The organism is Salinivibrio sp. MA440, from assembly GCF_001996265.1.
In the GTDB taxonomy this organism is placed as follows: Bacteria; Pseudomonadota; Gammaproteobacteria; order Enterobacterales; family Vibrionaceae; genus Salinivibrio; species Salinivibrio costicola.
Genome location: NZ_MUFI01000001.1, coordinates 1 through 57671 on the forward strand (window position 1 = coordinate 1; position 57671 = coordinate 57671).

At 51.0% G+C, this 57671-nt stretch carries 48 protein-coding genes and 1 riboswitch (1 of these 49 running past the window's edge); of the genes, 28 read left to right on the plus strand and 20 right to left on the minus strand.

The genetic code is table 11. From position 1 onward, the window contains the following. Positions 1–242: 242 nt before the first annotated feature. Positions 243–1691, minus strand: coding sequence for a transporter substrate-binding domain-containing diguanylate cyclase (locus tag BZG80_RS00005; protein WP_198532905.1), 1449 nt, complete (start codon positions 1689–1691; stop codon positions 243–245). A gap of 28 nt (positions 1692–1719) precedes the next feature. On the opposite strand from BZG80_RS00005, the gene BZG80_RS00010 reads away from it, so the two are divergent. Further along, positions 1720–1923 carry a hypothetical protein gene (locus BZG80_RS00010; protein WP_077678503.1) on the plus strand — a complete coding sequence of 68 codons (204 nt, stop codon included), beginning with the start codon at positions 1720–1722 and terminating at the stop codon, positions 1921–1923. Between the two features lie 344 nt (positions 1924–2267). After that, positions 2268–3680: a pyruvate kinase PykF gene (gene pykF, locus BZG80_RS00015; protein ID WP_021023382.1), complete on the plus strand. Its 1413-nt coding sequence runs from the start codon at positions 2268–2270 to the stop codon at positions 3678–3680. A 75-nt stretch (positions 3681–3755) separates the two neighbouring features. Here pykF and BZG80_RS15950 read toward each other — a convergent pair whose 3' ends face one another. Then, on the minus strand, positions 3756–3908 hold the full coding sequence (locus BZG80_RS15950; protein WP_175993060.1) for a hypothetical protein: 153 nt from the start codon (positions 3906–3908) through the stop codon (positions 3756–3758). A gap of 151 nt (positions 3909–4059) precedes the next feature. Here BZG80_RS15950 and treR point away from each other — a divergent pair, with 151 nt between their 5' ends. The 3 genes from treR (at position 4060) to treC (ending at position 8311) form a co-directional block, all read left to right on the plus strand. Continuing rightward, positions 4060–5016, plus strand: coding sequence for a trehalose operon repressor TreR (gene treR, locus BZG80_RS00020; protein WP_077669235.1), 957 nt, complete (start codon positions 4060–4062; stop codon positions 5014–5016). Between the two features lie 151 nt (positions 5017–5167). Next, positions 5168–6586: a PTS trehalose transporter subunit IIBC gene (treB, locus tag BZG80_RS00025; RefSeq protein WP_077669234.1), complete on the plus strand. Its 1419-nt coding sequence runs from the start codon at positions 5168–5170 to the stop codon at positions 6584–6586. Between the two features lie 60 nt (positions 6587–6646). Then, the gene (treC, locus tag BZG80_RS00030; RefSeq protein ID WP_077678504.1) at positions 6647–8311 is read left to right on the plus strand and encodes an alpha,alpha-phosphotrehalase; all 1665 of its coding nucleotides are present in this window, start codon (positions 6647–6649) and stop codon (positions 8309–8311) included. A 59-nt stretch (positions 8312–8370) separates the two neighbouring features. On the opposite strand, the gene ilvN is transcribed toward treC, so the two are convergent. From ilvN to BZG80_RS00055, 5 genes are all read right to left on the minus strand, one after another. Beyond that, positions 8371–8868 carry an acetolactate synthase small subunit gene (gene ilvN / locus BZG80_RS00035; RefSeq protein ID WP_021023377.1) on the minus strand — a complete coding sequence of 166 codons (498 nt, stop codon included), beginning with the start codon at positions 8866–8868 and terminating at the stop codon, positions 8371–8373. Continuing rightward, the gene (locus tag BZG80_RS00040) at positions 8868–10586 is read right to left on the minus strand and encodes an acetolactate synthase 3 large subunit (protein WP_077678505.1); all 1719 of its coding nucleotides are present in this window, start codon (positions 10584–10586) and stop codon (positions 8868–8870) included. Before BZG80_RS00040 ends, ilvN begins: the two co-directional genes overlap by 1 nt. A gap of 399 nt (positions 10587–10985) precedes the next feature. Beyond that, complete coding sequence (locus tag BZG80_RS00045) at positions 10986–12776, minus strand: AMP-dependent synthetase/ligase (RefSeq protein WP_077459950.1); 1791 nt, start codon at positions 12774–12776, stop codon at positions 10986–10988. Positions 12777–12950: 174 nt separating this feature from the next. Next, the gene (locus BZG80_RS00050) at positions 12951–14078 is read right to left on the minus strand and encodes an MJ1255/VC2487 family glycosyltransferase (protein WP_077678506.1); all 1128 of its coding nucleotides are present in this window, start codon (positions 14076–14078) and stop codon (positions 12951–12953) included. Next, the gene (locus BZG80_RS00055) at positions 14075–14614 is read right to left on the minus strand and encodes a phosphatase PAP2 family protein (protein ID WP_077678507.1); all 540 of its coding nucleotides are present in this window, start codon (positions 14612–14614) and stop codon (positions 14075–14077) included. Before BZG80_RS00055 ends, BZG80_RS00050 begins: the two co-directional genes overlap by 4 nt. 529 nt (positions 14615–15143) lie before the next feature. Between BZG80_RS00055 and leuA the strand changes: the two genes are divergently transcribed. The 8 genes from leuA to thiQ all read left to right on the plus strand — a co-directional run bounded on the left by leuA (position 15144) and on the right by thiQ (position 24260). Continuing rightward, positions 15144–16706, plus strand: a complete 1563-nt coding sequence (gene leuA, locus BZG80_RS00060; RefSeq protein WP_021023371.1) for a 2-isopropylmalate synthase — start codon at positions 15144–15146, stop codon at positions 16704–16706. 2 nt (positions 16707–16708) lie between these two features. Continuing rightward, positions 16709–17800, plus strand: a complete 1092-nt coding sequence (gene leuB, locus BZG80_RS00065) for a 3-isopropylmalate dehydrogenase (protein WP_077678508.1) — start codon at positions 16709–16711, stop codon at positions 17798–17800. Positions 17801–17824: 24 nt separating this feature from the next. Then, positions 17825–19246 (plus strand): 3-isopropylmalate dehydratase large subunit, encoded by a 1422-nt coding sequence (gene leuC, locus BZG80_RS00070; RefSeq protein WP_077660508.1) that lies wholly within the window; start codon positions 17825–17827, stop codon positions 19244–19246. A 9-nt stretch (positions 19247–19255) separates the two neighbouring features. Beyond that, on the plus strand, positions 19256–19858 hold the full coding sequence (gene leuD / locus BZG80_RS00075) for a 3-isopropylmalate dehydratase small subunit (protein WP_077676672.1): 603 nt from the start codon (positions 19256–19258) through the stop codon (positions 19856–19858). Positions 19859–20002: 144 nt separating this feature from the next. Beyond that, positions 20003–20794 carry a DUF547 domain-containing protein gene (locus BZG80_RS00080; RefSeq protein WP_077678509.1) on the plus strand — a complete coding sequence of 264 codons (792 nt, stop codon included), beginning with the start codon at positions 20003–20005 and terminating at the stop codon, positions 20792–20794. A 38-nt stretch (positions 20795–20832) separates the two neighbouring features. After that, positions 20833–20934: riboswitch (TPP riboswitch) on the plus strand. 52 nt (positions 20935–20986) lie between these two features. After that, complete coding sequence (gene thiB / locus BZG80_RS00085; protein WP_077460038.1) at positions 20987–21973, plus strand: thiamine ABC transporter substrate binding subunit; 987 nt, start codon at positions 20987–20989, stop codon at positions 21971–21973. 5 nt (positions 21974–21978) lie between these two features. Then, positions 21979–23568 carry a thiamine/thiamine pyrophosphate ABC transporter permease gene (thiP, locus tag BZG80_RS00090; RefSeq protein ID WP_021023365.1) on the plus strand — a complete coding sequence of 530 codons (1590 nt, stop codon included), beginning with the start codon at positions 21979–21981 and terminating at the stop codon, positions 23566–23568. Further along, complete coding sequence (thiQ, locus tag BZG80_RS00095) at positions 23562–24260, plus strand: thiamine ABC transporter ATP-binding protein (RefSeq protein WP_021023364.1); 699 nt, start codon at positions 23562–23564, stop codon at positions 24258–24260. The genes thiP and thiQ overlap by 7 nt, the downstream gene beginning before the upstream one ends. 38 nt (positions 24261–24298) lie before the next feature. Here thiQ and BZG80_RS00100 read toward each other — a convergent pair whose 3' ends face one another. Continuing rightward, positions 24299–25672 (minus strand): PhoH family protein, encoded by a 1374-nt coding sequence (locus tag BZG80_RS00100; protein WP_021023363.1) that lies wholly within the window; start codon positions 25670–25672, stop codon positions 24299–24301. A 315-nt stretch (positions 25673–25987) separates the two neighbouring features. Between BZG80_RS00100 and rapA the strand changes: the two genes are divergently transcribed. The 3 genes from rapA to BZG80_RS00115 all read left to right on the plus strand — a co-directional run bounded on the left by rapA (position 25988) and on the right by BZG80_RS00115 (position 30715). Continuing rightward, positions 25988–28897, plus strand: a complete 2910-nt coding sequence (gene rapA, locus BZG80_RS00105; RefSeq protein ID WP_077678510.1) for an RNA polymerase-associated protein RapA — start codon at positions 25988–25990, stop codon at positions 28895–28897. 45 nt (positions 28898–28942) lie between these two features. After that, positions 28943–29665 carry a bifunctional tRNA pseudouridine(32) synthase/23S rRNA pseudouridine(746) synthase RluA gene (rluA, locus tag BZG80_RS00110; protein WP_021023361.1) on the plus strand — a complete coding sequence of 241 codons (723 nt, stop codon included), beginning with the start codon at positions 28943–28945 and terminating at the stop codon, positions 29663–29665. 69 nt (positions 29666–29734) lie between these two features. Then, positions 29735–30715 (plus strand): D-2-hydroxyacid dehydrogenase, encoded by a 981-nt coding sequence (locus tag BZG80_RS00115; protein WP_077678511.1) that lies wholly within the window; start codon positions 29735–29737, stop codon positions 30713–30715. 33 nt (positions 30716–30748) lie between these two features. Here the strand turns inward: BZG80_RS00115 and djlA are convergent, their stop codons facing one another. Continuing rightward, entirely contained in the window at positions 30749–31570 is an 822-nt protein-coding gene (djlA, locus tag BZG80_RS00120; RefSeq protein ID WP_021023359.1) for a co-chaperone DjlA, read from the minus strand. 154 nt (positions 31571–31724) lie between these two features. Between djlA and lptD the strand changes: the two genes are divergently transcribed. The 6 genes from lptD to apaH are packed head-to-tail and all read left to right on the plus strand — an operon-like array spanning position 31725 to position 38408. Beyond that, a complete protein-coding gene (lptD, locus tag BZG80_RS00125) occupies positions 31725–34049 on the plus strand; it encodes an LPS assembly protein LptD (RefSeq protein ID WP_077678512.1) in 2325 nt (774 codons plus the stop codon). 53 nt (positions 34050–34102) lie between these two features. Continuing rightward, positions 34103–35398, plus strand: coding sequence for a peptidylprolyl isomerase SurA (gene surA, locus BZG80_RS00130; protein ID WP_077576497.1), 1296 nt, complete (start codon positions 34103–34105; stop codon positions 35396–35398). Further along, the gene (pdxA, locus tag BZG80_RS00135; protein ID WP_077678513.1) at positions 35385–36374 is read left to right on the plus strand and encodes a 4-hydroxythreonine-4-phosphate dehydrogenase PdxA; all 990 of its coding nucleotides are present in this window, start codon (positions 35385–35387) and stop codon (positions 36372–36374) included. Before surA ends, pdxA begins: the two co-directional genes overlap by 14 nt. Then, the gene (gene rsmA / locus BZG80_RS00140) at positions 36371–37177 is read left to right on the plus strand and encodes a 16S rRNA (adenine(1518)-N(6)/adenine(1519)-N(6))-dimethyltransferase RsmA (protein WP_077669219.1); all 807 of its coding nucleotides are present in this window, start codon (positions 36371–36373) and stop codon (positions 37175–37177) included. Before pdxA ends, rsmA begins: the two co-directional genes overlap by 4 nt. Positions 37178–37191: 14 nt before the next feature. Further along, entirely contained in the window at positions 37192–37575 is a 384-nt protein-coding gene (apaG, locus tag BZG80_RS00145; protein ID WP_021023353.1) for a Co2+/Mg2+ efflux protein ApaG, read from the plus strand. 17 nt (positions 37576–37592) lie between these two features. After that, positions 37593–38408, plus strand: coding sequence for a bis(5'-nucleosyl)-tetraphosphatase (symmetrical) ApaH (apaH, locus tag BZG80_RS00150; RefSeq protein WP_077678514.1), 816 nt, complete (start codon positions 37593–37595; stop codon positions 38406–38408). An 8-nt stretch (positions 38409–38416) separates the two neighbouring features. Here apaH and folA read toward each other — a convergent pair whose 3' ends face one another. The 6 genes from folA to rplU all read right to left on the minus strand — a co-directional run bounded on the left by folA (position 38417) and on the right by rplU (position 42273). After that, positions 38417–38899 carry a type 3 dihydrofolate reductase gene (folA, locus tag BZG80_RS00155; RefSeq protein ID WP_077678515.1) on the minus strand — a complete coding sequence of 161 codons (483 nt, stop codon included), beginning with the start codon at positions 38897–38899 and terminating at the stop codon, positions 38417–38419. Between the two features lie 18 nt (positions 38900–38917). After that, positions 38918–39382, minus strand: coding sequence for a threonine/serine exporter family protein (locus tag BZG80_RS00160; protein ID WP_077678516.1), 465 nt, complete (start codon positions 39380–39382; stop codon positions 38918–38920). Next, positions 39379–40158: a threonine/serine exporter family protein gene (locus BZG80_RS00165; RefSeq protein ID WP_077576487.1), complete on the minus strand. Its 780-nt coding sequence runs from the start codon at positions 40156–40158 to the stop codon at positions 39379–39381. Before BZG80_RS00165 ends, BZG80_RS00160 begins: the two co-directional genes overlap by 4 nt. A gap of 145 nt (positions 40159–40303) precedes the next feature. Further along, complete coding sequence (gene cgtA, locus BZG80_RS00170; RefSeq protein ID WP_077459967.1) at positions 40304–41467, minus strand: Obg family GTPase CgtA; 1164 nt, start codon at positions 41465–41467, stop codon at positions 40304–40306. A gap of 218 nt (positions 41468–41685) precedes the next feature. Continuing rightward, complete coding sequence (rpmA, locus tag BZG80_RS00175; protein ID WP_025675203.1) at positions 41686–41943, minus strand: 50S ribosomal protein L27; 258 nt, start codon at positions 41941–41943, stop codon at positions 41686–41688. An 18-nt stretch (positions 41944–41961) separates the two neighbouring features. Next, positions 41962–42273, minus strand: coding sequence for a 50S ribosomal protein L21 (gene rplU, locus BZG80_RS00180; protein WP_021023346.1), 312 nt, complete (start codon positions 42271–42273; stop codon positions 41962–41964). Positions 42274–42634: 361 nt separating this feature from the next. Here rplU and ispB point away from each other — a divergent pair, with 361 nt between their 5' ends. After that, positions 42635–43606, plus strand: coding sequence for an octaprenyl diphosphate synthase (ispB, locus tag BZG80_RS00185; RefSeq protein ID WP_021023345.1), 972 nt, complete (start codon positions 42635–42637; stop codon positions 43604–43606). Between the two features lie 148 nt (positions 43607–43754). Here the strand turns inward: ispB and mdh are convergent, their stop codons facing one another. Next, positions 43755–44693 carry a malate dehydrogenase gene (gene mdh, locus BZG80_RS00190; protein ID WP_077678517.1) on the minus strand — a complete coding sequence of 313 codons (939 nt, stop codon included), beginning with the start codon at positions 44691–44693 and terminating at the stop codon, positions 43755–43757. Positions 44694–44999: 306 nt separating this feature from the next. On the opposite strand from mdh, the gene argR reads away from it, so the two are divergent. The 3 genes from argR (at position 45000) to BZG80_RS00205 (ending at position 48839) form a co-directional block, all read left to right on the plus strand. Then, positions 45000–45470: a transcriptional regulator ArgR gene (gene argR / locus BZG80_RS00195; RefSeq protein ID WP_077459970.1), complete on the plus strand. Its 471-nt coding sequence runs from the start codon at positions 45000–45002 to the stop codon at positions 45468–45470. Positions 45471–45776: 306 nt separating this feature from the next. Continuing rightward, positions 45777–48347 carry a TRAP transporter permease gene (locus tag BZG80_RS00200; protein ID WP_077678518.1) on the plus strand — a complete coding sequence of 857 codons (2571 nt, stop codon included), beginning with the start codon at positions 45777–45779 and terminating at the stop codon, positions 48345–48347. 60 nt (positions 48348–48407) lie between these two features. Continuing rightward, positions 48408–48839 carry a universal stress protein gene (locus tag BZG80_RS00205; protein WP_021023341.1) on the plus strand — a complete coding sequence of 144 codons (432 nt, stop codon included), beginning with the start codon at positions 48408–48410 and terminating at the stop codon, positions 48837–48839. A 71-nt stretch (positions 48840–48910) separates the two neighbouring features. On the opposite strand, the gene BZG80_RS00210 is transcribed toward BZG80_RS00205, so the two are convergent. Next, a complete protein-coding gene (locus BZG80_RS00210) occupies positions 48911–49540 on the minus strand; it encodes a flavin prenyltransferase UbiX (RefSeq protein WP_077676660.1) in 630 nt (209 codons plus the stop codon). Then, positions 49530–50903 (minus strand): UDP-N-acetylmuramate:L-alanyl-gamma-D-glutamyl-meso-diaminopimelate ligase, encoded by a 1374-nt coding sequence (gene mpl / locus BZG80_RS00215; protein ID WP_077676659.1) that lies wholly within the window; start codon positions 50901–50903, stop codon positions 49530–49532. The genes BZG80_RS00210 and mpl overlap by 11 nt, the downstream gene beginning before the upstream one ends. A gap of 259 nt (positions 50904–51162) precedes the next feature. Between mpl and fbp the strand changes: the two genes are divergently transcribed. Continuing rightward, a complete protein-coding gene (gene fbp / locus BZG80_RS00220; RefSeq protein ID WP_077459974.1) occupies positions 51163–52185 on the plus strand; it encodes a class 1 fructose-bisphosphatase in 1023 nt (340 codons plus the stop codon). A gap of 128 nt (positions 52186–52313) precedes the next feature. Continuing rightward, a complete protein-coding gene (gene ppa / locus BZG80_RS00225; protein WP_077459975.1) occupies positions 52314–52841 on the plus strand; it encodes an inorganic diphosphatase in 528 nt (175 codons plus the stop codon). A 49-nt stretch (positions 52842–52890) separates the two neighbouring features. Here the strand turns inward: ppa and tamB are convergent, their stop codons facing one another. Together tamB and tamA are read right to left on the minus strand one after the other, a co-directional pair. Beyond that, positions 52891–56646: an autotransporter assembly complex protein TamB gene (gene tamB, locus BZG80_RS00230; RefSeq protein WP_158011512.1), complete on the minus strand. Its 3756-nt coding sequence runs from the start codon at positions 56644–56646 to the stop codon at positions 52891–52893. Positions 56647–56654: 8 nt separating this feature from the next. Next, on the minus strand, positions 56655–57671 hold the 3' portion of the coding sequence (tamA, locus tag BZG80_RS00235; RefSeq protein WP_077678520.1) for an autotransporter assembly complex protein TamA. The gene runs 687 nt beyond the window's last position; only the last 1017 of its 1704 coding nucleotides appear in the window; the start codon falls outside the window, past its right edge; its stop codon occupies positions 56655–56657.

The following is a 57671-nucleotide window of genomic DNA, read 5'->3' on the forward strand; positions in this document are numbered from 1 at the left end:
CAAGTGCAGAGTGTTTCCTTATTGTCCAATTAATCGGAAAACTTGAAAAGAAACACTTTCCACCACATCCGGTGAAGAGCCATATATATACAGTATATTTAACTTTCGTCGCGCTGCAAGAGAAGGAAAAAGAAAAAACCGGTGCACGCCCTATAACCGCTTGATAAAAAAACGACCCCTAAAAAGGAGCCGACTTACTTGGTGGGATGTCGTGTCTGATAAGGTATAACGCGCTAAGAGGATTACATCGCTGAAATAGGCGTCTTCACCGATTGAGACGAGGCGAGCATTACTTGGTTACGTCCTCGGTGCTTAGCGCGATACATCAACACATCTGCCGCATGAATCAAAGCATCAAGCTCTAACGCGTCCATATCATCGGTAACATCACTGGCAATGATTGCACCGATACTGACCGTTACCCGTATCTCAGCACCGTCAAACTCAAACACACTATCCGCCACATCGCAGCGAATATGGTTCGCTATTTCAATCAAGGCATCTAAATTTGGCGTTGGACAGAGTACACAGAACTCTTCGCCTCCCAGACGTGCTGCAGCGCCTTTTTTGACTAATCGCTTTAGGTAGCTGGCAAGGTGTACCAACACTTTATCGCCTTGCATATGCCCGTAGGTATCGTTGACTTGTTTGAAATGGTCAAGATCAATCAGGATCAATCCCATTTCTTGCTGACGGCTAAGTTTGGGCTTTTGACGTGAAAAGTAAGCGTCTAAACCACGACGGTTTAACAGCTGCGTTAAAGGATCCGTATTAGCAAACTCTCGCAGACGTGAATTGGCTTGGCGCAGCGCAACAGTCCGCTTATACACCATACGCTTTAGAATAAAAATATAGGTCACCGCGCCTAATAACACCGCAATAGCGACACTCGGGATAAGCCAAGTGGGATAGGCTTCGACGCGTTCGGTATTAATCCATTTTTGTTTAATACGCAGTAGCTCTTGTGCGGGGATGTTATCAATGCCGGCACGTATCTCGCTCAGTAGTGCTTGATTACCTTTAGGTACCGCCGCATAAATCGGACGCGTATACAGCACTTGATCGGCAACAAACGCCAGCGGCTTACCTTGCGTCAAAAAATAAAAGTTTGCGGTTTGGCTATCGGCAACGAGTGCACTGATTTCGCCATCGAGCGCGGCACTAAATAACGTTTCATTACGCCGAAAGCGTCTTTGCTTCACATTAGGATAATGTTCAGCTAAAAACCAAGATTCGTAGCTGCCAGCCACCACGCCAACCACTTTGTCTGCGGCTAACGGATCTTTACTAACTTGTCCCGCCTGATTTTGCACATATAAAGACCCATTCGTATTGAAGATAGGCGCCACATAATCCAAATAGGCTTCACGTTCGGGAGACTTGAGTAACCCAGCGTGAACGCGATTGCCTCCCTCTTTCATATACGAAAGGGAGTCAGCCCAGTCGAGCAGCATAAACTGAATCGATTCGTGATTGTATTTAGCGTAAGCCTGCCAAAAATCAATCAATAAGCCTTTGGGTTGACCATTACCCGGTATGTAGCTGTAGGGTTTCCATTCAGACGAATGCGCAACGACTAGTATGTCTTTTTCTTCTGACAGATACGCGTCGTCAGCCCATGCAAACGTACTTGCATACGTGCAGGCTATAAGCAGCATCCCTGTCAAAAACCGTAAAATACGCGCAAACATTGTTAGGCAGCCCATGAAAAGAGTCTTGATGGTAGATAAATTCTTACAGAACGCAAAAGACTTAATAAAAAAGCATGATCCAGTTCAAATTGGAAGCCAGATCACACCATATATTGTCAAGTTAGACATTAACGGTATAGAAACTAATCAAAAAGGAATACGTCGTATGGTAAAGGAGCGCGCGTCAACAGAAAGCGTAATCAATACAAAAATATCTTACCCCCCTCATTAACCTGTCATGCTGTTGTAATGATTTAAATCGGTAGTTGTGGTAAATTTACGCGCCCAAATGGAGAAAGGGGCTTGGATATTCAGATCGCGTGCTTTAAGTCTTCTAATCGATAGCGGCTTTATTGCCCGTGATCAACATAGAACACCGCAGACCATCTATACTCACAGGCGATAAACAGTGATGTTACCCCAGCTATCCTAGTTGCGGTAACGCCATTGAAAAATGCAGAGGTTTCGCTTTCACAACTACTTGAACAAAAAGTGCGTGGTAAAATTACACTTTTTCAGTGTGTTGTGAGAAAGCACCAAGCTTATGTTTCAATTTTTGACCGGAGAAATGTGTCGATGAAAAAGACCAAAATCGTATGTACGATTGGCCCAAAAACCGAATCTGAAGAGATGCTGACTCAGCTTGTTGAAGCTGGTATGAACGTTATGCGCCTTAACTTCTCACACGGTGACTACCAAGAGCACGGTGCTCGTATTGCTAACCTACGTAACGTGATGAAGCAAACGGGTAAACAAGCCGCTATCTTGCTGGATACTAAAGGTCCAGAGATCCGTACGGTAAAACTAGAAAATGGCGACGATGTCATGCTAGAAGCCGGTCAAACCTTCACTTTCACCACAGACACCTCTGTCGTGGGCAATAAAGATCGCGTTGCGGTCACTTACGAAGGTTTACCTCAGGATTTAAAAGCGGGTAATACTGTCTTAGTCGATGATGGTCTGCTTGAGATGGAAGTACTAGAAACGACTGAAAAAGAAGTGGTTTGTAAAGTACTGAACAATGGCGAGCTAGGTGAAAACAAAGGCGTTAACCTGCCAGGCGTTTCCGTTAGCCTTCCGGCATTGGCAGAAAAAGACAAGTCTGATCTTAAGTTCGGCTGTGAGCAAGGTGTCGATTTTGTTGCCGCTTCATTTATCCGTAAAAAAGAAGACGTGGAAGAAATCCGCGAGCTACTAGCCCAAAACGGTGGCAGCGACATCAAAATCATCTCTAAAATCGAAAACCAGGAAGGTGTCGACAACTTTGACGCTATCTTAGAGGCCTCAGACGGCATCATGGTTGCTCGTGGTGATCTGGGTGTAGAGATCCCGGTTGAAGAAGTGATCTTCGCGCAGAAGATGATGATCGAAAAATGTAACCGTGCTCGCAAGCTGGTTATTACCGCAACACAAATGCTGGATTCGATGATCAAAAACCCGCGTCCAACCCGTGCTGAAGCCGGTGACGTGGCGAATGCTATCATGGATGGTACCGATGCCGTCATGCTGTCAGGGGAATCTGCAAAAGGTAAGTATCCATTAGAAGCGGTAAGCATCATGGCGCAAATCTGTGAGCGTACAGACCGTCAAATGTCACCTGCGTTGGGTTCTCGTCTCGATAGCAGCCGTCTGCGCATCACCGAAGCGGTCTGTAAAGGCGCTGTCGATACCTCTCAAAAACTGGGCGCACCTTTGATTGTCGTTGCGACCGAAGCGGGCAAATCAGCACGCTCAGTACGTAAGTACTTCCCAACGGCAAATATCATCGCGGTAACCACCAATCCGAAAACAGCCGCACACTTGTGTCTGACTAAAGGGGTAACGCCCGTGATGATCGAAAGCATCGACAGCACGGATGAGTTCTACCGTCGCGGTAAGACCATCTCTCTCGAATCAGGCTTGGCCAACAAAGGCGATATCGTCGTGATGGTGTCCGGTGCTTTAGTTCCTTCAGGCACAACCAATACTACATCAGTGCACGTGCTGTAATTGATCGCACTTATATAGTAAAAGCGATAACAAAACTTACGCCTCGACTATGTCGGGGCGTTTTTTTATCTGCGCTTACCAGTGGACAATTTCTTTGAAGTGCGTTTTGATCAATACCGCTAACGGCACCAAATAAATCGCGCTAAGCTTTAATGCCAATACCGCGAGCGTCAAGGTGGTCATGCGCACTAAGCACTTATTGATCGTTTGTAGTAAAGGGTGGCTCATCATCATTTCAGTCTAAAAAGGTCGTTGTTCAAAAATCAGGCTGTAGTTTACAAATTAATCAATAAATCGCAAGCGCCAATCACGGCTGTTATCATGACAGGTAAAGGCGCTGTGTCTAAGCCACTGATTTACCGCTATCACAGAGAAAAAGATGACAAAACCATTAACCATTTTGGATATTGCCCGCTTAGCCGGGGTCGGGAAATCGACCGTATCCCGTGTGTTAAATAATGACGCACGCGTTAAAGACAGCACACGCGCTAAAGTGCAAGCGGTGATCGACCAACACGACTTTCTCCCTTCTAAATCTGCGCGGGCGATGCGAGCACAACGCAGTGGTGTTGTGGGTGTGATTGTAGCTAAGCTAAGCTCCAACTCCGAAAATACCGCGCTGACTGGCTTGCTCAATACCTTGTATGCCAGAGGCTATGACGCCGCGATTATGGAAACGCAATTTTCGCAACAAAAAGCACAAGCCCATTTGGACGTGCTAAAACGTCGTAATGTGGATGGTATTATCTTTTTTGGCTTTTCGGGGTGTGATCTCTCTGCTCTGGCGCCTTTTGCTCCCCATTGTGTGGTACTCGCGATCGATAGTAACGACTATGCCAGTGTGAGTTATGACAACCAAGGCGCTGTCACACAAGTCATGGCGCATTTCTATGCCCAAGGACTGCGCTACATTCACTTTCTCGGTATTGATGAACACGATGAAACCACGGGGCGTGCTCGGGCCCATGCCTACCATTCTTTCTGTGATCGCCACCAACTACCTGCCCGTCTGCATCGCTGCGAAATGAGCCTACATGCTGCCTATAAGGCAACCGACTCACTGATTGATAGCCAAACCCAGGCGGTTGTATGTGCGTCTGATACCCTGGCGCTTGGCGTCGCTAAGCGATTACAAACCCTTGGCCGAGAGGACATTGCTATTGGCGGCATCGGCAATCATGACATGCTACGCTTTATGTTCCCACGCGCAGTCAGTGTGGAGCTGGGTTACCATCAAGCGGGTCAGCATGCAGCCGAGCTATTGCTCAAGCAGCTTGATGAAACGCCTACTGAGATCACGCATTGGACACAACCGTGTCATCTCGTGGTGCCCTAACCTTTTCTCTACACGATGAATCAAGCAGTTAAAAAATTCTGTGTGATGGTTTTCAAATAATGGGAACGATTCCACTGATAAATTCGATCGTACGATCCATAATCAGTGGGAACGTTACCAATGAATACCCTACAGCAATACAGGATTGCTTATGAGCCAGATAGATAAAAAAGCCGTTGACCAATTGGTTACTCATATTGGCGGCAAAGACAACATTGCAACCGTAAGCCACTGCCTCACCCGTTTACGTTTCGTGTTAAACGATCCGGAGAAAGCCGATGTCGCAGCGATTGAAGCGATCCCCATGGTGAAAGGCTGCTTTACCAGTGCCGGTCAATTTCAAGTTGTGATCGGCACCAGCGTCGACCAAGCTTTCGCGCTGTTACAACAAGCCACCGGCGTCGAGGGCCAATCAAAAGACGAAGCCAAACAAGCGGCTCGCCAAAATATGACCCTAACTGAACGTGCGATTTCACACCTCGCGGAAATTTTTGTTCCCCTTCTTCCCGCGATCATCACCGGCGGTCTGATCCTCGGCTTCCGTAATGTGATCGGTGATATCCGCATGTTCGATGGCAAAACCCTGACCGAGATCAGCGAGTTTTGGGCCACCGCTCACGGCTTCTTATGGCTGCTTGGCGAAGCCATCTTCCACTTCCTGCCTGTCGGTGTCTGTTGGGCGACGGTGAGAAAAATGGGCGGTACGCCAATCTTGGGGATCGTGCTCGGTATTACCCTAGTATCACCCCAGTTGATGAACGCTTACCTTATCGGTAAAGAAATCCCCGAAGTGTGGGACTTTGGCTGGTTCTCGATTGAAAAAGTCGGTTATCAGGCACAGGTGATCCCGGCGATGTTTGCGGGGATGGCGTTGGCGTTTATTGAAACCCAGTTAAAACGCATTATTCCGGATTACTTGTATTTGGTGGTGGTGCCGTTTGTCGCGCTACTGACCTCCGTGATCTTGGCACACACCCTGATTGGCCCATTTGGCCGCGAAATCGGTAATGGTGTCGCCTTCTTAGCCCGTTCGGCGATGACCGGCGATTACGCTTACATAGGTGCGGCTCTGTTCGGCTTCCTTTATGCACCTTTAGTGATCACGGGTGTTCACCACACCACTAACGCGGTGGACTTGCAACTGATGCAAGAAATGAACGGTACCCCTATTTGGCCACTGATTGCCCTGTCCAACATTGCACAAGCCTCGGCGGTGGTCGGGATCATTTGGATGAGCAAAAAAGAAAACGAACGTGAAATATCGGTGCCTGCCGCGATTTCTGCCTACCTTGGCGTCACGGAGCCGGCCATGTACGGGATTAACTTACGTTACAAATTTCCGATGCTGTGCGCCATGGTTGGCTCGGCCCTAGCGGCGATTGTGTGTGGTCTTTCCGGCGTGATGGCCAACGGCATTGGTGTGGGTGGCCTGCCAGGTATTTTATCCATTCAGCCACAGTTCTGGGGTGTTTATGCGGTCGCGATGCTGATAGCCATTATCGTGCCCATTGCACTCACCGCGTTTATGTATCGCCGCCAAGCCAGCAAAGGCAAACTGGCCGTCATCTAATTCCCCTTCAGTCTGCGGGGAGGGAACGCTCCCTGCTTTATTCGCGTTGAGAGAGACATTATGCACGCACATCCCTGGTGGAAAACGGCCACCATTTATCAGATTTATCCAAAAAGCTTCCGTGACACCACACAAACAGGGACAGGTGATCTGCCGGGCATTATCGAAAAACTGGACTACTTTTCGGCTTTGGGCATCGACGCCTTGTGGCTCACCCCCATTTATGTATCGCCACAAGTCGATAATGGCTACGACATTGCCGATTATTACGCGATTGACCCAAGCCTAGGCACCATGGACGACTTCGACATCCTGCTTGCCGAGGCGCACAAACGCGATATCCGTATCATCATGGATATTGTCATTAACCACACTTCAACTGAGCATCCTTGGTTTCAATCAGCGCTTGCCAGCAAAGACAGCCCCTATCGCGATTACTATATCTGGAAAGACCCGGTTAACGGCGGTGCTCCGAACAACTGGCAGTCAAAATTTGGCGGCAGCGCCTGGCAATGGCATGAACCGACCGGTCAGTATTACCTTCATTTATTTGCCACCGAGCAAGCCGATCTTAACTGGGAAAACCCAGCGGTGCGGACCGCCGTCAAAGACGTGATGGCCTTTTGGGCAGAAAAAGGCGTGGATGGCTTTCGACTCGATGTGATCAATTTGATCTCCAAAGATCAGTCGTTCCCCGACGATCACCAAGGCGATGGTCGCCGTTTTTATACCGACGGCCCCCGCGTTCACGAATACTTGCAAGAGATCAGCCGCGATATTTTCCAGCGTTACGGTAGCGTCACCGTGGGCGAGATGTCTTCGACCACCTTAGAGCACTGTCAGCAGTATTCCGCGCCAGATGGCAAAGAGCTCTCCATGGTGTTTAACTTCCACCACTTAAAAGTCGATTATCCGGACGGTGAGAAGTGGCGACTGGCGCCGTTTGACTTCTTAGCCCTAAAACAGCTGTTCCGCACTTGGCAGCACGGCCTGCATAATCAAGGTTGGGGCGCATTATTTTGGTGTAACCACGACCAACCACGTGTGGTCAGCCGCTTTGGTGATGACCGCCACCACCGGGTCGAATCAGCCAAAATGCTCGCCACTGCGATACATATGCAGCAAGGCACACCTTACGTGTATCAAGGGGAAGAAATTGGCATGACCAACCCTGGCTATCAACATATTGATGACTATCAAGACGTCGAAAGCCGCAACATGTACCATCTGCTTTACGAACAAGGCATGCCTGAAGGGGAAGTGTTGGCCATTCTTGCTGCACGCTCACGCGACAATTCACGCACGCCCATGCAGTGGGACAGTTCAGCAAACGCCGGTTTTACTCAAGGCACACCCTGGCTAAAACCTGCGCCTAACTATGTTGACGTCAATGTCGACACCGCACTGGCGGATAAAGACTCGGTGTTCTATCACTACAAGCAGCTGATTTCCCTGCGCAAAACCTTACCCGTCATTCGTGAGGGAGATTATCAGGATTTGCTGCCTGACCACCCACAATTGCTCGCGTATCGCCGCGACAACGGCGACAGCCAACTGGTGGTGGTGTGTAACTTTTATGGCGAACCGGTGACAGCGACCTTGCCTGTCGCGCCTGCCCCAAACGCAGACTTGGTGAGCCATAATTACCCAGAAGCCAAGCCCTTGATGCCAGAAATGCAACTGGCACCCTATGAAGCCTTGGTGTATTTGATTAATCCCGCCTGACCGACAAAAAATGGCACGCCAAGGCGTGCCATTTTACTTACAACGACCAGTTGCTTTATTTACTGGCGCAGCGCTCGCTCGCCACGTGCAATGCCCACTACGCCACTGCGTGCAACTTCAATAATCTCGGTAATCTCACCGACCGCGCGAATAAAGGCATCCAGTTTGTCACTGTCACCGGTCAGCTGCACGGTATACAGCGAGTTCGTGACATCGACAATCTGACCACGGAAAATATCGGCGGTGCGTTTTACCTCCGCGCGGGCAAAGCCGCTGGCTTTTACTTTCACCAACGCCAGTTCACGCTCAATGTGATCGCTTTCGGTGACATTGCTCACTTTCAGCACATCAATCAGCTTATGCAGGTGCTTTTCGATTTGCTCGCGGTCCGCGTCGCTGACCACCGAGGTGGTGATATTCAAGCGCGATAAGGTCGCATCATCGGTGGGTGACACCGTGAGCGATTCAATGTTGTAGCCACGCTGAGAGAATAAACCCACAACCCGCGACAAGGCACCTGGTTCGTTTTCCATTAAAACCGATACAATACTGCGCATTAGGTTCTCTCCGTTTTGCTCAACCACATTTCATTCATCGCCCCACCGCGTACCTGCATTGGATATACATGCTCGGTTTCATCAACATGGATATCGACAAACACCAAACGATCTTTCATTGCCAGCGCCTTTTCTAGGCCGGCTTCCAGCTCGGACGGATGATTAATACGCATTCCCACGTGGCCATAGGCCTCAGTGATCGCAGCAAAGTCCGGCACCGAGTCCATATAAGAGTGCGAGTGACGACCTTGATAAATCATGTCCTGCCACTGTTTGACCATTCCGAGGAAGCGGTTATTGAGGTTCACAATCACCACCGGAATGTCATATTGCAACGCGGTGGAGAGCTCCTGAATGTTCATCTGAATGCTTCCATCGCCGGTGACACACACCACCTGCGCGTCCGGTAGCGCAAACTTGACCCCCATGGCGGCGGGAAGCCCAAAGCCCATGGTGCCCAAGCCACCCGAGTTAATCCAACGACGTGGCTTATCAAACGGATAATAAAGTGCGGCAAACATTTGATGCTGGCCGACATCCGAGGTCACATAGGCATCACCATGAGTGAGGCGGTACAAGGTTTCAATCACCTGCTGCGGTTTAATCCGCTCAGGATCAGCAACATATTTCAAACACTGGCGCTCACGCCAAGTTTGAATATTGTGCCACCAGGTGCTGAGCGCATCGCTGTCGTTACTGCCTCCCTGCTCCACCAGCAGTTTGAGCATACTACTGAGCACAGCATCGGCAGAGCCGACAATAGGAATATCGGCCGAGACAGTTTTGGAAATGGTCGAGGGATCCACATCAATGTGCATGATGGTGGCATCGGGACAGTATTTTTCGAGATTATTGGTGGTGCGATCGTCAAACCGGACACCAATACCAAAAATCAGGTCGGCTTGGTGCATCGCCATGTTGGCTTCGTAGGTACCATGCATGCCCAGCATGCCCAGCGAATACTCATGGGTGCCGGGAAAGGCACCCAGCCCCATCAGGGTGCTAACCACCGGGATGTTCAAGCTTTCTGATAGCTGGCGGATTTGTTCGCCGCAATCAGCCATGATAGAGCCACCGCCGACATACAGCACCGGCTTTTTCGCCGCCAGTAGTGCTTTTAGTCCGCGCTTAATCTGCCCTTTATGGCCGGTTGTTGTCGGGTTGTAGGAGCGCATGCGCACACTATCAGGATACTGATACGGATGCTTTTGCGCCGGATTGACCATGTCTTTGGGGATGTCCACCACCACAGGGCCGGGACGTCCAGTCGAGGCAAGATAAAAGGCTTTTTTGACAATATTGGGAATATCTTCAGCACGCTGGACTAAAAAGCTGTGTTTCACCACAGGACGAGAAATCCCCACCATGTCGCACTCTTGAAAGGCATCATTGCCAATCAAGCTACTCATCACCTGCCCAGAAAAAACCACCATGGGAATTGAGTCCATGTAGGCGGTGGCGATACCGGTAATCGCATTGGTTGCGCCTGGGCCTGAAGTCACCAGCACCACGCCTACTTCACCAGTTGCGCGTGCGTAACCATCCGCCATATGCACGGCCGCTTGTTCGTGACGCACTAACACATGATCAATACCACTTTTTTCATGCAATGCATCGTAAATATCCAGCACCGACCCGCCTGGATAGCCAAAAATATGTTTTACGCCTTGATCGATCATGGAGCGCACGATCATCTCGGCACCAGATAACATTTCCACTCTACGCCTCCCTGTTTGCATAGTTAGGACTTACTTTTAGCCTAATCCAGCTCCTTACACTTGGATGTACTGGTGGTGTGATCACACGGACATCAAAACCAAATACTGGCGGTAAGGTAGCGTTAGATTGTTCGTTGGCCCGCCTCGACAGAAACGACCTCCAATGTAACGTTTTATTTGCAAAACTGTCCATTGGCTAACCAGTATTTACATTTAATCACTAGATGTTGAGTGTATGTTGCTGGATTACGCTGATGAGAAGGGAGTAAATCGACAACATTCACTAAAAAAGCATCGGCTTGCGAGATTTGCTATTCCGACAAAAGGCGATAAAGAGGAGAAAAGGGATAAAAACAGCGTATGAGGAGGCTCACCAATGAGCCCCCTAGCTAGAAACCGTCAACGCTGGTACATGGCGTCGATATGATGCTGGTAACGCGACAGGATCACTTTACGACGCAACTTCATGGTTGGCGTAAGCTCACCACTGTGCATACAAAAGCCCTGTGGCAACAAGGTAAAGCGTTTGACTTGCTCAAATTTGGCCAATTCATGTTGCAAGCTCTGTAAACGCTTTTCAAACAAGGCCACCACATCAGAATGTTTTAACAGCTCTTTGCGATTTTGATATTCGATGTTAGCCGTTCGCGCCCACTCTTCTAAGGCATCAAAGCAAGGCACAATCAAGGCAGAGACAAAATGACGCGCCTCGGCCACCACCGCTATCTGATCGATAAAATGATCACGCACCAAAGCGCCTTCCACCCGCTGTGGCGCGATGTACTTACCGCCTGACGTTTTCATCAGCTCTTTGATTCGGTCAGTGATAAATACATTGCCGTGAGCATCGAGATACCCCGCATCGCCGGTTTTCAAAAAACCATCCGCGGTAAAGGTGGCCGCCGTCGCATCGGGCTGATTGAAGTAGCCACGCATCACCATCGGCCCACGCACTTGAATTTCATTATCCTCACCGATGCGCAATTGGGCGCCGGGCATCGGAGAACCAATCGACTGGGGGTCAAAGCAGGTATCATCCCAACAAGACACGGTGGCCGTGGTTTCGGTCATGCCATAACCGAGCTTCACGTTAATACCGATTGCATGGAAAAACGCGCCAATGTCAGGGTCAAGACGCGCCCCACCGCATGGCATCAAGCGCATCTTGCCACCCAGCAGCGCACGCAACTTACTGAGTACCAGCTTGTCGGCCAACGCCAATTGCCATTGCTGGCGCCGCGACAGTGAATGGCCAGCACGTAACTGAGCAGCATGACGCTCGCCTTGGCGCAGGGCCCAACGGAATAAATGCGGTTTAACGCCGGTGGCTCGACTGAGTTTGTCGTGAATAGCTCCATGGATTTTTTCGTAAAAACGCGGTACGGCCGACATCACTGTTGGCTGAACCGACGCCAATGCCGATCGCACCTTTTGCGGGTCTGAGAGATAGGCATTGACCGCCCCACGATGTAAGACGTAATAGCTCCAGGCACGCTCAAAGACATGTGATAAGGGCAGAAACGCCAAAGAGACGTCATGCGGTTCAATGGCGAGCACCTGATCATGTACATCAAGCTGCGCCGCGACGTTGGCATAATCGAGCATGACCCCTTTGGGCTCCCCAGTAGTGCCTGAGGTATAAATCAAGGTGATCAGATCGTCCATGCAGCGTGCGTCAATGCGCGTCTCTAATTCGGCTTGATGGCCACGATCGTCTTGCAATAACCAACTCGCCCAATCCCACACTTTAGGATGTGCTGGCACCGGCGTCTCTTGGCTTAACGCCACCACACCTTTGATGTTTGGGCATTGCTCCAACGCCGCTACCGCCATTTCCAATTGATCGTCACCCGCGAAAATCCATTGCACATCGGCATCGTTAATAATGTATGCCGCTTGCTGGGCCGTGCTGGTCGCGTAAATCGGCACCGGCACAGCGCGAATTTGCAGTGCGGCATAATCTAACATTGCCCACTTTTCACTGTTTGGCGCGAAGATAGCGACGGTTTGCTGAACCTGACAGCCGGCTTTGAGTAAACAGCGAGACAGTTGATCAACACGCTCGCCGAGTTGACGCCAGCTAATACTTGTCCACTGGTTGTGTTGCTGGAAGCGAATCGCTTCTCGCTGATGCTGAGTGCGAATTTGCTCACGAAGGCGGGTAACAATATGGTATTGGGTGTTCACTATGCTTCTCTTGGGCTCACCTTTAGGCGAACACTTGTACGCTCAAATAATAAAGCGAGTCTACTGACCGCTCGGGTAAAAACAAGCAAAATCGAGCGAATACTCTAGTGAAAATGTAAAAACGTGATTCAGCAGCGTTGAGGCGTTAATCAGTCACCTTGTGCATAACGGATCCTATTAACGGTTCAACCGCTGTAACCTCAATCGGTTCGGCTCAACGCGTGTTGATAAGCGGTTGAAGTCTAAGATCGACTCTTCGACTGTTTCCGGATAATCAACCTGAGCCCACAAATGGTGAAATAGGCTGCGCGTCTGGCCCAACTCACCTTTGACTAGCCATTCCGCCAGAGCTTTAGCAACATCTGGGTATGCAATCGCGTCCACTGCAGGTGTCTGTAGCCATTCTCGGACAGCACGCGCATCCAAGCTATTCATAGTGTGCGCCAAGCCAAGCTGGGCGAGTGTCGCGACATTACTTAACTGCTCAAACTGACCAGACAGTGGTTTTAATAACAGTTTTTTACCCAACGTCAGCGCTTCAGACGGAAGTTCAAAGCCCCCATTCGCTATTACCCCCTGGCACTGATGTAGCGCCGAGTGAAAGCTTTCTTTGCCCAGCGGCATAAGCGTAAGGTTTTCTCGCTGCTCGGGCGCGCTTACCTCGGGGTGAAAGCAGACAAAAGGCTGGCTAAAGCGCAACAACAACTCACTGACCGCAGATAAAGATTCAAAGGGTAAATAGACCAGTACCGCCTTTTCTGCAACGAGCGACACCGTTGTTGCATTCGGCAGGCTGGTATCAATAATCGGAGGTAAAATCGCTTGGTTAAAGTGATACCAATGCAGGCCAATGGCATAGTCTGTTGGCGCAAAGTGGCGCATAATCAGACGATTAATCCAAGTTTCTCCGTGTTTGGGCACCGCATGTGAAAACGCGGCTTGATGACTGATGGCCACCGAGGGTATTCCTTGTTGGCGCGCCGCCCACGCACTGATGGGTTCAAAATCAGAGATGACCTTATCGTAGTCTGATACATCAAGCTGGCGTATATCCCGTCGCAGCTGCGCCAAGTGATTGTGTCTCGCCGTGGCCAACATATCAATTTTACCATCACGGCTCACAAAGCTCATCCCGGTAAAGGTCCGATAGTCACCGAATGGCGTCATATCAAAATAGTGCTCTGCCGGCCGACCAGAAAAAATAAAATCAACCTCGCCATCGTACTCTGCCAAAGCACGCGCCATCGCTCGGGCTCGCGATATATGGCCGTTACCGGTTCCTTGAACACCGTATAAAAGCTTCATGAAAGACCTGCCATTCCGTAAAGATCCGCGGTGATGCTGTGCGCCAAGTTGGCACACATTATCCCTAACCCTGCGCCCACAATAATGTCGGTCACAAAATGCACACCCAGTAACACCCGAGAAATGCCAATCAAGCTCGCCCAAATAAATACAAACAGCGTGAGCGATGGGAAAAAGATGCTCAGCAAAGAGGCCATTAAAAAGGCACCTGCGGTGTGGCCTGATGGCATACTGTATAGGTCAGACGGCGTGATAAAGGCGGGTAGCTGCGAAGGACGTGTGCGCCGGAAACTACGTTTTAATACCCAGTAAATTGGCAGCTCAATGGCAAATGCAGTGAGCCCCGTGAGTAAAAACCAGAGCCCCACGGCTTCTTGCAGCCACCAAGCAGCTAACCCCACCACGATATAAAGAGGTCCATCGCCCGAGCGGGAAACGGCACGGGCCACTTTGGCGGTGTCAGCGCTAAAGCGATGCGATAGGCAAAGTGTCGATACCGAGTGGTCAAAGCGTTGAATCGCAGCAAAGCGTCTCATGGTATCTCCCAATACAGCGAGCTGATGATTAAACATTAGCCAGCCGGTGTGACAGGTCGGTGACGTTATTGGGACATCTCAATGAATTTACTCTGCCCCGTTACCGCTAAAGATCAGCTGTATTGGCGTAATTAAAATAATGCAGGGTGGACAAAGCCGCCCCATACCACAGCACAAAAGTCTAACTTTTAGTGTAAAAAGCAGTTTAATTAACCGGTTTCTCGCCTTTGTATTGCGCAGAAAACGGGTTTTGTTTTTTTCAGATTGACGCTTTCCCCATCGCTCTGTTATTTCTGGTAACAGAGTATTTACTGACGGACATCAGCATGACACTGTTTCACCTACGCCTCATTCTCCTCCTTATCGTGACCCAGTCGCGCGGGTAGGTTTTGGGCAGAAAACAGTGAATGCCAAATCTCAAAAACCCGCGCCAGACGCGGGTTTTTTTGTATCTAATGTCGCCAAAATAAAACATATCGCCAATTAAAGAGCCATGACGGCGGCCAGCAAACACAACAGGGAGTTACTCATGAGCGAGAACAGCCAAGTCATTCTGTTTGACACCACATTACGTGACGGCGAGCAGGCGTTGTCGGCAAGCTTAACGGTCAAAGAGAAACTGCAAATCGCGCAAGCTTTGGATCGTTTGAAAATAGACATCATTGAAGCTGGCTTTCCTGTGTCCTCTCCGGGCGACTTTGAGTCCGTACGTACCATTGCTCAGCATATGCAGCATGCCCGTGTCTGTGCTTTGTCTCGCGCTGTTCCTAAAGACATTGATGTGGCAGCGGAATCGCTCAAAGCCGCCGATGCTTTTCGTATCCACACCTTTTTGTCCACCTCTACCATTCATGTCAAAGACAAGCTTCGCCGCAGCTACGATGACGTAGTAGAAATGGGCGTGCGTGCGGTCAAACATGCGCGCCAGTATACGGATGATGTGGAGTTTTCCTGCGAAGATGCCGGACGCACCCCGATTGATAATTTATGCCGCATGGTCGAAGCGGCAATTGATGCTGGCGCCACCACGGTCAATATCCCAGATACAGTCGGCTATACGGTCCCCAGTGAGTTTGGCGATATCATTGCCAACCTGTTCAACCGCGTACCCAATATCGACAAAGCGGTGATTTCTGTTCATTGCCATGATGACTTGGGGATGTCGGTCGCCAACTCTATTGCCGCTGTACAGGCCGGCGCCCGCCAAGTCGAAGGCACGATTAATGGCATCGGCGAGCGCGCCGGTAACTGTGCGCTGGAAGAAATTGCAATGATCTTAAAAACCCGCGCTGACTTGTTAGGCGTGGAGACAGGCTTAAACCATACTGAAATCGCCCGCACCAGTAAGCTGGTTAGCCAACTTTGCAACATGCCAATCCAGCCCAACAAAGCCGTGGTCGGTACCAATGCCTTTAGCCACTCTTCTGGCATTCACCAAGATGGCATGCTGAAAAACAAAAATACCTACGAAATCATGACGCCAGAGTCGATTGGATTGGGTAAAAAATCATTGAATCTCACCAGTCGCTCCGGCCGCGCGGCGGTGAAAAGCCATATGGATAACCTTGGCTACAACGAGCAAGACTATGATTTGGAGACCTTGTATCAATCATTCTTGCAATTAGCAGATCGTAAAGGTCAGGTGTTCGATTACGACTTAGAAGCTTTAATGTTCTTCAACAACCTCAAAGAAGAGGACGATTTTTATAAGCTCAATTATTTAGGCGTGCAATCGGGCAGCTTAATGGCGACCACCAGCATCAAGTTGCAATGTGGCGATGAAGAAAAACGCGAAGCGGCGATTGGAAACGGTCCCGTCGACGCCTTGTACCAGTGCATATATCGGATCACCGGCTATGACATTGAGCTGGATAAATTCGATCTGACCGCCAAAGGAGAAGGGGAAGATGGCCTCGGCCAAGCCGATATCATTGCCAACTACAAAGGCCGTAAATATCACGGCACCGGGGTATCAACCGATATTATCGAGGCCTCCGGCGAAGCTTTATTAAACGTGATCAATGCTATTTATCGCGCCAACAAAATTGCGCAGATTAAGGAACAATCCCATTTAAAACAGGAGACAGTATAAACATGGCTAGCGCACACCAAATTGCAATTTTACCCGGCGACGGTATCGGCCCCGAAGTGATGGCGCAAGCCGAAAAAGTGCTTGATGCGGTTAGCGAGCGATTCGCTGTCACCTTTGAGCGTCAGCATTATCCGGTTGGCGGTGCTGCAATCGACGCCCATGGCTCGCCGCTGCCCGCACACACCTTGGCTGGCTGTGAAAAAGCCGATGCGATTTTATTCGGCTCAGTCGGCGGCCCTAAATGGGAGCATTTACCCGCGACCGAACAACCGGAGCGCGGTGCTTTACTGCCGCTACGCAAGCACTTTGGTCTGTTTTGTAATTTGCGTCCGGCACAAATCCATACTGGTCTCGAAAGCTTTTGTCCGCTGCGCGCCGATATTGCCGACCAAGGTTTTAATATCGTGGTGGTACGAGAGCTGACCGGCGGGATTTATTTTGGTGAGCCCAAAGGGCGCGAAGGCGAAGGGCGCGAGGAAAAGGCGTTTGATACGGAAGTCTATCATCGCTATGAAATTGAGCGCATCGCACACATCGCCTTTCAATCCGCCCAGCTTCGCAACAAACAAGTGTGCTCAATCGACAAAGCCAATGTGCTGCAAAGCTCAATGCTGTGGCGCGAGGTGGTAGAAGCGGTGGCAAAAGATTATCCGGATGTCAGCTTAAGCCATATATATATCGACAACGCCACCATGCAGCTGATTAAAGACCCGTCGCAATTTGATGTGATGCTGTGTTCAAATATTTTCGGCGACATCATCTCCGATGAGTGCGCGATGATCACAGGCTCTATGGGTATGCTGCCCTCAGCCAGTTTGAACGCGAGTAAATTTGGCTTGTATGAGCCAGCCGGTGGCTCCGCGCCCGATATCGCCGGACAAAACATTGCTAATCCAGTGGCGCAGATTTTATCGGCGGCACTTATGCTGCGTTACTCGTTGGGCGAAGAAAACGCGGCCTGTGCAATTGAACACGCAGTGAGCCAAGCGCTGGCAGCCGGTGAACTGACGGCCGATCTGGCCGGTAACCATCCAGCACTGAGCACCGAGCAGATGGGCGATCGTATCGCCGCCTATATCCGCCAAGGCGCATAATCATTACCCGTAAGGATACGAGCTATGTCGAATGCAAACACCCAGCAAGGCGCCAAGACCTTGTACGAAAAAATTCACCAGTCTCACGTGGTCACTGAGCAACCAGGCGAAGCGCCGCTGCTGTATATCGACCGTCACTTGGTGCATGAGGTGACCTCACCACAAGCGTTTGACGGCCTGAGAGAGAAAGGCCGTCCGGTGCGCCAAGTGAGCAAAACCTTCGCCACCATGGATCACAATGTTTCCACCGAAACCAAAGACATTAACGCGTCAGGGGAAATGGCGCGCATCCAAATGGAAACCTTGGCTAAAAACTGCGAAGAATTTGGCGTCACCCTGTACGACTTGAATCACCCCTACCAAGGCATTGTCCATGTGATGGGTCCCGAGTTAGGGATTACTTTGCCTGGCAATACCATCGTCTGTGGTGATTCTCATACGGCAACTCACGGTGCTTTTGGTGCACTGGCCTTTGGTATTGGTACTTCCGAAGTCGAACACGTACTGGCCACCCAAACGCTCAAGCAATCCCGCGCCCGCACGATGAAAATTGAAGTCACGGGCAAAACCGCCCCCGGGATCACCGCCAAAGACATTGTCCTAGCGATTATCGGCCAAGTCGGTCATGCCGGCGGCACCGGACACGTGGTGGAATTTTGCGGTGACGCCATTACCGACTTGTCCATGGAAGGGCGAATGACGGTCTGCAACATGGCGATCGAATTGGGCGCGAAAGCTGGCCTGATCGCCCCCGATGAGACCACATTTGCCTATTTAAAAGACAAGAAATTTGCTCCTAAAGGTGAACAATGGCAGCAAGCGGTCGATTTTTGGCAAACCTTGCACTCGGATGCCGATGCGCAATTTGATCGTGTCGTGACACTCGATGGCAGTCAAATTCATCATCAGGTCACCTGGGGGACCAACCCCGGCCAAGTGGTTAGTGTGCACGATAGCGTGCCGGCCCCTGAGCACATGGCAGATCCGATCGCGCGCCACTCGGCGGAACGCGCGCTGAAATACATGGGGCTAACCGCAGGCCAAGCCATAACAGATATCCAAATTGATAAAGTCTTTATTGGCTCATGCACCAACTCTCGAATTGAGGACATGCGCGCAGCCGCGGCGGTCGCCAAAGGTCGGCACGTCGCAGATAGCGTCCATGCCATGGTGGTGCCAGGCTCAGAGCAAGTGCGTGCCCAAGCAGAGCAAGAAGGGCTGGATGTGATTTTCCGCGAGGCGGGCTTTGAGTGGCGCTTACCCGGCTGCTCAATGTGCTTGGCGATGAACAACGATCGCTTAGGCCCCAAAGAGCGCTGTGCATCGACCAGCAACCGTAACTTTGAAGGCCGCCAAGGCCGTGAAGGCCGTACCCACTTGGTCAGCCCAGCCATGGCCGCTGCCGCCGCCATTGCCGGTCACTTTGTTGACGTTAACCAATTATAAGGAGGCCTTATGTCAGGCATACACACTCATACCGGCATTGTTGCCCCATTGGATGCGGCAAACGTCGACACCGATGCGATCATCCCCAAACAGTTTTTGCAAAAAGTCACCCGCACCGGATTCGGCCAGCACCTGTTTCACGATTGGCGCTTTTTAGACGATGCGGGCAAACAGCCGAACCCCGAGTTTGTGCTCAATCAAGCGCGCTACCAAGGGGCTAGCGTGTTACTCACCCGCGAAAACTTTGGCTGTGGCTCGTCACGCGAACATGCTCCTTGGGCGCTGGATGATTACGGTTTTAAAGTGATTATCGCCCCCAGTTTTGCCGATATTTTCTATGGCAACTGCATTAATAACCAAATGGTGCCGGTGACCCTTGAAGAAGGCCAAATCGATGCTTTATTTACGTATGTGGCCGAAAATGAAGGTGCGACGGTAACGCTAGATTTGCCCGCCCAAACCATCCGTGCCGGTGAACACTGCTTTAGCTTCCAGATGGATGATTTTCGCCATCATTGCTTACTCGAAGGTTTGGATAGTATCGGGCTGACGTTACAGCACGAAGCGGAAATTTCGCGCTTTGAGCAGCAAATACCTGATTTTTTGGTGTAATACCATCCACTCATCTCTCGCCAATAAGTGCTGATTATTCCGCATTTATTGGCGTTCCTTCCCATTTTTCTATCCTCAATGAAACCAACCGCTGACTCGCTTGGTCTAGTCTCAAAGAAGGTTTGATCGCATTAAGGACTGACAATGCAAAAACATTTGATACTTCTGTTCGGGCTAGTGTTTCCGCTCATCAGTCAAGCCGCGCCCAAAGCGGACTACTGGGCAATGTGGGATGCACATAATCCTGACAGCCAAGCCACCTTCACGCATCACAGTTGGCAAGTATTACTCGATAAGTATTTACAGCCTCAGGGGCAGCACACCTTATTTAACTACGCAGCCGTCACCGAGGCCGATAAAGCGACCCTCGATCATTACATTCGCATGCTTACCAAGCGCGATCCGCGCACCCTGAGCAAAGACGAACAATATGCTTACTGGGTCAACCTTTACAATGCGGTCACGGTGACGCTGATTTTGGACGCCTATCCAGTCAGTTCTATCACCAAACTCGGTGGACTCTTTAGCTTTGGTCCGTGGGATGATGACGTAGTGACGGTGGCGGGCGAAGCCCTCACGCTCAATGATATCGAACACCGTATTTTGCGTCCGCTATGGCAAGATCCGCGTACCCACTATGCGGTCAATTGTGCCAGCCTTGGCTGTCCTAACCTGCAACCGCAAGCCTTTCAAGCCGACACCTTGGATGCGCAATTAGAACAAGCTGCCTACACCTTTATTAATAGTGATAAAGGCGTGAGTCAGCAGGGTAATCAGTGGCAGCTTTCTTCTATCTATGAGTGGTTTGAGACTGACTTTGGCGGCAGTGAACAAGGGGTGATCACCCATATCAATCAATATAGAGACATCAAGCTTCCCAAGGATGCACGCTTGGATTATGACTACGACTGGACGCTTAACCAACTCGCGGACTAAAAGGCTTGGTGAACACTAAGCCAATCAGTACAATAGCACCGTACTCATTGGGGAGCCTCATGGCTGAGATTGCGCGCGGCGCTAAACCCATCGAACCTGATCCAGCTAACACTGGCGTAGGGATTGAGACTTGATGTTGCCATCAACTTGCCTCAACACCCACGCCCAACTTAGGAGCGTGCTGTGAAAGTTATTACCTCTGTTCTCACTCTGGTTTCTTTATCGCTGTTATCACTCAGCGCCCGTGCCGCCGACCCTCTAACGGTCTATACCTATGATTCTTTTATCGCCGATTGGGGCGCAGGGCCAAAAATCAAAGCCGAATTTGAAAAACGCTGTGACTGCCAATTAGAGTTTGTGTCTCTTAGTGACGGTGCTGCTCTGCTTAATCGCTTACGTATCGAAGGCAATACTACCAAGGCTGATATTGTACTCGGTATGGATACTAACTTGATGAAAGAAGCTGAGCGTAGCGGCATTGTCGCCGAGCACGCGGTGAATACGGAGCGCCTACAGGTACCCGGCGGTTGGGATAATCCCTACTTTATCCCCTACGATTACGGCTACTTTGCCTTTGTGTATGACACCACGCGTTTGCTCGACCCACCCAAAAGCTTGAAGGCTTTGATTGAGGAGCGTGACGATATCAGTGTGATTTACCAAGATCCACGCGTGTCAACAGTTGGCCAAGGCTTGATGCTGTGGATCCAAAAAGTATACGGCGATCAAAGCCAGCAGGCATGGCGCGACCTTGCCGACAACACTATTACCGTGACCAAAGGCTGGACCGAAGCGTACAACATGTTCCTCAACAAAGAGGCAGATATGGTGCTTTCATACACCTCTTCGCCCGCCTATCACCTGGTCGCTGACGATGATGACCGCTTTGCCGCCGCCATGTTTGAAGAAGGCCACTATATGCAAATTGAAGTGGCGGCGAAGTCTGCTTATACCGACCAACCAGAACGCGCCGATGCGTTTCTACAATTTATGCTCAGTGACGCAGCACAGTCTGTGATCCCAACCACGCAGTGGATGTACCCGGTCACCGATGTTAGCTTGCCTGACGCCTTCTATACGCTGAACAAACCAGAAGAGAGCCTGTTGTACCAGCCCGATGAAGTGATGGGTAACCGTCAGCAATGGGTGCGCGATTGGCAAACCGCTTTGGTTGAATAACGTCGATGCTTAACCCTTCTCGAACCTGGCCGGGCAGTCTCGCGGCCAGCTTGGTCGTATTATTAATTGGCAGCGCACTCTGGGCGCTGTTCTTACACAGTCAAGACTTGAAGCTGTCCGCCCTGTGGCAAGATGCCTATCTGCGCCATGTCACGCTGTTTAGCTTTAAGCAGGCTACCTTATCTGTGGTGCTCAGCGTTGGGCTCGCCATTCCTGTGGCCCATGCGCTGGCTCGGCGACAATTTCCAGGGAAAGCTTGGCTACTCAAACTGTTTGCCATGACCCTGGTGCTGCCGGTATTGGTGGGCGTGTTTGGATTGGTTGCCATCTACGGCCGTAGCGGTTGGATTGCACAAGCCTTCGCGTACTTTGATGCGGCGATGCCATTTTCTCTCTATGGCTTAAGCGGCATTTTGCTTGCGCATGTTTTCTTTAACCTGCCTTTTTCGGCCCAATTGATGGTGCAGGCCTTGGAAGGGATCCCGGCGGATCAAAGGCGCCTGGCAACCCAGCTTGGTCTAAGAGGCTGGCAACGTTTTCGCCACCTTGAATGGCCTTATCTGCGGCAAAGTCTACCCCATGTCGTCGGACTGGTATTCATGCTGTGTTTCACCAGCTTCGCCACCGTGATGGCATTAGGCGGTGGCCCCAAAGCGACCACCATTGAATTGGCTATCTATCAAGCCATTCATTTTGATTTTGACTTACAAACCGGTGCCGCTCTGGCGCTATGGCAAATGCTCTTGTGCGGCACCTTTGCTTTTATTGTGCAAACACTGACTCGGCCGATTGCCAACACCCCCAGCGAAGTGCAACCGCTTCCATCGGCACTCGATAGTCGCACGGCGAAGTGTTGGGACAGTCTCTGGATTGCGCTGACTTTATTGTTGGTTCTACCACCTCTCGGGGTTGTGATCGCGCGTGGCCTTAACCCTAGCGCGTTAATTGTGCTGAGCGACACGGCATTATGGCAAGCCACCATGCATTCACTGCTTATCGCTACCGGCGCAACCGTCTTGGCCTTCGTGTTGGCCACCTCTGTCATCTTAGCCAGTCGTCATTGGCGCTTGAACGGGCGTAAGAAACAAGCGAATGGCATTGAAACGTTAGGGGCGATGATTTTGGTGGTACCCAGTATTGTCCTCAGTACCGGGCTTTTTTTACTGTTTCGCCAGTTTAGCGATGTATTCAGCTTGGCGCTGTGGTTGGTGATGGCCGTGAACGCCCTGATGGCGTTGCCCTATTTAATAAAAGTACTGAGCGCGCCCGCCTATCAACTTGCCCAGTCCTATCACAATCTTTGCGCTACCTTGGGGCTAAAAGGTGTCAACCGTCTACGTCTTATCGAATGGCAGTGTTTACGCGCCCCGATCGCGCGCGGCGTGGCGGTAAGTTTTGTGTTATCGATGGGCGATCTTAGTGCGATCGCACTTTTTGGTAGCCAAAATTTTCAAACCCTGCCGCTCTATTTGTTTCGCTTGATGGGGAGCTACCAAATGGACGCAGGCGCTGCCGCTGCCATGCTATTACTGCTTACCAGTTTGGGTTGCTATGCCCTAATCACTCGTCTGATCCAATGGAGACACGCATGCTGACGCTTTCCAATGTCCACTATCGTTACCAGCAAGATTGGATGATCTTTGATGCCCAAATAGCCCCTGGAGAGATTGTGGCTGTGCTCGGGCCCAGCGGTGCAGGCAAAAGCACCTTATTATCACTGATTGCTGGGCTGATCGCGCCAGATAGTGGCGAGATCACCATTGATGGCAAGCCTGTCACCACGACGCCCGCCCACCAGCGGCCACTGTCTATCTTGTTTCAAGAGCACAACGTATTTACCCATTTGTCAGTATTCGACAACATGGCAATTGGCTTGTCTCCCTCGCTTAAACTCACGGCCACACAGCAAGAGGCCGTGCGCCATGCTGCACACGCAGTAGGGTTGACCGATTATTTATCTCGTCTACCCAGCCAACTATCGGGCGGCCAACGCCAACGCATCGCCTTGGGGAGAAGCATCGCACGCAACCAGCCTTTATTACTGCTCGATGAACCCTTTTCGGCACTTGATCCGGCGCTAAAACAAGACATGTTAGCCTTGGTCAAACGTACCGCTCAAGAACAAGGCACGACGGTGGTAATGGTCACTCACCATCCAGACGATGCACAAGCGATCGCCAATCAATTTATCTATCTCGATAATGGCCGAATCCAGCTTCACGATCCGGTTGATACGCTCAAGACACCGCCAGCCATCATGCGTGATTATATCGGTGTCACGGCGTAACCCTATCAGTGGCGGCATAGAGGCCGCCACCTTGATGGTTAAAGGTTCTCTTCGGCAAACTCAGCCAGCCGGCTTCGCACCACACCATTGAGGTACACGCACGCACTGCCTTCAAAGTTTTTAAACCGCTCGACAATGTAAGTCAGTCCGGATGTTACAGGTGTCAAATAGGAAGAGTCGATTTGCGCTAAGTTCCCCGAGCACACTAACTTAGTCCCCTCCCCACAACGGGTGATAATGGTTTTAAGCTGAGAGGCGGTCAGGTTTTGGCACTCATCCAAAATCACAAACGCGTTTTGAATCGAGCGCCCGCGCATAAAGTTAATCGATTTAAACTGCAGATTCGCTTTTTCCATAATGTAGCGCATCGAACCGTCGGTACATTCATCATTCATGTGTAACGCTTCGAGGGTATCGGTCACTGCGCCGAGCCATGGCAGCATTTTCTCTTCTTCTGTCCCGGGGAGAAAACCAATCGACTCGCCAATATCTGGCGTATTACGAGTAACGATAATCTTATCGTACATGCCCTTTTCTACCACTAACTCTAATGCCGCAGCCATGGCTAAAATCGTTTTCCCACAGCCTGCAGGCCCTGTCAGAATGGTTAAATCAATCGTGGGATCAAGCAACGCATCCATTGCCATGCCTTGATAGATATTTTTCGGTTTAACATCCCAAGCAGCACGGTGCATTAATCGCTCTCGACTGAGATCTTTGATGATCGCTTTATCACCATCAATGGCTTGCACTCGTGCGGCGAAGTCGTCACTTTCATCCAATAAGTACTGGTTCACAAAAGGCGTTTCTAATAGCTCAGCCGGTAATGTGTGGCGTGTTTCGGAGCCATAGGCCTGGCTGTCGCATTGCCCCACTTTATCCCAAAAACTGCCCGCACATTGATGGAAGCCTTTGGTGAGCAACCGAACATCATCAATCAGTTGGTCGGTACGGTAATCCTCGACATACATCACCCCCGCCCCTTTGGCACGCAGGCGCATATTGATATCTTTGGTCACCAGCACGACTTTGCGCGGTGAGCGTTTGGTTTGAAGGTATAACACCGCATTTAAAATGCGATTATCGCCCGCTTTATCGGCAAAGGCATGGACCGTTTCTTTAATCTCAAAATCAGCCAGAATGGAGACGGTACCCGTCGCATCGCCTTTACCAACCACAATACCCTCGCCAATTTCATCGGGTGTGGCTTCTTTAAAGATATCTTCCAAGGCACGAATCGCCACACGGGCATCCCGAGAGACATCACGCTTGCTATCTTTAATACGGTCAAGCTCTTCGAGGACGGTCATAGGAATCACGACATCGTGTTCTTGGAAGGAATAGATGGCGAAAGGTTCGTGGAGGAGAATGTTAGTGTCTAATACAAACAGCTTCCGGTCGGCGTCGCCCATAGGCACCTCCTGTGTCGGCAATTCACTGTCGATGACAGCGCTTAAGGTAAGCATAGACCTGGCCGTTGCGCATCGCCCAACTTGTTTGATTGTGCCAGTTCACGTTTTCATCTTTGCCGCGCGTTGATGACGTTTGTATGTCAAGACGATCTTTGCCGCGATTGATGGAGTTTCATCGTGACCCTCCTCACAAGTTCGAGTACTATTGGCGACCAATTTTTTCAGTGCCACACTGAATAACACACTATTTAATCGGGTTGCGTTTGCGCGGCACCGAGTCTTTCGACAATCGAGTTAATTCAGAGGTTTTCCCTTATGTCATTTGCGCTTGGACAACGTTGGATCAGTGATACGGAGCATGATCTTGGACTGGGCACTGTGGTGTCCGTTGATGGCCGTACCGTGACCCTAATGTTTCCTGCTAGTGATGAAACACGGCTGTACGCCAGCCATGATGCGCCCGTGACTCGGGTGATGTTCAACCCCGGCGATGAGGTAGAAAGTCACGAGGGCTGGACCATGACCGTCTCGCGCGTTGAAGAAAACGACGAGGTGTTGACCTATTACGGCTATCGCGAAGACACCGAGGAAGACGAAGTCTCGCTGCGCGAAATCTTACTCAGCCATCAGATCCGCTTTAACAAGCCGCAAGACAAACTCTTTGCCGGTCAACTTGACCGCATGGATCGTTTTGCGTTGCGTTATCGGGCGTTAACCAATCAGCATCAGCAGTTGCGTAGCCCTCTACGGGGGTTGACGGGGATGCGTGCTGGGTTAATTCCTCACCAACTTTACATTGCCCATGAGGTGGGTCGTCGTCACGCACCGCGGGTTTTGCTCGCGGATGAAGTCGGCTTAGGGAAAACCATTGAAGCGGGCATGATCATTCACCAGCAAGTGCTTGCAGGCCAAGCCGAGCGGGTACTGATCGTGGTTCCAGAAACCTTGCAGCATCAGTGGTTGGTCGAGATGATGCGCCGCTTTAATCTGCACTTCTCTATTTTTGACGAAGAGCGCTGTGTCGAGGCCTTTGCTGACTCACCCAACCCATTTGATACCCAGCAACTGGTGTTATGTTCACTGGAGTTTTTACGCAAAAACCGGCGTCGCGTCGAGCAAGTCTGTGACACCCATTGGGACTTATTGGTGGTGGACGAAGCACACCACTTAACCTGGACACCAACGGCACCGAGCCGTGAATATCAGATTATCGAAAGCATTGCTGAGCATACCCCTGGGGTGTTGTTACTCACCGCGACCCCTGAGCAGTTAGGTCAGCAAAGTCATTTTGCGCGTTTACGCCTGCTCGACCCTGATCGTTTTTATGATTATGACGCCTTTGTTGAAGAAGCCGAACAATATGCCCCTGTCGCCGAGGCGGTTGAAGCGCTACTTGCCGATGCCCCGTTAAGTGATAATGCCCAACGTAGCATTCGGGCGCTATTGCAAAGTGACGAGCTTGATGAACGCTTCAGCGCCATTGATAGCGATGATGATGCAACCAAGCACACCGCTCGCCAACAGCTGATTGATGATTTAATGGATCGCCACGGTACCGGGCGCGTTTTGTTCCGTAACACGCGGGCTGCCATCAGTGGCTTCCCTAGCCGGCATCTGCACATGCACCCTATGGCGTTACCGAGCCAGTATCAAACTGCCATGCGGGTGGCGGGCATGATGGGACGCACAAGCTCGAGCGAACAAAAAGCGGTACAAAATCTTTATCCTGAAGATATTTATCAGCAGTTTGAGGGCGATAGTGCCAGCTGGTGGGGCTTTGACCCACGTATCGATTGGTTGCTGGATTATTTAAAAACCCACCGTCGCGACAAAGTACTGATCATTTGCTCACGCGCGCAAACCGCACTGACGCTTGAGCAGGCCTTGCGCGAGCGTGAGGGGATCCGTGGCACCGTGTTCCATGAAGGCATGTCGATTGTTGAGCGTGATAAAGCGGCAGCGTACTTTGCCCAAGAGGAAGGCGGGGCTCAAGTCTTGATTTGCTCTGAAATTGGCTCAGAAGGCCGGAACTTCCAGTTTGCCCATCAGCTGGTGATGTTCGACTTACCGATGAACCCCGACTTGCTCGAGCAGCGCATTGGTCGCCTTGATCGTATTGGTCAGCGTCAAGATATTGCCATTCACGTTCCTTACCTTGAAGGCACAGCGCAAACCATTTTAGCGCGTTGGTATCACGAAGGGCTTGATGCCTTTGAGGATACCTGCCCAACCGGCCGTGCGGTGTTTGAGCAGTATGGCGAGACATTGTTAACCCTGTTAGCCAATAATCAACATGATGATGCGCTAAATACGCTCATTCACGATAGCGCCGCCATGAATCAACGCCTTAAAGCAGAAATGGAGCAAGGCCGCGATAAACTGCTCGAGATGCACTCACACGGCGGGGAGGCTGCCAAGCAGCTGGCGCAAACCATCGCCGATCAAGATGGCGATACGGGCCTTGTCACCTTCACGCTCGGTCTGTTTGATACCATCGGCGTTAATCAAGATGACAAAGGTGAAAACGCCATCGTGGTCAAGCCGTCGGAGCAGATGATGGTGCCCAGTTACCCTGGCCTACCAACGGATGGGTGCACACTGACCTTCGACCGCGATACGGCACTCAGTCGCGAAGATGTGCAGTTTGTCTCTTGGGAGCACCCGATCGTGCGTGGCGGTATCGACTTATTGCTGAGCGAAAACATCGGCACCACCGCGGTCTCTTTGCTCAAAAACAAAGCGCTGCCTGTGGGAACCCTGTTTGTTGAACTGATTTACACCATTGATGCACAAGCCCCTAAATCGTCGGGTATTCATCGCTTTTTACCGCAAACGCCGGTGCGGTTGCTTTTGGATGCGAACGGCAATGATCTCTCAGCCAACGTTGAGTTTGAATCGTTTCATCGCCAGCTCAGCCCGGTGAATCGTCATTTAGGCAGTAAAATGGTCAACTCGGTTCAAGCCCAAGTCCACCAGCTGATTGAGAAAAGCGAACCGCTGGCCCAAAAAGCCTTGTCTGAGATTCAAACGGCCGCCCACCAAGAGATGGACAGCGAGCTGAATCAGGCCTTAGCACGGCTCGACGCACTGAAAACGGTTAACCCCAATATTCGTGATGATGAGCTCGACGCACTACGCGATCAGATCAGTACCTTGTCGCATCATATTCAACACGCACAAGTCGATTTAGACGCCCTGCGTTTGATTGTGGTCAGCCACCAATAATCACCCTTTGAACGAAGGCGGGGCCAACCGGCCCCGAACCCTTATATGGCAATCATTGAGTATCATCCTCCCACCACACCTTGGCTCGATATCTTGTATCAAGATGCCGATCTGGTGGTAATTAATAAACCCAGTGGATTATTGGCTAACCCTGGCCGTGATCCTGCGCATTACGACAGTGCGTGGTCACGGGTTAAAGCCGAATTCCCGGACGCAGAGCTGGTCCATCGTTTAGATATGTCGACCTCTGGCGTCATGGCGTTTGCCGCGCACAAAGCCGCTGAGCGACACCTTAAAGCGCAATTTCGCGAGCGCGTGCCCACCAAGTTGTATTACGCCGAAGTGTGGGGGCACCCTATACACGACGAGGGAAATGTCGATCTGCCCTTGATTTGCGACTGGCCCAATCGCCCCAGACAGAAGGTCTGTTTTGAACACGGCAAGCCCTCGCAAACGCACTACCGCTGTTTGCATCAGCATGCACAGACAAGCTTAATGGCATTGTATCCTCTCACCGGCCGCTCTCATCAGCTCCGTGTGCATATGCAGGCCCTTGGGCATGGGATTGTCGGCGATGAGTTTTATGCGCTGCCAGAAGCTTTTGAGTATGCCTCTCGCCTTCATTTGCATGCCGCAGAATTAAGCATTTTGCATCCTGTCACTGAAACGCCGATGCACTTTCAAGCGCCCTGCGCATTTTATCCGCAGATGCCGGATAATCGACTAGCGAGTGAGTATCAGCTTGCGCCTGCTAACCTAACAGGCTGACCATTAAGGTTTGCAGAAAAGCTACTAATCTCACATTCTAGGGCCATGCATTGAGACACGGAGATCAACATGGCTCATCACACCCCCATCAAGGTGGTTTTTCTCGATAGAGACACCATTCCTGCTCACATTACGCTGCCAACGCTTCATCACCCCCATCATTGGCAATCCTACCCTGCCACCGCTCCCGGTGACGTGATCGATCGCCTGCAACATGCCGATGTGGCAATCACCAATAAAGTCGTGATCAATGAAGCAATACTGACTGCACTTCCCAAGCTAAAACTGATCGCGGTCGCGGCAACCGGGGTCAACAATGTCGATTTAGCGGCTTGTCAGGCACACGGCGTACAAGTCTGCAACGTACAAGGGTATGCCACCCAATCCGTGCCCGAGCATGTCATGGCTCTGATTTATGCCTTGAAACGTCAGCTGATGGGTTATCATGCCGATGTGCGTCAAGGTGAATGGCAAAAACGGGGCCAGTTTTGCTTTTTTACTCACCCGATAGGCAGTGTCGCTGGCAGTTCCTTAGGGATTATTGGCAAAGGCGCACTAGGAGAAGCGGTCGGGCAATTGGCCCAGGCCGTTGGCATGAAAGTCATGTTTGCCGAGCATCAAGGGGCGAGCCATTGCCGGCCAGGCTATCAGCCCTTTGAACAGGTGATTCAACAGGCTGATGTGCTGTCGCTGCATTGCCCGTTAACCGACAAAACCCGACATCTGATTAATCAAGATGTGTTGGCCAAGATGCCACAGCATGCCATTTTGATTAATACTGGGCGCGGCGATCTCGTGGATGAACATGCCCTGTTATATGCGTTAAAACGCGACCAAATTGGTGGTGCTGGCTTGGATGTACTCAGTCAAGAGCCCGCCCCCGACGCACATCCGTTAGTTGCAGCATCATTACCCAACCTTATTGTCACCCCGCATATTGCTTGGGGCGCTGACGAAGCCGTTCACACTCTGGCACAACAGCTGATCGCCAACATTGATGGGTTCTTTCGTGGTGCACCACAACACACCCTGATTGATGCGCTTGATTGATGATCGCGACGATTAATCAACCTAACGAGCCCGCTATATATCGCGGGCTTTTTTCACTACGTCGTACGCTTTTTGGATTTCTTGCGCTTTTTCTTTCGCCATCTCCATCATTTCTGGCGGCAAACCTTTCGCCATCAATTTATCGGGGTGATGCTCATTCATCAGTTTCCGATACGCTTTTTTCACCTCCTGAGAGGAAGCAGAAGCGTCAACACCTAATACATCATAAGCATCGTCGATTTCATTCTGCTGCGGCGGCGCACCGGGGCCATCGGATTGATGCTGCCAGCCGCCTTGATAGCCTTGGCTAAAGCGAAACGCAGCTTCTTGCATTCGCAGACGCTGTTCCAGTTGCTGTGGCGAAAAGCCCAGCTTTTCGGCAATTACATACAAAAGTTCACGCTCTTTAGGATGGATCTCACCATCGGCAAACGCAGCTTGTATCTGCATTTCCAAAAAGACACGCGATAAGTCACGTTGCCCCTGGCTTAAGGCACGAATACCGTTGAGGGTTTCATCCAGCGGAAAGTCACTGTCTTTTCCCTCGCGAAACGCCTGCTGGGCCAATTGCCTGGCTTCACCTTGCAACTGCATGCGATCCATCAATAAGCTGGCGAGCTGAATTTCTTGTTGCGTCACCTGCCCTTTAGCTTTCGCCATATGTCCCATCACGGCAAAGGTGCCATGGAAAAAAACACGTTGTGCTTGTGGCCCTTGGCCACCCAAACCGCCGAAACGCGCGCGCTGTTTCGCTTTATCAAACTGATGACCTAAGAAAAGGCCAAGAAGAAAACCGATTGGGCCTCCCAACAATGTGCCGAGAATTGCCCCAATTACCTTGCCATTTAGTCGCATGCCATGGTCTCATTGCTAGTTTCACACCCTGCACATTTAAAGGTGATGCCGGGCGCAAATTGATTTATGATAATCGCATTTTGCAGCCAAAGCATACTGATGCGTTGCCTTCGTGTACACCACGCAATCAGATAAAACAGGAATGTCTTCTTCAATGTCACCGACTGCACGTAGCTTTTTAGCCACCATGATCAGCTTGGCGCTCTACGGCCCAGCCCTTGTGTTTGCCAACACAGACCCAGCGACTCAGCCTTGCTCTGACAAAGAGGCCCAGTGCGTTCCGGCCAGCGAGCAGACACAGGATGTGAATAACGCGCCCATTCGTGTGGTCGCAGATCGTGCTGAGGCGCAGACCAACGACAAAGCCATCTATAGTGGCAATGTCGAAGTCACGCAAGGCCACCGAAAGATGACGGCCGATACCGCAACCTTACGCGATCCAGAGCGGATCGTTACGGCACAAGGAGATGTGGTATTCAATGATGGCCAGATGATGGTGACATCAGATTATCTACAAGCCAACCTCGAAAGCGAAGACACCACGCTGAATAACGCCCAGTATAAGATGCTATGTACCCCAGGACGGGGCGAGGCGAAACGGGTGTTTAAAAACGGCACCACCTTCTACGAGCTTGAGGATGGCACCTATACCACGTGTCCAGATGAAGATAAAAGCTGGCGGTTTTCTGCCTCAAAAATTGAGAAAGAAGACAGCAGCTTATTTGCTGATCTTTATCACCCTAGATTTGAGGTAATGGACGTCCCGATCTTTTATCTGCCTTATTTGCGTGTACCGGTAGAAGAAGGTCGGCTGACAGGCTTTTTATATCCGTCGCTTACTTGGAGTGATCGTGATGGCATCGAGATGGAAACGCCGTTTTATTGGAATATCCATCCGCAACTGGATGCCACACTCACGCCCAAATATATGTCTGAGCGAGGCGTTCAATTAAAGACCAACATTCGCTACCTTACACCAATAGGAAGCGGGTCGCTTTACTCTGAATACCTGCCTGACGATCAACTCAACCCCGAGCTCGATTCACGTTGGGGGTTCAACTGGCAACATAGCGGTGTACAAGGTCACTGGCGCTACGAAGCGGATTACAGCAAAGTCAGTGATATCGCTTACTTTCAGAGCCTGGACTCTAATGTGGGCAAACGAGAAGACAACACGCTACTCCAAACGGGCGAAATCAGTTATCGCGGTTTAGATTGGAACAGTACAGTTCGTGTTCGCGACTTCCAAGCGCTAACAGAAGGCACCAGTGTCTATCGCTTGATGCCACAAGTGGATCTTAACTACTACGCGCCACAAGTCACGGATTGGCTCGATATTAGTGTGCCTGCGCAATTTAGTGTATTTGCTAACGATGATCCCAATAAACCCGAAGCCACCCGGACACATTTAGCCCCGACCCTAACGCTGCCATATACCCGCCCTTGGTTTAATGCCACGGCGGAAGCCAGCATGCTGTATACGCACTATGATCAGCGCTTTGATAGCGCCATCCAGGATGCAGAATCTAATGCGGAGCTGAGTCATTCAGTCGAGCGAAAAATCCCCACTCTGCGCCTGCACTCTGGCGTTGTCCTAGAGCGTAACTTCTGGGCCATGGGCGGTCATTTCAGCCAAACTATCGAGCCGCAAGTCCAATATTTGTATATTAAAGATGTGGATCAAGACGGTATCTATAATCCGGTCAACTTTAGTGGCGGCGGTTATGATACCGCACGCTTGCAAACCGACTACTACGGTCTATTTCGCGGTAATCAATTCAGTAGCATTGATTACATTAATCCGGCAAACCAACTCACCTACGGCGCGACGACCCGCTTTTATGATGGCGGATATAAAGAGCGTCTGAATTTGTCCTTTGGGCAAATTTACTACTTTGACCAACCGTCTAACCAAGATGCAGAAACCTTTGATTATTCGTCTTGGGCGTTAGAAGGGGAAGCCAACATTGATGACAACTTGTTTGTCCGCGCATCGATGCAATATGACAGCAACTTACGCGAAATGCAGTTTGGTAACGCGATTGCTGAATATCGCCGCGGCCAGTTTTATGCACAAACCAGTTATCGCTACGTCGCACAAGAATATATTGTCTCGACGCTGCCAAACCGAGACATCAGCCGGCTCACCGATGATGGCCTCTCACAAGCTGGCGTCGTCACAGGGTTTCCTCTCGGCGGCGGGCTAAGTTTTACAGGCCAATACTGGCGCGACCTTACCCAAGATGTCATGTTGGAAAACCAAGTTAGCCTCACCTATCGCTCAGACTGTTGGGTCGTCGGGTTAAGTTACAACGAGTACTTAATGTCGCGCGCTGATATTAACGCCGATCCGGTTTACGACAACAATGTTACCTTGTCATTCAGCTTACTCGGATTGGGAGCTGACAGTGGCTTTAACTTTAGCACTGACTCAGGCAACGCTCTGGGTTATCGTGATCCCTTTGCATTAAAGAACTAACACGCCTTATTGTGGTCTGGACTGTTGAACCTATGAAAAAAAGTGGACAAAGCATGAACAAATGGAGTCACGCCCTCATCACTGGCGTTTTAGTGTTGCTGACCCCCTTAACCCAAGCAGCACCTCAAGAGCTAGATCGCGTCATCGCCGTTGTGAATGATGGTGTGGTGCTGAACAGTGAAATGACGGCCATGCGCCAAACGGTCACCCGTAATGCGGCCAACGGAGATCGTGAATTACCGCCTCAAGACGTTCTTGAAGAGCAGATGCGCGAGCGACTCATTGTTGAAGAACTACAGCTACAGGAAGCAAAGCGGCTAGGCATCCAAATTGACGACAGCCAGTTACAACAAGCGATCAAAAATATTGCTAAAGAGCAATCGGTCAGTGTGAATGCTCTGCGCGACAAAATGGCAGAGCAAGGGATCGCATGGGATCAATATCGCGAGCAAGTTCGCCGAGAGCTCACGATTTCAGAAGCGCGCAATGCACAGGTACGCCGCCGTATTAGCATTTTGCCGCAAGAAGTTGAGACATTAGCCAGTCAGCTTAACGAACAGCAGATGCAAAAAGTGCGTTATAAGCTCTCTCACATCCAACTCAAATTGGATGATGATGCGGACAAAGCTGAACGTGACGCGGTGAAAAAGCAAGCGTATCGCTTAGTCGATACATTACGTCATGGCGGCAACGTGGCGGAGCTGGCGATGGAATATTCTAAGGGACCCAAAGCACTTGATGGCGGTGATTGGGGCTGGTTGCGCCTAGAAGAAATGCCAACGATTTTCGCCGACCAAATTACCAACCAAGGAAAAGACGCTATTATCGGGCCATTTCGCAGTGGTGTGGGTTTTCATATTTTGAAAATCGATGATGTGCAAGGTTTGGAAACGGTCGCCGTTACCGAAGTTAAAGCCCGCCATATTTTGATCAAACCCTCGATCGTACTCAGTGATAAAGGAGCGAAAAAAGAGCTCAATCAGCTGATTGCACAAATCGAGCGTGGCGAACAAACCTTTGCCGACCTCGCCAAACAATATAGTGATGACCCGGGCTCTGCCGTTAACGGGGGGGACTTAGGCTGGTCAACCACAGAAGCTTATGTGCCCGCGTTTAAAGCCAAAGTCGATAGTTTGCCAAAAGGTCAAATTAGTGAGCCTTTTAAGACCGTGCATGGCTGGCATGTGGTTGAAGTGACCGATCGTCGCGATGTCGATAAAACCGATGCGGCGGTTAAAAACCGTGCTTACCGTATGCTGTTTAACCGCAAATTTAATGAAGAAGCGCAAGCCTGGCTGCAAGAGCTGCGCGCGGGTGCCTATGTTGAGGTGATCAATGATGACAGCTGAGCGTATCGCAATCACCCCTGGCGAACCGGCGGGCATTGGTCCGGATTTGGTCTTAGCAATGGCCCTGCTCTCTTGGCCACATCAGCTGGTAGCTATCGCCAATAAACAGATGCTGGCAGCGCGAGCCGAAGCGCTCAATCTCGCCGTGAGTTTGCGGGACTATGACCCATCAGCACGGTCTCGCCCTCATCAAGCAGGGGAGCTGGTCGTTGCAGATATCCCGATGGGCGCAGATGTTGTGCCAGGCCAGTTAGATGAGGCCAATGGTCGCTATGTGCTCGACACGCTGACTCGTGCGGCAGAAGGCAATATGACCGGCGAATTTGCAGCGGTTGTCACCGGGCCTGTCCATAAAGGGATCATTAATCGCGCCGGCGTTTCCTTCAGCGGTCATACTGAGTTTTTTGCCCAACACGCCAACGTCAACCAAGTGGTGATGATGCTGGCCACCGAAGGCTTACGTGTCGCGCTGGTGACGACGCACATCCCACTCGCCTATGTGGCTAAAGCTATTACCCGTGAGCGCTTGCATGACGTCATTGCGATTTTGCATCAAGACTTACAACAAAAATTCGCCATTAAGCAACCGCGCATTTATATCTGCGGTCTCAATCCGCACGCGGGAGAGGACGGCTGCTTGGGTCGAGAAGAAATCGACATCATTGAGCCAGCGCTTGATGAGTTACGCCAACAAGGCATGGATATTATTGGCCCACTGCCCGCCGACACCCTTTTTCAGGATAAATATTTGCAAGACGCCGACGCTGTCTTAGCGATGTATCACGACCAGGGCTTACCTGTGTTAAAATTCAAAGGATTTGGGCGCTCGGTGAATATCACCTTGGGCCTCCCATTTGTTAGAACATCAGTAGATCATGGTACCGCATTGGATTTAGCGGGTACCGGTACGGCGGATACAGGAAGCCTGCGGACGGCCATCTCCCACGCCATTGAATTAGTAGATAGCAAAGCATGAGCGATAAAGTCCATCAAGGCCACCGTGCCAGAAAACGTTTCGGACAAAACTTCCTAAACGACCCGTATGTCATCGACGGTATTGTCGCGGCAATCAATCCTTTATCTGGTGAAAACCTGGTAGAGATTGGCCCGGGTTTAGGCGCATTGACCGAACCGGTGACCGAACAAGTCGATCACCTCAACGTGGTCGAACTCGACCGCGATCTTGCCGCGCGCCTGCGAAGCCATCCATTTATGGGACCAAAGCTGACGGTTCATGAAGCCGATGCCATGGCGTTTGATTTCGCTGAGCTGGCAAACCAGGGACCTCTGCGCATTTTCGGTAACTTACCGTACAATGTCTCCACTCCATTGATGTTTCATCTCTTTTCCTTTGCTGACCACGTACAGGATATGCATTTCATGCTACAAAAAGAGGTGGTAAAACGTTTGGCCGCAGGCCCAGGCACTAAAGCCTATGGCCGCCTCACGGTCATGGCACAATACTACTGCAAAGTGGTGCCCGTGCTGGAAGTACCGCCAAGCGCCTTTAAGCCAGCGCCCAAGGTCGATTCTGCGGTCGTTCGCCTCGTCCCACATAAAACCTTACCGCATCCAGTCACTAATTTGTCGTGGTTGGAACGTGTTTGTCGTGAAGGCTTTAATCAACGCCGCAAAACTATCCGGAACGGTTTCAAATCGCTGGTCGATGTTGACACCTTAACCGAGCTCGGAATCGATCCCAGTTTACGTCCAGAGAACATGACACTGGCGCAATTCTCTAGCCTCGCAAATTGGTTAGATGCCAATCACTCATCATAAACAGGAGTCTTGACTTGCAAGCCACTGAACCCGCGCAATTCGAGGTCCACGTCGCCACTCAATACGTGGAAGACCAATCGGAACCAGACCATGAACGCTTTGTCTTTTCCTACACGGTTACGATTAAAAATGTAGGAGATGCCCCCGCACAGTTGATGCGAAGAAAGTGGCTGATCACTGACGCTAATGGCAAGGAGTTGGAAATCGAAGGTGAGGGTGTTGTCGGCGAGCAACCTAAGATTGCCGCAGGCGAAAAATATACCTATACCAGTGGTACCATCATTGAAACGCCTGTTGGGGTGATGCAAGGGTTTTATACCATGCAAGATCAAGATGCGCAGTCTTTTAAGGTCAATATTGCACCTTTCCGTCTCGCGCTCCCCAACATTCTTCACTAACTCCTCCAAGGAGGCATATGGCTACCTATCTTGTCGGGGACATCCACGGCTGCGATAAAGCGCTACATGCTTTATTGGCTGAAGCTGACTTTTCGCCGGCCCGAGATACGCTTTACTCGGTCGGCGATCTCGTCGCACGCGGTCCCGATTCCCTCGCAGTTTTACGGTATTTTTATCAGCTTGGTGAATCCGCAAAGTTGGTATTGGGCAATCATGATCTCCATTTGCTGGCGGTCGCCAATGGGATTAAACCCATCAAAGCAAAAGATAAAACGCAACCTATCTTTGATGCACCAGACGCAGACAGACTATTAAACTGGCTGGCTCAACAGCCGCTAATACGCGATGTACCCGCACCAGACGGCGGGTTTCTGCTGACCCATGCCGGCATCAGTCCGCAGTGGGATAAATCGACTGCCGTCGCCTGCGCCCGTGAGGTGGAAGCGATTCTGCGGAGTGAAGACCAAGTTTGGTTATTGGAGAATATGTACCATGACAGCCCTGATCAATGGGATGCTGCGCTGACCGGGATAGCACGTTATCGCTATATTATTAATAGCTTCACGCGAATGCGTTTTTGTTCCCCTGACGGGCGTTTGGATATGCAGTGCAAACTCCCCCCTGATCAAGCCTTAGGCAGTGGCTTAGTACCATGGTTCGAGGTACCTAATCGCCAACCGCTTGAGCAAGCCGTAGTCTTTGGTCACTGGGCGGCATTGAATGGCACTATTCAGCCCAAACTTTATGGGCTAGATACCGGCTGTGTCTGGGGAGGAAAGTTGACGCTCCTGCGTTGGGAAGACAAAGCCTGCTTTACCGTTCCCGCCGAATAGACAAAAGGTTAAGCGCGGTCCCAAACCGTAAAGGTAAGAGGGTGCGCATTTTTCTCATCCACAGGATGCGTGCCGACCTCGGTTTTTGACCATCCGGTTCCCCATTCTGGAAAACGGGTATCACCGTCAACGTCTAAATCGATAAAGGTGAGATACAAACGATCAGCCTGAGGTAAAAACGCCTGATAAATAGTACCGCCGCCGATCACCATCACTTCTTCATAGCCAGCCACCACTTCAAGCGCTTGCTCGGGAGAGCGCACCACAGTCACGTCCTCGGGCGCAAAGTCCGCATCACCACTGATCACCACATTGACACGCTTAGGCAACGGGCGTCCAATCGACTCAAAGGTTTTACGTCCCATCACCACAGGGTGGCCCAGTGTTGTACGCTTAAACCACGCTAAATCAGCGGGCAAGTGCCAAGGCATTTGATTGTCTTTTCCGATCACGCGGTCGTTTGCCATTGCGGCCACTAAACTAATTCGCATTGCGCTCGCCTTCCTCGATTAGATCACTGGTCGGCGACGATAAAACAATAGCCCAGGCATCGCAAGACCAATTGCCAACGCGGAGAGAATAAAGCCAGCGCTGAGTAAGTTTTCAATCAAACTGGCCCATAGCGCCGGGCTGTAACCTTGGTTATTAATCGTCACTAGCGCGATCATGGCCTTAAACGCGTACACCCCTGGAATCATGGGAATAATTGCAGCGACGGTAAAAACCTTCGGGTGAGCCAGGAAGCGCTGAGACCAATACACGCCCAGAAAACCAATCGTGGTCGCACCGGCCAGTGTCGCCCATTCAATCGCCACCCCCGACTCCATCAGAACAAAGCGTAAACCATGCCCAACCGCACCGCCATAAGCACAATACTTAAGCGCTTTCACCGGAACATTAAAGACTAWCGCAAACCCCACGGCAGGGATCATCGCAAAGAACATATCTTGCAATAACGCCACAAGTAAGCTCATAACCAGCCCCATGCATCTACCAAGTTCATCGCCCCCACAATACCCATTGCCGTGGCAAGGGTCAGTAATGACGCCATGGTCCAACGTGCGATCCCCATATCCACAAATCCTTTCATCATATCCGAGACGGCATTAATAAAGGGATACCCAGGGACCAGCATCAAGACAGATGATGCCATGATCAAAAAAGGCTCATTGCCCCATCCCATGATGGTTCCCGTGCTGGATAGGAGAGTGGTCACCATAGCGGTCACTGCAAAGGTCAAAAAAGGGTTAAAGTGACGGTGGGCGATAAGTTGCCGAACCCGCATGCCGGTGGCAGAGGCGACAAAGGTCAGCGCAAACACCACGGCATCGCCGCCAGCTAACCGGCTAAAGGCGGCACATGACAAGCCTATCATCCCAACAACGAGCCAAGGAGGGTAACGGAATGGTTTGATACGGCTTAAGCGTTTACGTACCGCTAACGCGTCGAGAAAGCCCTTCTCTGCTAAGATCACGGTCCGCTGTATGTCTGTGACAACTTTCATGTTAATACCACGATCTGGGCTACGTCTTGCCGTGGTAATACAATGACCATGACTCAAGGTGGTCACCACCAACGAGCTGGCGGATAACGACAGCTCAACACTGTCTAACCCTAACGCACGACCGAGCCGGATACTTACATCACTGACAAGTTTGCTCTCCGCACCATGCTGTAATAGCCGTTGCCCAACTTCAATCACTAAACGTGATATCGCGCGTTGCTCTGGCTCAGTAAGTCGTTTTGTCACCCAAAATCCCTCTTCTCTCTCTGCGACGCCTTCAGTATTGGCGATTGGCTCATGCCAGTCTTTGATGCAAATAAAAGTCTCTTCAATTGTTCGCTAAATCACGGACAAAAAAAAGCCGCTGCAATCGGCAGCGGCGTGAGTCTGATTATGGCTTGTAGATGATCTCGACGTCGTAGTCGTCTTCGTTCCAATCATCCCAGTCATCATCATTATCGTCGTCTTGCTTGAGCTGTTGTTCGTGATGATCATCCCATTTAAAGGCGACGGTTTCATCTTCAGGCTCAACCTCTGGCTTCGGCGCAGGCAGTGCCTCAATCGACGCCATCAGATCATAAATAAGCGGTTGCACATTCGCTTTATTGATCGCCGAAATCGCATAATGCTTATCGTCCCAAGCGAGCGCATCAAGCACACGCTCAATCTGAGCTTGGGCCTCATCTTCTGGCATCAGATCGACTTTATTGAACACCAACCAACGCGGTTTATCGGCAAGTTTCTCACTGTATTGGTTTAGCTCATCAATAATGGTAAACGCATTATCAACCGGATCGGTACCATCAACGGGTAGCAAATCAATCATGTGTAACAACACACGACAGCGCTCAAGGTGTTTTAAGAAGCGAATCCCTAGCCCTGCGCCGTCTGCCGCGCCTTCAATCAAGCCGGGAATATCAGCCACGACAAAGCTTTTGTCTGCTGCGACACGAACCACCCCAAGGCTTGGCACCAAGGTGGTAAATGGGTAGTCAGCCACTTTCGGTTTGGCAGCCGATACCGCACGAATAAAGGTCGATTTACCCGCATTCGGCAAGCCAAGCATGCCAACATCGGCAAGCAGTAATAGCTCCAAACGCAGTGCACGTACTTCACCTTTCGTGCCCATGGTTTTTTGTCGAGGTGCACGATTGACCGAGGACTTAAAGCGTGTATTTCCGAGGCCATGGAAGCCCCCTTTCGCCACCATAACCTGCATACCATGCTCGGTAAGGTCTGCGATCACTTCGCCCGTGTCTTCATCGATTGCGCGCGTCCCCACCGGCACGTTCAAGACGCGATCCTCACCGCGTTTCCCGGTGCAGTTGCCGCCTCGACCATTCTCACCACGTGCCGCGGCATGAAAACGTTCAAATTGATAGTCAATCAGGGTATTCAGGTTTTCGTCGGCAAGCAGGTAAACGTCACCACCATCACCGCCGTCGCCGCCATCTGGGCCCCCTTTAGGCACATACTTTTCACGCCGGAAGCTGACGGTACCATTGCCCCCGTCACCGGCATCGACGCGAATAATCGCTTCATCTACAAACTTCATGCTAACTTCTCCGCACCAGTTATGAATGCCTATGGCGTCTCACAACCAGCCTTATCCCAGATTAGTGAATGGTGATCATATCGATCTTAGGATCATTTTTCAGCGTTGGCCGATTATCTGCGTACCGTGATGAGGCGGTGGCTTGATCGGTGATCCCCAGACACAATAAAAAGCCCCGCCATAAGGCAGGGCTTCAAAAATTCGCGTTGCGTTGAAGCTTATTCAGCTTCGATAGTAACGAATTTACGGTTATGACGACCTTTGGTCTCGAACTTCACTTTGCCGTCTGACAGAGCGAATAGAGTGTGGTCTTTACCGCAACCTACGTTGCTACCTGCGTGGAACTTAGTGCCACGTTGACGCACGATGATGTTACCTGCTAGTACAGACTCACCACCGAAGCGCTTAACACCTAGGCGTTTACTTTCTGAATCGCGGCCGTTTTTAGTGGAACCGCCAGCTTTTTTGTGTGCCATCTCTTCTCTCTCCTACTCTTAAGCGCTGATGCCAGTGATTTTGACTTCAGTGAACCACTGACGGTGGCCCATGTGCTTGCGAGAATGTTTACGACGACGGAACTTAACGATATTCACTTTATCGCCGCGACCGTGAGTAACAACTTCTGCTGTTACGGTTGCACCGCTAACAAAAGGCGCGCCAACTTTAACGTCTTCGCCGTTTGCCACTAGCAATACTTTGTCAAGTTCTACACTTGCGCCAGTTTCAACGTCTAGCTTTTCCAAGCGAATAGTCTGGCCTTCGCTTACTCGGTGTTGCTTACCACCACTTTGGAAAACTGCGTACATGTTTTACTCCGCATTTCCGCACGGCCTGCTGCATTTATGAACAACAAGGGGTGCGCATATAATTCATCAATAGGGCGCGAATTCTACGGTAGAAATTAATTAGAGGCAAGAGGGTAACGCAAGAAAATTGGTGAAAAGCTGCTCAGCATTCATTCCCACACATTTTACCGGTGTGATCGCTATCTCGTCATACGTTATCTGGTGTACCATGTCAGTCTTAATACCCGCTCTAGTGCCGATACTGACGAAAGATCCATCACCGTCTGTACGTATTAGCGATCGTGACTCACACCTTACATGGGGTAAGTTGTGTATCGTTAGCTCGGCAGGCAAGTAACTAGGACAACGCCCGGATATATACATGGATTTCAAATCAATCCAAGCCTTGATCAGTGATGACATGGCGCAGGTCGACCAAAAAATACTCGCTCAGCTCAATTCTGATGTCGCGCTGATTAATCAGCTTGGTTTTTACATCGTTAACAGCGGTGGCAAGCGTTTACGTCCCATGTTGGCCATTTTGGCCGCGCGTGCATTGGGTTACCAAGGTGATAAACACACCACTGCAGCCGCTTTCATTGAGTTTATCCACACTGCCACTTTGCTTCACGATGATGTGGTCGATGAATCCGACTTACGCCGTGGTAATGCCACCGCCAATGCTTTATTTGGCAATGCGGCAAGCGTCTTGGTGGGAGATTATATTTATACGCGTTCATTTCAGATGATGACCAGCTTACGCTCACTGAGAATTCTTGATTTGATGAGTGAAGCGACCAATGTTATTGCCGAAGGTGAGGTGTTGCAGTTAATGAACTGTAACGATCCCGACACCAGTGAAAGCAGTTACATGCAGGTGATCTATTCAAAAACAGCGCGTTTGTTTGAATCTGCGACACAGATAGGGGCGATTCTCAACCAAGCGGATACTGATACGGAAAAAGCCCTGCAAGATTATGGCCGTTACCTGGGGACTGCGTTCCAGCTCATTGATGATGTCATTGACTACACCAGTAAAGATGATGAGATGGGCAAGCAAACCGGTGATGATCTGGCTGAAGGCAAACCGACGCTGCCTTTGCTTCATGCAATGCAGCACGGCAGTGACGCTGAATCGGCGATGATTCGCGACGCGATCGAAAAAGGGAACGGACGCGACAAACTCGACGCTATTTTAGCGTGTATGGACGCCTGTGGCTCGCTCGCTTATACCCGTGAACGCGCAGAGCAAGAAGCAGAAAAAGCGGTCCGTGCCCTCGATAGCCTTTCTGATTCGCCCTACAAACAAGCCTTAGTCGCGCTCGCCAAGTTGGCCGTTGATCGCAATACTTAGTCAACGTAGAACTTAGTCAGCACAGAGCTTAGGCAACGCAGAGCTTAGTCAGCGCAGACTTCACCGCAGTGATGCCTCGCTATCACGCTTGTGCCTACATGTAAAAAGCGGCGCCCTAATTGGACGCCGCTTTTTTCGTTCTTGCCGTTTATTTTGCGGCGAACTCTTCACCCATTTGGATATCGTTATGCAGGGTGTCTAACATCTTTTCCATCGCTTGCTGTTCAAAGGCGCTCAGCTCACCGATGTCTAAGATTGCCTCGACACCATTTTTACCTAAATGTACAGGCTGCGCGAAAAAGCGTGCGTGTTCACCGCGGCCTTCAACGTACGCACATTCAACCACATTAGCTTCACCTTGCAACGCTCGCACTAAAGACAGGCCAAAACGGCATGCCGCCTGTCCCATGGATAGGGTTGCTGAGCCTCCCCCTGCTTTCGCTTCAACCACTTCCGTCCCTGCGTTTTGAATACGTGGCGTCAGTGACTCCACTTCTTCTTGACTGAAGGTAACGCCTTTAACTTGCGATAATAGAGGCAAGATCGTCACACCTGAGTGGCCACCGATCACGGGAATGGAGACGTCACGAGGATCCATTCCTTTAAGCTCGCCGATGAAAGCTTCAGAACGAATCACATCCAGCGTCGTCACACCAAACAGTTTGTTTTTGTCATAGACGCCTTTCGCTTTTAAGACATCCGCAGCAATCGCTACCGTGGTATTGACTGGATTAGTAATAATACCAACACAGGCTTTTGGACACACATCGGCGATTTTTTCCGCCAATGACTTAACAATACCTGCATTGACATTGAACAAGTCAGAGCGATCCATGCCCGGCTTACGTGCTACCCCTGCAGAGATCAGCACAACATCGGCCCCTTCTAGCGCCGGGGTTGGATCTTCACCGCTAAACCCTTTAATGCTCACGGGGGTCGGAATATGGCTCAAATCGACGGCCACACCGGGCGTCACCGGTGCGATATCATATAACGCCAAGTCGGAACCGGCTGGTAGGTTATTTTTAAGTAGTAGGGCTAAGGCTTGACCAATGCCTCCCGCAGCGCCAATCACAGCAACTTTCATGTCGTTCTCCTTTCGATATTTCTTATTGTCCGGATCCGGTCCGGCTTCTGTTCGGGCACAAATCGCCCATCAATGGTGCGAACTGTTGCTTCATCATATGCCCGGGTATACCCCCACTCAAGCTTCGGGCGGTGATGATCAGCCTAAGCTCTCATTTTTTCGCTCACCCTCGAAACCGGTGTGCGTTCAAGGCTTAGCCGAGACGTAACAACAGTGATATTGTCGCCATTTTAGGCGCGCAATGATTGCTCCTGATTGCATGTATATGCAAAATAGCTACTCGTTTGTCATTACGAGTCTGCCGTCATGCGTAACTCAGAAAAACAAGACCAATTAGTTCGAGCGTTTAAAGCGATCCTCAAAGAAGAAAAATTCAGTTCTCAAGGCGAAATAGTCGAAGCCCTACGTGCTCAAGGATTTGAGGGCATCAATCAATCGAAAGTCTCGCGCATGTTGACCAAATTCGGCGCTGTACGTACCCGTAACGCCAAAATGGAGATGGTCTATTGCTTGCCGATTGAGCTCGGTGTTCCGACCACTGGCAGCGCGTTGCGAGAGCTGGTGATGGAAATCGACTACAACGAGGCCGTGGTCGTGATTCATACCGGTCCAGGTGCCGCCCAATTAATTGCGCGTCTACTCGACTCACTCGGTAAGGCCGAAGGCATTTTAGGCGCTGTCGCCGGGGACGATACGATCTTTATCACCCCCACCCGAGGTACCAGCACAGAAGCGCTATTTGAAGCGATTTGTGACTTGTTCGAATACCATTATTGATTTTTTTATCAGGCAGCGTGACACCGCTGCCTGTCTGCCTTGTCTCATATTTGAAGCGCCCTCCCTAAGACAAAAGCGATAACATCTTTTTAATTTTTCTGTACCGCTCTGTTACTATCGGTTTTTAGTACTATCTGTTTTTAGCTGCTAACACACTGTCCACGCTTTCGTTGAGGGTCAATGAAAACGCGGGGAGCAGTGAGCTGCAGACTGGCCAATCACCACACCAGTGAAATAGGCCAAGTAGGCTTTTCTCGGGACACTGCCGCCGCATCAGCGGTGCATATGATAATAAGGACAAACTGCATGACGAAGACACATCAACCGTCTCCTGATGTGCAAGACATGGTGGCGCAAGCAGATACGGGTGCGCGCTCACCACATGGACTATCAGGACGTATTCTTTGGCTGGTACCACTTATCTGGTCCCTTTTTCAGCTTTGGTATGCGTCGCCACTTCCCTTTGCGCTCGATTTTGGCGTCCTCAATAATACACAAGCACGCTCACTCCACTTAGCGTTCGCGATGTTTTTGGCCTTCACTGCCTACCCCGCACGTAAAACATCGCCTCGCGACCGTGTACCTCTTCTAGATTGGATTTTTGCCCTTATCGGCAGCCTAGCCGCCGGGTATTTATTCTTATTTTACAATCAACTGGCCGATCGTGCCGGCGCCTATACTGCCTTCGATATTAGTGTTGCCGCGATCGGCATGGTATTGATGCTCGAGGCAACACGACGCGCTTTAGGGCCACCATTAATGGTGGTAGCCGCCGTTTTCTTGCTTTACACCTTTGCTGGCCCTCACATGCCCGATGTCATTGCCCACAAAGGCGCCAGCCTTAATAAGGCGATGTCGCATCTGTGGCTAACCACTGAAGGGGTGTTCGGGGTCGCATTGGGCGTCTCTACCTCATTCGTTTTCCTGTTTGTACTCTTTGGTGCCTTACTCGATCGCGCGGGCGCTGGGGGCTATTTCATCAAAGTGGCGTTCTCTTTACTGGGCCACATGCGCGGCGGTCCCGCGAAAGCCGCAGTGGTCGCCTCGGGCCTGTCCGGGTTAGTCTCAGGCTCCTCGATTGCTAACGTGGTGACCACCGGCACCTTTACCATTCCACTGATGAAGCGGGTTGGTTTCCCAAGCCACAAAGCGGGGGCAGTAGAAGTGGCCGCGTCCACCAACGGTCAGCTCACACCGCCGATAATGGGGGCCGCCGCCTTCTTGATGGTGGAGTACGTAGGGATTTCTTATGTCGAAGTGATCAAAGCTGCCCTGCTCCCGGCGTTGATTTCCTACATTGCGCTGATTTACATCGTTCATTTGGAAGCTTGTAAAGCGGGTATGGAAGGCTTGCCGCGCCGCCACTCTAGTACGGTATTGCAAAAGCTCTTTTCCTTTATGACGGTATTTGTTGGGCTATTAGTGCTCAGCGCAGCAGTCTATTACGGCATTGGCTGGACCAAGGACGTATTTGGCGTCATGGCCACCGTGGTGATCGGCATACTGACCCTAATTGCGTATGTTCTTCTGGTGCGCTATTCCGCCCGCTACAAGTCTGAAGCCGCCGAAGATCCAGCGGCCACGGATTTATCAGAGGTGCCAGAGCCAGGCCCTACCGTTCGCTCCGGGTTGTATTACTTGCTGCCAATTGGCGTGCTGGTTTGGTGTTTGACCGTCGAGCGTTTTTCACCCGGCCTATCGGCGTTCTGGGCAACTATCTTTATGATTTTTATCATAGTGACCCAGCGTCCACTGATCGCCTACTTTAATCAACGCACCAACTTCAAAGAAGAACTTCGAGAAGGGGGCGTTGATCTGCTCGAAGCCTTTGTCACTGGCGCGCGCAACATGATTGGCATCGGTGTCGCCACGGCGGCTGCCGGGATCGTTGTCGGCACCGTGACTCTAACCGGCATTGGTTTGGTCATGACTGATTTTGTCGAGCTAATTTCTGGCGGTAATATCTTCTTGATGTTGCTCTTTACGGCAGTGATCAGCTTACTGTTAGGCATGGGGCTACCGACCACGGCAAACTATATTGTGGTTTCTACACTGATGGCCCCTGTCATTGTGACCTTGGGGGCACAACAAGGGCTGATTATTCCGCTTATTGCCGTGCACCTTTTTGTGTTCTACTTCGGTATTCTCGCCGATGACACGCCACCGGTCGGTCTCGCCGCTTTCGCGGCCGCGGCCATTGCTAAATCGGATCCGATTCGTACCGGTGTACAAGGCTTTACCTACGATATTCGTACCGCCATTTTACCTTTCATGTTTATCTTCAACACTCAGTTGTTGTTGCTCGACCTCGACGGTCCTTTCCACCTGATATTGACCATTATTTCCGCGACCATTGCGATGCTGGCTTTCTCTGCCGCAACCCAAGGGTGGTGGATGACCAAAAATAAATGGTGGGAAACCGTGTTGCTGCTGCTTATCACCTTCTCTCTATTTCGACCTGGTTTTTGGTGGGATGAAGTCTATCCACCCACCACCAGCTATCCAGGAACAGAAATTATGCGCGTAGCCGAGCAACTGCCTGACGGAAAACCGCTGCAACTGGTTGTGGAAGGGGAAGACTTCTTTGGCGATCAGATTTCCAAACATGTGGTTTTATCGGTAGATAATCGCCTCGAAAGCGGCGATGCACGGGTACGTGATACCGGTTTGATACTGCGCGAAGAGGATGACTCATTACTGGTTGATAGAGTTCAATTTGGAAGCGATGCCGATAAGGCGGGGATCGACTTTGATTGGCAAATTAAAACCGTCACGGTGGATAACATCCGTCCGTGGAAAGAATGGGTTTTTGTGCCGACACTATTACTCTTGGCATTGCTGGGCTGGAATCAACGCCGTCGCATCCGCCAAGCCTAATGACAGGGGGCACGTGCGCGGCGCGTGCCCTTTTCTTTTTTGATAGCAAAGGATATCGCTATGTATAAACACATTCTGGTTCCGGTCGATTTAAATGATGAGAGCTTCGCGGATAAAGCGGTCGATCACGCTGCATGGCTGGCCAGTCAATCCGGCGCTAAGCTCCATCTTCTGACAGTCCTGCCGGGGATTCATAATTCCATGGTGGCCTCTTATTTCCCTGAAGAAGCTGCCAATAAAATGAAACGTGACATGAAGCGAAACCTGCAAGGATTTGCGGATAAATATGTTCCGAAAAACGTGGCCTGCCAGGTGTCTGTTGAAGAAGGCAAGCCTTACAAAGGGATTATCAAAACCGCCGAGCGCTTAGGGTGCGACTTGATCGTCATGCCAAGTCATAAGCGTTCTCGCGTCAACAAGATGATGTTAGGATCGGTGGCCGCGAAAGTGCTTGAAGGCGCCACCATGCATGTGATGGTACTCAAACCTTAGCCGATATCTGGCTGCTCGTTTAGGGCCACCCTCGTAAAGTGAAGGTTCAGGCCTTGCCTGAACCTGATTGATTATGCTTTATCGCGAGGGCGTTGATCATACCCCCAGCGCGGCACCAAGGTTTGCGCCGCGCCTAAGTGGTCGAGAATGCGCGCCACCATAAAATCGACCAAGTCGTCAATAGACTGGGGTTGGTGATAAAAACCCGGCGCAGCAGGCATAATGGTGACGCCCATCTGCGATAGCTTGTGCATGTTTTCTAAATGCAGCGTTGAAAACGGCGTCTCGCGAACGACCAGTAACAATTGCCCCCGTTCTTTGAGCACCACATCCGCCGCCCGTTCAATCAAGTTATCGGATAGACCATGGGCAATCGAAGACAAGGATCCGGCCGAGCAGGGACAGACAACCATTTTCTTCGGCGCTGCCGAGCCCGAGGCGACCGGCGAAAACCAATCTTCTTTACCGCAAACAATCAGTTTATTGCTATCACATTGCAGATGTTTGGCTAATATTTTCTGTGCCGCTTGCGGGCCTGACGGGAGTTTCAACCCGTGTTCGGTCGCCAGCACCACGCGAGCGGCCGAGGATATCAGTAAAAAGACCTGATAATCTTGCGCAAGCAGGCACTCCAGTAACCGTAGGCCGTATGGCGCGCCTGACGCTCCTGTCCATGCCAGCGTGATACGCTTATCCGTCATGCTTTTCTCCTTTGTGACTCAACGCACTGAGCAACTTATCGTGAATACCACCAAAACCCCCATTACTCATGACCAACACGGTATCGCCCGGCAAGGCTTGCTCACTCAACGCGACAACCAGTGTGCCTATATCAGTGTGAATTTGCGTAGGTTGAGCACAACGATCCGCCACCGCATCGAGCGACCAATCGAGCCCTTGAGGCTGATATAAAAACACACTGTCCGCACTCGCCAACGACGCGGCTAGCGTGTCTTTATGGACCCCTTGTTTCATGGTGTTCGAGCGCGGTTCTAATACGGCGAGAATACGCCCTGCGCCGACCTTGGCTCGCAAGCCCTCCAAGGTCAGTCGAATAGCAGTCGGATGATGGGCAAAATCGTCATATACCGTGACGCCAGCCCGCTCGCCACGCCACTCAAGGCGACGCTTAGTATTGATAAATCTCTCGAGCGATTGACAAGCCAGACCCGGGGTCACTCCCACATGACGCGCCGCTGATAACGCCATCAAGGCATTACGCACGTTATGATCACCGACCAAATCCCAGCTAACCGATCCCACGAGATCACCGGCAAAGTACACATCAAATTGGCTGCCAGCTGCGTCTTTTTTCACGCTTTGCCACTGGCCATCAGGCCCCGCATACACACACTCACTCCAACACCCCATTGCGAGTGTTTCAGCTACGTTGGGATCATCGGACGGCGCAATAATCTGGCCAATCCCAGGTACGGTGCGTATCACATGATGGAATTGCTTTTGGATCGCGGCCAGATCATCAAAAATGTCGGCATGATCGAACTCAAGGTTGTTAATAACCAAGGTTTTCGGTTGGTAGTGAATAAACTTGGAGCGCTTATCAAAAAATGCACTGTCGTATTCATCGGCCTCGACCACAAAAAACGGGCTATCCCCCAAACGGGCTGACGCATTAAAATTGCTGGCCACGCCACCGATTAAAAATCCAGGCTGATAACCACAGTCTTCTAAAATCCACGCCAGCATGCTGGCGGTGGTGGTTTTTCCGTGTGTCCCTGAAACCGCTAACACCCAGCAGTCTTGGAGTAAAAAATCATGCAGCCATTGCGGACCAGACGTGTAAGGCAAACCTTGATTGAGTACGGCTTCAACACAGGGATTCCCGCGGCTCATGGCATTACCAATCACCACTAAATCCGGCTTAGGTGTAAGCTGCGCAGGATCATAGCCTTCAATGATAGCAACCCCTTGGGATTCGAGTAAGGTGCTCATTGGGGGATAAACCTGGCTATCTGAGCCTGTCACTTTGTGCCCCAATTGTTTTGCCAGCATAGCGGCTCCACCCATAAAGGTGCCGCAAATGCCTAAAATATGAATATGCATGGCCTTCACTGTATTGTTGGTTACCCAGCCGTTGGACGCGGGCCATTATTATGCCTTGGATTAACGCTTGGGTCTTATCGCTTGCGCGCATATGACATGGTTTTTTATGTCGCGATCACACTTCCCTGGCCTCATCCATTTCTTCAGTACGATTAAAAAGTCACGAGCGCTAGAATGACAACGATTTCAAGAGGCAGACCACTGCCCACTTAAATGCCATTGAATTAGAAAGACAGTTCATCATCACTAAGGATTGAGAATGCCCGACATTAAGACCCTCGGCGAATATATTGTTGAGAAGCAACACGCGTTCCCGCATGCCAGCGGCGACTTATCTTCTTTGCTTGCCTCGATTCGTCTCGCCGCCAAAATTGTCAACCGTGAGATCAACAAAGCGGGCTTGGTCGACATCGCCGGCGCTATCGGCACAGAAAACGCACAAGGTGAAGAACAACAAAAGCTCGACGTTTACGCCAACGAAAAGTTTAAAGCTGCGATGGAGGCTCGCGACCACGTTTGCGGTGTCGCGAGTGAGGAAGAAGATGAAGCGGTCATCTTCAACAAGCAACTGAATCGTAATGCTAAATATGTGGTATTGATTGACCCGCTTGATGGCTCATCAAACATTGATGTCAATGTCTCCGTCGGCACCATTTTCTCCATTTATCACCGTGTTTCACCGGTCGGCACCCCCCCTACCGAAGACGACTTCCTGCAACCGGGTCATCGCCAAGTGGCTGCCGGCTATATCATTTACGGCTCATCCACCATGTTGGTTTACACCACAGGTGATGGTGTGCATGGTTTTACCTATGATCCATCGCTGGGTCTGTTTTGCCTCTCTCACGAGAATATGACCGTTCCTAAAGAGGGAACGATTTACTCAATTAACGAAGGCAACTACATCAAGTTCCCGCAGGGCGTCAAAAAATACATCAAATACTGTCAAGAAAACGTCCCTGACGAGAAACGGCCGTATACGTCACGCTACATTGGCTCTTTGGTGGCCGATTTTCACCGTAATCTGCTAAAAGGTGGCATTTACTTGTACCCGAGTACCCTAGCTTATCCAAATGGTAAATTGCGGTTGCTGTATGAGTGCAACCCCATGGCGTTTATTATCGAACAGGCCGGCGGTAAAGCCACGGATGGGATGCAGCGAGTGATGGACATTGAACCCAAAGAACTTCATCAGCGCGTTCCCTTCTTCGTTGGCTCTAGTAATATGGTGGATAAAGTCGGCGAATACCTGGAAACCTATCCTGATCATGAAGACAATTAACGCGTATTAGCAAAAAGAATGCCGCGCTTTTTTATGATGACGAGGCGACCTGGTAGGTCGCCTCTGTTATTTTCACGCTTGGCGGTTATAATTGGCACACACTGTTTGATTTAACAAAAGGACATTCCATGAGCCTGAACCAGGTCCCTGCGGGCAAAGATCTGCCTGAAGATATTTATGTGGTGATTGAGATCCCAGCGAATGCTGATCCAATCAAGTACGAAGTGGACAAAGATAGCGGTGCGGTATTCGTCGATCGCTTTATGTCTACCCCAATGTTTTACCCATGTAACTATGGTTATGTAAACCATACCTTGTCACTTGACGGTGACCCGGTAGACGTACTGGTTCCAACCCCATTCCCTCTCGTACCCGGTTCAGTAATCCGCTGCCGTCCAGTGGGTGTGCTAAAAATGACCGACGAGTCTGGTGAAGATGCCAAAGTTGTCGCAGTGCCTCATAGCAAGCTGACCAAAGAGTACGATCACGTGAAAGACGTGAACGATCTGCCTGAGCTACTCAAAGCACAAATCACGCATTTCTTCGAGCGTTACAAAGAGCTTGAAGCCGGCAAGTGGGTCAAAGTCGATGGCTGGGCCGATGCACAAGCCGCAAAAGACGAAATCCTGTCTTCTTTTGAGCGCGCACAGAAATAATCGAGCGTGTCACTGAGACAGTAAAGGCCCGCTCTATCAGCGGGCTTTTTTATTTAATCTCAAACTGATAAAGCACATCGACCGCTTGGTCAACACCCGACACCGCTTCTAGGTAAAGGTCTTTCATTAAACGATAGCGCACAGTAAATACCCCAATCGCATCGAAGATCCCGACCCCATATTTCACTTCCAAATCCGGTAAAATATAGCCTGACACTTCGACCTTTTGTTCGTCGCCGGCACCCGCGGTATCTAAGGTGAGATCCTCAACACCAAAGGCTTGGCCGATCTCTCCTACCAATTTTCCGCTTTGCGCTAACCCAATGCCAATCAGCATCGAGGTCATATTGGCATCGCCGGCGCCAGCATCCAGCGCTCGGCCATGCAATAGATAAGATAAGGCATTCGCCTGCGAGCCAGCTGGATCCATAAATATATCCGCAACCGGATCATCGGCCGGGCCACTCAAGCGAATACCTGCGATCACATCCCCCTCTATTCGCTCTGGGTTACGAATCGCTTCCACTTGCAGGTAGGGTTGGTCGGCAGGGCCATTAAACAAGATTTCCCCTTTGCGGATAATCAAGTCTTGTCCGAACGAGCGATACGTTCCGTCTAGTAAGCTGACATTCCCGACAATTAATACACCTTGCGGATTGTTTTTGATATTCAGTTCACCGGATAAGCGCGACTTTAAACCAAAGGCTGCGAGACTAACGTCATCCCCCAGTGCTAACTTTACATCGGTGACTAGGTTAAACGGCATCGGCTCATCTTGTTCTGCACTTTCTGGCGTATAGTCTTGGTTTAACAGCACCGTATCGTCTGACACCGTCACCGCTGACGCAGGTAAATTTTCGACTTCTATCCGTCCCCAAGGCACATGAATATCACCACGAATCGCGACCTGATCAGGCGTCGCAGAAACGGTAAGATCTGGCGCGACATCGAGCTTTACCATTGGGGGAAGGTTAACACGTAACGTATCACCCGATACATTCAAGCCAAATTGCCAATCATCAATGCGGGGCCATTGGCCATCGCCTTTTAGTGTTAGCGGACCCTCAGGCGTGATTAACTGCCCATCCAGTTGCCCTTGTTGCCCATCAACCGTCAGAGCCAATTGCCCGTTATCTACATCCACCGGTGACGATAAGCCTTTCATCCGCAGCCCACTGACCGTCATGCCGCCATACACTTGCGGTAACGTTAGTGGGCCTTCAAGACGTAAATTCGCATTCACTTCACCATTCATATCCGCTTGTTTATCGTTTCCGAGCAAGGGCTCAAGCTTGGCCAATTGCACAGCAGTCACGGTAAGGTCGCCAGTAATCGTAGGTGTAGGGGCCAATAAATCGGTTAGGGTAAAGCCAGACGCAAGGGTGCCACCATCATCCAACGTCAGAGCAAGCGCCCCTTGTAATTGGTCATTGTGCCAGCGTGCATCCATGTTCGCGTGTTGCCAGTCAATGACTAGTGGCCTTTCTGCTTGCTGACGCAGTGCACCGTCGGTGATATCAATCGAGGCGCGTACATCTGGCGAGGCGTCAGGCTGCCATCGAGCGTGAACGGCTGCATTGGCACGTGTTTCAACGTGCCATTCCGGCGGCATGAACGCCGCAATTTGCTTCGCATCAAACCCTTCAATATTGGCAACGACCTCTCCTTGCTCACCAATATAGGCCGGTTGTGATAAGCATAAAGAAGTGGCTTGCCACTGCCAGCAATGCTCGCCGATCTGGGTTTGCGTATCGGCGAAAGTAAACGCAATGGGCGCCGCGGTTTGCTGCACGATGTCGCCAATGTCTTCTACATTCACCCGCGTATCGAGCAGTTGCCCTTGCCAACCGGACTCGCGCGCCAGCGCACCTTGAATACTCAGCACGCCAGAGGTAGGAACGCCTTGCCAGCGTAAATCCAGCTGATGCTCGGCTTCATCACCGCGGACGGTAAGATCTAAGTTCTCTAAACGCAGCGTTTGATAGCGCCCTCCCAGTACAGACACATTCAGGTTGCCACCTAAGGTATCCTTGAAGGCCAGCGCGCCGTCTAAGGTAAGCTGATTGATGCGAAGATCTTGCCAGCGCAACTGCTTGGCATCGACGGCCAGTTTGGCATTGGGATGGGCAAAGGGCCCGCTCAGACGCGCATCGCCACGAATCACACCAGTTAACATCGGTAATGATTGAGACAGGTCAGCAATATCCACCGATAGCCCCATTTGCCACTCGTCACGCACTTGTCCTTGTGCAGTAATACGGTTAGGGCCGTGGGAAAACGTCAGACCGGAGGTAGAAACGCTAGGTTGTCCATCGCCATCACGATCATGGGCATTGAGCGCGCCAGATACCGAAAGGGGGAGTTGCTCAAGCTCACCATGAACAACCAAGGTTGGCATAGACACATCCCAGCCACCTTGTGGGGTTAATCGTCCACGATGGCTCACTGCGCCGGTGAGATCACCATTCACCTCAGGCCATTGCCGCTGAGGCTGAATATGGGCAAAGCCTAACTCGGCTTGCCAAAAAGGCACGCTGGACCAATCCACGCTGGCGCGCCCAGCAACAGTACCACCGAGTGTTTGTGCCTCAAATTGCGAGAGCTTGAGCGCCGAGAGGCTACCTTGCCCGGCAAGGTTTAGTTGTGTTTTCGGCACCTCAGGGCCGTCGACGTCACTTTGTAGCCCCAGCTGATAGTCAGATAAGTCACCATCGGCGTGAAAGTGTAGCTCGCGTAATGCCGCGATCGCTTTCCCCGTCAGCGGCCACGCCAATGCCTCGCTATCCAATTGCACGGCAAAAGGTAAGTTCGGTGCCAGCACGTTTGCTTCTCCCTCAAGCGTCGCCGTCACCGGGCCGCGCGCGCTCGCGTTTAGCTTAAGCGCGGCAAGACTTCCTGAGGCCGACAGCGATAAAGCTTGGCCTTGGAGCGATGCCAAGTTCGTGGTCAACTGTGTTTCTAAGGTCAGTGGGTACTCACCTTCCAACAGAATATCGCCAGAAAGCTTAGCCGTGCCCTGAGGGGCAGCCACCGAAAAATGGTCAATCGTCACCGCACTGCCCTTGACGGCGCCGACGAGATCTAACGAAGAAAAGGTATGTACTGTACCGGCGTCAATACGAGTATCGCGTAGGCTAAATTGCTCAACATTGATATTTAGCGGCACATGAATGGACGGCAAGCGGAGCCCTGGATAATGAAAAGGGGCACTCGAGGCGTCGCTATCAGGTTTACCAACCGCACGGTCGGTATTTTCTTGATCACTGTCGTTGGTGGGCAGGGTAACCACCAGCTGCTGCCACTTTGTGGGCGATAAGGTTAAGGTGTCTCCCTCGACATGCACACCGCCTTGAAGCTGCTGCCAGTCAATCGCCTGTCCCGCCACCTGAATCGCCACATCATTGAATGCAAACGCGTTAATATGTATCGGTAGCGGCGATTGGATCCTCGCGGTAGACGGCTCGGCGGCGGTGTTGTCATCGCTTGGCGGGAAATTAAGCGCAAGCGTTACCCCTTCAGCCGCCAGTTGTTCGACACAGATTGATGGAGTAAGTAAGCACTTACCTTTTATCTCAATCCCCAGCTTATTAGCGGCCAATTGGATTTGCTCATCCTGATATTGCAGACCACGAAGTTCAAAGCCGGTCAGCAAAGTGCCCTCGGCTTGTTCAAGCGATAATGCAGGTATAGCTTTCTGTGCCCCCCACACTCCAACTTGTAACCCGATCGGCGTAAATAAGGTGGTGGACACCAAACCTACCAGCGCAAATATCGTGATTAACAGAATCAAAGTTAATCTAACCAACCACCGGCTCATAATTCAGGCCCCAACGTCAGGTGCACACGAAAGTCGTCATCGTCATTATCAAAACCATGGGCGACATCAAGGCGAATCGGGCCCACCGGTGATGACCAACGAATGCCTGTCCCGGCCGCGCGCTTCCATGACAAATGGTTGGTCCACGCATCGCCGCCGTCAGCAAACACCGCCCACCACCAATTGCCACCAAGACGATACTGATATTCTAAAGTCCCGGTTAACATATAGCGTGCACCACTTAACTGACCGCTGTCATCGACAGGCGAGACGGTTTCATAGCCATAACCACGAATGCTGTTATCCCCCCCAGCGAAAAAGCGTAATGATGGTGGTGCTTCACGAAACTCCTCGGAAATCAGGGCGCCACCATCGACCCGGAGTAAGCCACGATGATTCTTATTTAAACTGCGAATCCAAGCACTACGACCTTGAAGTCGCAGCAAGCTAATATCCGACAGCCACGCGGGATCGGCTGCCTCCAGCGTCAGTGATTGCTTGTCTCCCCAATGCGGCATTAAACCACCACGCACGCGCGTTCGGGTAACGTTGACGCCCGGCAGCACCACGCTGACGATATCTTCATCTTGCCCTTGGCTATAGTTTTCGTACAGCCAGCGCAGCGATACACTGCGCTGCCAGCCGGTATCATAAAGCCAGTGTCGGGAGACAGAGGTCGTCGCTTCAAAACTGGTGGTATCGCGTTGGTCTGTATTTTTTAACCCCAGCTGAACTTGATAATATTCCCGTGAAACATCGTCAAGCGGCACTTTATAGGTAGAAGTAAGGGTTTGCTCTGGCTGAGAAACCGCCAGTGATGTGCTCAGGCTATGCCCCCTTGAATTATACCAAGGCTTACGCCAATTAAGCTTAAGACGCGGGCCAATGTCGGTGGAATACCCCACCCCAGTTTCAAACTTGTTGCGCGCTTCCGGGGTCAACGTCACCTTGATCGGCACTTCATTGTCCTCGGCGTCTTCCATATCCGCTTGGACTAATGCACTGGCAAACCA

Bases quoted from the DNA above. Each gene is read 5' to 3' on its own strand.
- ppa (WP_077459975.1), top strand. From the start codon at position 52,314: ATGAGCCTGAACCAGGTCCCTGCGGGCAAAGATCTGCCTGAAGATATT.
- argR (WP_077459970.1), top strand. From the start codon at position 45,000: ATGCGTAACTCAGAAAAACAAGACCAATTAGTTCGAGCGTTTAAAGCG.
- rpmA (WP_025675203.1), bottom strand. From the start codon at position 41,943: ATGGCACACAAAAAAGCTGGCGGTTCCACTAAAAACGGCCGCGATTCA.
- pdxA (WP_077678513.1), top strand. From the start codon at position 35,385: ATGATGACAGCTGAGCGTATCGCAATCACCCCTGGCGAACCGGCGGGC.
- BZG80_RS00115 (WP_077678511.1), top strand. From the start codon at position 29,735: ATGGCTCATCACACCCCCATCAAGGTGGTTTTTCTCGATAGAGACACC.
- BZG80_RS15950 (WP_175993060.1), bottom strand. From the start codon at position 3,908: ATGAGCCACCCTTTACTACAAACGATCAATAAGTGCTTAGTGCGCATG.
- thiP (WP_021023365.1), top strand. From the start codon at position 21,979: ATGCTTAACCCTTCTCGAACCTGGCCGGGCAGTCTCGCGGCCAGCTTG.
- rplU (WP_021023346.1), bottom strand. From the start codon at position 42,273: ATGTACGCAGTTTTCCAAAGTGGTGGTAAGCAACACCGAGTAAGCGAA.
- leuD (WP_077676672.1), top strand. From the start codon at position 19,256: ATGTCAGGCATACACACTCATACCGGCATTGTTGCCCCATTGGATGCG.
- BZG80_RS00055 (WP_077678507.1), bottom strand. From the start codon at position 14,614: ATGAGACGCTTTGCTGCGATTCAACGCTTTGACCACTCGGTATCGACA.
- fbp (WP_077459974.1), top strand. From the start codon at position 51,163: ATGCCCGACATTAAGACCCTCGGCGAATATATTGTTGAGAAGCAACAC.
- ilvN (WP_021023377.1), bottom strand. From the start codon at position 8,868: ATGCGCAGTATTGTATCGGTTTTAATGGAAAACGAACCAGGTGCCTTG.
- lptD (WP_077678512.1), top strand. From the start codon at position 31,725: ATGTCACCGACTGCACGTAGCTTTTTAGCCACCATGATCAGCTTGGCG.
- BZG80_RS00050 (WP_077678506.1), bottom strand. From the start codon at position 14,078: ATGAAGCTTTTATACGGTGTTCAAGGAACCGGTAACGGCCATATATCG.
- BZG80_RS00100 (WP_021023363.1), bottom strand. From the start codon at position 25,672: ATGGGCGACGCCGACCGGAAGCTGTTTGTATTAGACACTAACATTCTC.
- pykF (WP_021023382.1), top strand. From the start codon at position 2,268: ATGAAAAAGACCAAAATCGTATGTACGATTGGCCCAAAAACCGAATCT.
- rapA (WP_077678510.1), top strand. From the start codon at position 25,988: ATGTCATTTGCGCTTGGACAACGTTGGATCAGTGATACGGAGCATGAT.
- cgtA (WP_077459967.1), bottom strand. From the start codon at position 41,467: ATGAAGTTTGTAGATGAAGCGATTATTCGCGTCGATGCCGGTGACGGG.
- thiQ (WP_021023364.1), top strand. From the start codon at position 23,562: ATGCTGACGCTTTCCAATGTCCACTATCGTTACCAGCAAGATTGGATG.
- surA (WP_077576497.1), top strand. From the start codon at position 34,103: ATGAACAAATGGAGTCACGCCCTCATCACTGGCGTTTTAGTGTTGCTG.
- BZG80_RS00005 (WP_198532905.1), bottom strand. From the start codon at position 1,691: ATGTTTGCGCGTATTTTACGGTTTTTGACAGGGATGCTGCTTATAGCC.
- ispB (WP_021023345.1), top strand. From the start codon at position 42,635: ATGGATTTCAAATCAATCCAAGCCTTGATCAGTGATGACATGGCGCAG.
- treC (WP_077678504.1), top strand. From the start codon at position 6,647: ATGCACGCACATCCCTGGTGGAAAACGGCCACCATTTATCAGATTTAT.
- BZG80_RS00080 (WP_077678509.1), top strand. From the start codon at position 20,003: ATGCAAAAACATTTGATACTTCTGTTCGGGCTAGTGTTTCCGCTCATC.
- treR (WP_077669235.1), top strand. From the start codon at position 4,060: ATGACAAAACCATTAACCATTTTGGATATTGCCCGCTTAGCCGGGGTC.
- folA (WP_077678515.1), bottom strand. From the start codon at position 38,899: ATGCGAATTAGTTTAGTGGCCGCAATGGCAAACGACCGCGTGATCGGA.
- apaH (WP_077678514.1), top strand. From the start codon at position 37,593: ATGGCTACCTATCTTGTCGGGGACATCCACGGCTGCGATAAAGCGCTA.
- leuC (WP_077660508.1), top strand. From the start codon at position 17,825: ATGTCGAATGCAAACACCCAGCAAGGCGCCAAGACCTTGTACGAAAAA.
- BZG80_RS00010 (WP_077678503.1), top strand. From the start codon at position 1,720: ATGGTAGATAAATTCTTACAGAACGCAAAAGACTTAATAAAAAAGCAT.
- rsmA (WP_077669219.1), top strand. From the start codon at position 36,371: ATGAGCGATAAAGTCCATCAAGGCCACCGTGCCAGAAAACGTTTCGGA.
- mdh (WP_077678517.1), bottom strand. From the start codon at position 44,693: ATGAAAGTTGCTGTGATTGGCGCTGCGGGAGGCATTGGTCAAGCCTTA.
- BZG80_RS00200 (WP_077678518.1), top strand. From the start codon at position 45,777: ATGACGAAGACACATCAACCGTCTCCTGATGTGCAAGACATGGTGGCG.
- leuA (WP_021023371.1), top strand. From the start codon at position 15,144: ATGAGCGAGAACAGCCAAGTCATTCTGTTTGACACCACATTACGTGAC.
- leuB (WP_077678508.1), top strand. From the start codon at position 16,709: ATGGCTAGCGCACACCAAATTGCAATTTTACCCGGCGACGGTATCGGC.
- treB (WP_077669234.1), top strand. From the start codon at position 5,168: ATGAGCCAGATAGATAAAAAAGCCGTTGACCAATTGGTTACTCATATT.
- rluA (WP_021023361.1), top strand. From the start codon at position 28,943: ATGGCAATCATTGAGTATCATCCTCCCACCACACCTTGGCTCGATATC.
- djlA (WP_021023359.1), bottom strand. From the start codon at position 31,570: ATGCGACTAAATGGCAAGGTAATTGGGGCAATTCTCGGCACATTGTTG.
- BZG80_RS00205 (WP_021023341.1), top strand. From the start codon at position 48,408: ATGTATAAACACATTCTGGTTCCGGTCGATTTAAATGATGAGAGCTTC.
- mpl (WP_077676659.1), bottom strand. From the start codon at position 50,903: ATGCATATTCATATTTTAGGCATTTGCGGCACCTTTATGGGTGGAGCC.
- BZG80_RS00210 (WP_077676660.1), bottom strand. From the start codon at position 49,540: ATGACGGATAAGCGTATCACGCTGGCATGGACAGGAGCGTCAGGCGCG.